Genomic DNA, 56,008 nt, shown 5'->3' on the forward strand with positions numbered 1-56,008 from the left:
TCAACCAGGCATGCTGCCCAAATCAAATCAAAACTCCCAGTTATCAATCAACCTTGTACTCCCCAGCCTCGCAGCCCCCAGCACCACCAACTCCCCCACCCCATCCGCAGCCGAAGCCACCCCCAGATCCGCCCTCCGGCGCACCGTCAGATAGTCCGGCTGCCACCCCCGCGCCCGCAACCCATCCATCGCCTGCTGCTCCCACTCCACCCCAGGCTGCTGCCCCCAGCGCAAAGCCAACTGGCGCAAGGCCTGCGACAAGGCCACCGCCTCCTGCCGCTCCTGCAGGCTGAGGTAGCCATTGCGCGAACTCAGGGCCAGGCCGTCGGGCGCGCGGCAGGTCTCGCCGGCGACCACGGTGATGGGCAGTGCGAACTGGCGCACCATCTGGCGGATCACCATCAACTGCTGGTAGTCCTTCTTGCCGAACACCGCCGTGCCGCCGCTCTGGCCCAGCACGCAGGCGAACAGCTTCATCACCACCGTGGCCACGCCCGTGAAGAAGCCGGGGCGAAAGTGCCCTTCGAGCATGTCGGCCAGGGCCGGGTCGGGGTGCACCTTGAAGGTCTGCGCCTGCGGGTACAGGTCCCCCTCGCGCGGGGCGAAGAGCAGGTTGCAGCCGGCGGCCTGCAGGCGGTTGCAGTCGGCCTCCCAGGTGCGTGGGTAGCTGTCGAAATCCTCGTGCGGCAAGAACTGCAGGCGGTTCACGAAGATGCTGGCCACAGTGACGTCGCCCAGGGGCAGCGCCTGCTCCACCAGCGCGATGTGGCCGTCGTGCAGGTTGCCCATGGTGGGCACGAAGGCCGGGCGGCGGTAGGGCGCCAGGGCCTGGCGCAGGTCGTCGATGGTGTGGGCAATCAGCATGGCGAATCAGCAAGCAAGAAAGAAGAAAGAAAAGAGCAAGGGGAAAAGCGTGTACGCCCGGCTACCAGGCATGCAGGGCGTTGTCGGGAAAACGCCCCTCTTTGACGGCCAGTACATAGGCCTCGATGGCGCCGCGCACGCTGCCGGCGTCCTGCATGAAGTTGTGGACGAACTTCGGGTTCTTGCCCAGGTTCATGCCCAGCATGTCGTGCAACACCAGCACCTGGCCGGCCGTGCCGTTGCCTGCGCCGATGCCGATCGTGTGGCAGCGCAGCAACTCGGCCGTGAGGTCGGCGGCCAGCACGGCGGGCACCATCTCCAGCACCAGCATGGCGGCGCCGGCGTCCTGCAGCTCGTGCGCGTGCTTGCGCAAGGTGCGCGCTGCGTCGTCGCTGCGCCCCTGCACGCGGTAGCCGCCCAGGGCGTGCACCGTCTGGGGAGTCAGGCCGAGGTGCGCGCAGACCGGTACGCCGCGCTGCACCAGGAATTCCACCGTGGGCGCGGTCCACCCGCCGCCTTCGAGCTTGACCATGTGCGCGCCCGCCTGCATCAGCACGCAGGCGCTGCGCAAGGCCTGCTCGCGGCTCTCGGCATAGGTGCCGTATGGCAGGTCGGCTACCAGCCAGGCTGTGCCCTGCACCCGGTGCAGGCCGCGCGCCACGCTGGCCGTGTGGTAGGCCATGGCCTCCAGCGTCACGCCCACGGTGCTGGGCAGCCCCTGGCAGATCATGCCCAGCGAATCGCCGACGAGGATGCACTCCACGCCTGCGGCATCGGCCACCGCCGCAAAGGTGGCGTCGTAGGCGGTAAGCATGCACATCTTTTCGCCCGCATCCCGCATCTGCGCCAGGCGCGGCAGGCTCATGGGGCGGCGCTGGGGAAGGGGCGAGGCTGGCGGCAGCGTGCCGTAGGGGGTGGCAGAAGGCGTTGGATCGGTCATGGGGCTCCCCTGGACAAAATTGCGCGAGTGTAGGGGGTATGCAGTCGGGACAGCGGTGTCCCAAACCCCGGTCCCGGAAGCCGCTATGCTCGCGCCCCATGACCCATCCCAGCGACGATGAAAAAAGTGCCGAAGTGGCCGCCCTGGCCCGTGCCGACGTGGCCCGCGCCTTGGCAGAAGACGTGGGCAGCGGTGACCTGACCGCCGGCCTGATCGACCCTGCGCGCCGCGCCTGTGCGCGCATCCTGGCGCGCGAGGCCGCCGTGATCTGCGGCACGCCCTGGGTCGAAGCGGCCCTGCGTGCCCTGGATCCGGATGTACAGCTCACCTGGCAGGTTGCCGAGGGCCAGCGCTGCGCGCCCGACCAGGTGGTGCTGGAGATGGAGGGCAGCGCCCGCGCGCTGCTCAGCGCCGAGCGCACGGCGCTCAACTTTTTGCAGCTGCTCTCGGCCGTGGCCACCAAGACGGCCACCTATGCCGACGTGGTCGCCGGCACCCGTGCGCGCATCGTGGACACGCGCAAGACCCTGCCCGGCCTGCGCCTGGCGCAGAAGTACGCCGTGCGCGTGGGCGGCGGCACCAACCACCGCATCGGCCTGCACGATGCCGTGCTGATCAAGGAAAACCACATTGCCGCGGCCGGCGGCGTCACCGCCGTGCTGCGCGCCGCGCAGCAGCAGGTGGGAGCGCGGGCCGCCTTCATCGAGATCGAGGTCGAGACGCTGTCGCAGCTGACCGAGGCGCTCGACGCGGGCGCCACCATGGTGCTGCTCGACAACATGCCCCTGCCCCTGCTGCGCGAAGCCGTGCGCGCCAATGCCGGCCGCGCAATCCTCGAGATCTCGGGCGGCGTCACGCTCGATGGCCTGCGCGAACTGGCCGAGACCGGCGTGGACCGCATCTCCATCGGCACGCTGACCAAGGACGTGAAGGCCACCGATTTTTCGATGCGGCTGCAGGAACTGTCATGAGCAACACGGCCACGCTGAACCGCATCGACGTCGAATACGACCAGCCCCTGGACGTGCTGGAAGAAGGTGGTGGTTCTGTCTGCTCCACCAAACACGCCTGGGCCCGCGTGCCACCCGAGCCCTCGCAGGCCGAGCGCGCCGCGCTCAAGGACCGCATCCGCAGCCTGCTCCGGGAAAAGAACGCGGTCATGGTCTCGCACTACTACGTGCACCCCGATCTGCAGGACCTGGCCGAGGAAACCGGTGGCCTGGTCAGCGATTCGCTGGAGATGGCGCGCTTCGGCCGCGACCATGCGGCGCAGACCCTGGTGGTCTCGGGCGTGCGCTTCATGGGCGAGACGGCGAAGATCCTCTCGCCCGAGAAGACCGTGCTCATGCCCGACCTCGATGCCACCTGCTCACTCGACCTGGGCTGTCCGGTCGAAGAATTCAGTGCCTTTTGCGACGCCTACCCGGACCGCACCGTGGTGGTGTATGCCAACACCAGCGCGGCCGTGAAAGCGCGCGCCGACTGGCTCGTGACGTCGAGCTGCGCGCTCGAGATCGTCGGCACGCTCAAGGCGGCGGGCCACAAGATTCTGTGGGCGCCCGATCGCCACCTGGGCGCCTACATCCAGCGCGAGACCGGCGCCGACATGCTGTTCTGGAACGGTGCCTGCATCGTGCACGACGAGTTCAAAGCCTTCGAGCTGGAGGCGCTCAAGCGCGAGCATCCCCAGGCCAAGGTGCTGGTGCACCCCGAAAGCCCTGCCGACGTGGTGGCGCTGGCCGATGCCGTGGGCTCCACCTCGGCCATCCTCAAGGCCGCGCGCGAGATGGATGCGCGCGAGTTCATCGTCGCCACCGACAACGGCATGATGCACAAGCTGCGCGCCCTCAACCCCGGCAAGACCTTTTACGAAGCCCCCACCGCCGGCAACAGCGCCACCTGCAAGAGCTGCGCGCACTGCCCCTGGATGGCGATGAACGGCCTGGCCGATGTAGCGCGGGTGCTGGAGACGGGCGCCAATGCCGTGCATGTGGACCCCGCGCTGATCCCGCGCGCCCGCCAGCCCATCGACCGCATGCTGGCCTTCACGGCCGCGCTCAAAAGCGGCCATCCCGCCGCGGGGCTGGTGCCGCACCTGGGCGCGGCCTGATCCTGCAAACATGGCTGCCCCGGGGAACCGGGCGGCGAGATTCCTTCCTGTGACCACCGTTCATTCCCGCATCGATTTCACCCAGCCGCAAGGGCCCGGCGCCCCGCGCCTGCGCCACGCCTTCGGCCCGCCGCGCGAGGTACTGGTGGCCCATGCGCTGAACGAGGTGCGCGGCGTGCTCGATGCGGTGCACGCCGCCGCACAGGGTGGGGCCTGGTGCTTGGGCTATGTACGCTACGAGGCTGCGGCGGCCTTTGACACCGCCCTGCAGACCCACACGGCGCAGGGCCCGTTGGCTTGGTTTTCGGTGCACGATGAAGCCCTGCCCTGGCCGGATGGACCACAGCCTGACGCAAGCGCCGAAGTGACATGGGCCGATGGCCTGCCGCGTGCCGACTTCGATGCCTCGCTGGCCCGCATCCACCAGGCCATCCGCGATGGCGAGGTCTACCAGGTCAACTACACCGCACCCCTGCAGGGCCGTGCGCAGGGCAGCGCCCAGGCGCTGTTCGAGGCGCTGCACCGCACCCAGCCCGAGGGCTACTGCGCGCACATCGACGCGGGCGACACCCAGGTGCTGTCGGTCTCGCCCGAGCTGTTCTTCGACTGGACCACCGATGCGGCGGGCGGCGACATCCTTGCTCGCCCGATGAAGGGCACGGCCCCGCGTGGCGCCACGCCCGACGCCGATGCCGCCCAGGCCGAGTACCTGCGCACGGCGCCCAAGGAACGGGCCGAGAACGTGATGGTCGTGGACCTGCTGCGCAACGATATCTCGCGCATCGCGCAGCCGCACAGCGTGCGCGTGCCCCGGCTGTTCCACACCCAGGCCCTGCCCACCGTGTGGCAGATGACGTCCGACGTGCAGGCCCGCACGCGCGCCGGCACCACGCTGGCCGATGTGTTTGCCGCACTGTTCCCCTGCGGCTCGGTCACGGGCGCGCCCAAGGTGCGTGCCATGCAGCTGATCCGCGATCTGGAGCCCGCGCCGCGCGGCGTGTACTGCGGCGCCGTGGGCGTGGTGCGCCCGCACGGGCCACCGGGCCAGGGCGGCGTGGCCGCGACCTTCAACGTGCCCATCCGCACCGTGGTGCTGCAGGCGCGCGATGGCACGGTGCAGGCCACCTGCGGCATCGGCAGCGGCATCACCTCGGGTGCCGAGGCCGAGGCCGAATGGCATGAATGGCGCCACAAGCGCGCCTTCGTGGAGCGCGCTAGCGCTCCGTTCGACCTGCTCGAAACCCTGGCGCTCGATGCCGGACAGTTGCGCCACCTCGGCGACCACCTGGCGCGCATGGCGGCGGCGGCCACGCACTTCGGCACTCCGTGGGATGCCGACCGGGTGCAGGCCTGTCTGCAGGCCCTGGCCGCACCGCACGCCAACGGCGCATGGCGCGTGCGCCTGCTGCTGGGCAGCGATGGCGCGCCCCGGGCCGAAGCCTTTGCGCTGCAGCCCACGCAGGCGCCCGTGCGCCTGCAACTCGCCGGCCGTGCCTTCGACGAGGCCGACAGCGAATTCGTGCGCCACAAGACCACGCGCCGCGCGCACTACGCGGCGTTTGCGCCCACCGCGCCCGGCGTGTTCGATACGGTGCTGTGGAACCGTGCCGGCGAGATCACCGAGGGCACCTTCGGCAACATCGCCCTGCGGCTCGATGGCCGCTGGGTCACGCCGCCGCTGGCCTGCGGCCTGCTGCCTGGCGTGGGGCGTGCTGTGGCCCTGCGCGAGGGCCGCGTGGCAGAGGCCGTGGTGCGGCTCGACGACCTGCCGCGTGTCGATGGCTGGGCCTTCATCAACAGCCTGCGCGGCTGGCTGGCCGCGCAATTGGTGGCCTGAGCCGCAGGGCTGCACGCGCTTGCGTGCACTGTGCACTCGCCTTCGCGCTCGGGCGCTTGCCTGTGCGTATACACCAGGCTGCGAGGGGGTCGCTATGCATGCTTATTTTCCGCACTGGCATGCAAGGGTTTACCCCAGCACTGTCACACAGCTTTTTTCTAATGAGCCCAGCGCCCCACCATGGGGTGCCGACCGGTAAGACGCCTGCCCTGCGGCATGCCCATGTCCCGGTGATCTGCCCATTTCGAAGAAGTGAACTCCATGAAACTCAAGCTCCTTGCCCTCGCGGCCCTGACCCTTGCCGCCGGCGCCCATGCACAGTCCAGCGTCACCCTCTTTGGCGTGGTCGACGCCTCGGTGGTCCACATGTCCAGCAACACCAACAGCGTCACCGGCCTGTCCAGCGGCGGTCAGTCCAGCAGCCGCCTGGGCTTTCGCGGCGTGGAAGACCTCGGTGGTGGTCTGAAGGCCGGCTTCTGGTTGGAGGGTGGCCTGGCCGCCGACAACGGCACCGCCGCCGGATTCCGCTTCGACCGCCGTTCCACCGTGAGCATTTCGGGCGGCTTCGGTGAAGTGCGCCTGGGCCGCGACAAGTCGCCCGCCTACCTGAACATCGAGACCTTCGATCCTTTCGGCGATTCCGGCGTGGGCGGCAACAACGGCGCCAACATGGTGGGCAGCGCCACCTCGGCCGCCGGCACGCCCGAAGGCAGTGCCCCCAAGCGCACCAGCAACGGCCTGAACTACCTGCTGCCCGAACTGGGCGGCTTCTACGGCCAGCTGCAGTACGCCCTGGGCGAGCAGCTGTCGAACCAGGTCAACGACCGCATGGGCAACTCGCTGGCCCTGCGCGCTGGCTACGCCAACGGCCCCCTGAACGTGGCCGTGGCCTTCGGCGAGACACGCGGCGGCGCCGCCACTGCCAACTCGGTCGACTACAAGGCCAGCAACGTGGGCGTGTCCTACAGCTTCGGCGTGGTCAAGCCCATGGCCTTGTTCGCCACCGAGCGCGGCGCCGGCCGCCGTGTGGACATGTTCACCCTGGGCGCCACGGTGCCGCTGGGCGTGGGTGAGCTGCGTGCCTCGTACGTCAACTTCAAGCGCAAGGACGTGAACAACGCCGACTCGCAGAAGTTCGCCATCGGCTACGGGCACAACCTGTCCAAGCGCACGCAGCTGTACGCCACCGTGGCGCGCATCAGCAACGACGGCGCCGCAACGCGCGGTCTGGCCGTGTCCTCCTCGTCGCTCGGCAGCCCGACGATCGGCGCCGGCAACGACGTGACCGGCTACGAGTTCGGCGTTCGCCACACGTTCTGATGGCGGACGGGCCAGGGCACCTGTTGCAGCGGGTGCCCTGGCCTTGAGGCCGTGCTGTGCGCCTTCCACCTGGTGGGGATGCGAGGGGGGCGCAGCACGGACTTTCCTGCGTTACAGCAATGACAAAGCCGCCCAGGGCAGTGCCCGGGGCGGCTTTGTCATTGGGGACTGCCTGCCAGGCAGATTCTTACAGCTTTTCCTTGGCGTACGAGCCGCGGTCCATGTCCACGATCTCCACGCTCAGCTGCACCAGCACGCCCTGCGGCTTTGGGGTGAGTTCGCGCAGCACGCCGGCGATCAGGTCCGACAGCTCCTTCTTGGCCTCGGGCGTGCGGCCCGAGAGCACGCGCAGCTGCGCGTGCACGAAGGCGCGCTGCGCCGGGGCGGTGCCGATCTCGAAACTGTCGGCCACCACGAAGCGGGTCTTGAGGTCCAGCTCGTCCAGCACCTGGGGGTGGGCGCACAGCGCGGCATTGAGCGCGGTCAGCGCTTCGGCCTCGGGGTAGTGCGGCAGGTTGCCGGAGTACTCGACGATGAGATGGGGCATGGCGGTTCCACGAAAAATCGGTGCACCCGGCAGAGGGCCGGTGCGGTGGGCGAAGACGCCACGGGGTGCGCGGCGCAGGGCCCGCCAGTTTATCGGCTTATCGGGGTGGTGCCGACGTTGGCCTGTGCCGCCTGCGTCGGCGCGTCGATGGACTGCACGAAGCCGTGCAGCGCCCGCAGCATGGCCATCGGGGCCTCGATCTGCGGCCAGTGGCCGATGCCATCGAGCGCGACCACGTCCGCATGGGGGACCACCTCGCGGTAGCGCTGTGCCATGTGGGCGCCCGAGTTGGGGTCGGCGCTGCCGTTGACGAGGCGCACCGGCACCGCCCCGGCTACCAGCGGTGCCACCAGGCGATCGCGCAGGGCCATGCGCTCGATGTAGAAGCGCCCCACCTGGTGCGAGATGCGCCGCCCGTTGCCGTGGTTGACCAGAGCCCAGAAATCGTCGAGCAGCCCGGCCGTGGGCTGCGTGCGCGCGCCGAACAGGCCTGCCACCGTGCGCTCGAATGCTCGCTGCGGAATGCGCGGGCCGATCCACCGCCCCAGTGGGGACGACAGCAGGTGCTGTATGGGGCGCGGCGCATACGCTTCGGGGCACACGCCGCCGTTGAGCAACAGCAGCGATTCGATGCGGCACCCCTCCCTTGGCCGCTCCACCCGGCGTGCCAGCATCTCCTGCGCAATGCTCACGCCCAGGTCGTGGGCGACGATGTGGCAGCGGTGCACGCCCCGTTGCGCGAGCAGGGCATCGAGCAGATCGGCATGGTCCTGTATACGGTAGGCGTGCGCCACCGGTTTGTCCGAAAAGCCCATGCCCAGCAGGTCAGGGGCGATCACGCGGTAGCGTGCCGCCAGGGCATTCCACACGCCGTGCCAGTCGTAGGAGCTCGTGGGGTAGCCATGCACCAGCAGCAAGGTGCTGCCCTGGCCGGCCTCGGCAACGAAGAGGCGCTGGCCGCGCACGGTGGCGAACTGGCCGTGGTCATGCCAGCGCTGCAGGGAGGGGGTCAACTGGTCCATGCCGCTCGCACCAGGAGCAGGGTGGCCGCCAACTGGCACAGCAGCGTGAGCGCATGGGCCGCCTGGCGCCAGGGCAGGCGGCGGCCCAGGGCGGCCATGCAATAGAGGAGACGGGCCAAGACAAAGGTGGTGCAGACCGCTGCCAGCGCGGTGGCGGCTGTGCCATCGGCCTGTGCCAGCGCCAGCACGAGCAGGCCGAACAGCAGCGACTGCTCCAGCGTGTTGCCGTGCGTGCGCACCGCCACGGCCAGGTCCTGGTGCCCGCCATCGCCCCAGGTCTGGCGGTGGCGCATGCGCAGGCGCGAGACATGCAAGGACAGGGTCGTGAGCAGCAGGGCCAGGGTGGCCAGCGTGGCCGCCGCAATGGTGAAAAGTGGAGGCATGTTCAGGAAGGGGGCGAACCGGATGAAGGAATCCCGCCAAGCTTAGAAAACCCGTGGCCTGTTGCCAATAGCACCAAAGGGCAGGTCGGGTGGCTGCTTTGCCCACCCATGCCGCGTTCAGACGGGCGGTTGGCTTTGCAGAAAGGCGCGCAGTTTCATGGGCGCAATCGGCTTGGGCAGCAGCGGCAGGCCAGCCGCTGCGGCACGGGCCTGCAGCTCGGGTGTCGCCTCGGCGGTGACCAGCAGGGCCGGCACGGCACGGCCGATGGCGCTGCGCAGGGCGGCGACCGCCTCAGGGCCCTGCACGCCGTGTGGCAGGTGCCAGTCGACCACCAGGGCGTCTGGCAGCGTCTGCCCTGGCCATGGCTGCATCGCCTCCTGCAGGCTGGCCGCTGCGATGACTTCGCAGCCCCAGCCCTGCAAGACCTCGGTCAGCGCGAGCCGCGAGCCGGCATCGTCTTCCAGTACCAGCACCCGCTGCGCCGGTGGCCCTGGCTGCGGCGTCGCTTTTTCTTCCACTGTGGTGGTGGTGACGGCGGCGCCTGCGACACGGGGCTCCGGCGCGGCCAGCGGCAGGCACAGCGCAAAGCGGCTGCCCTGGCCCGGTTGCGATTGCACGGTGAGTTCCAGCCCCAGCAAGTTGCACAGGCGCCGGGCGGTTGCCAGCCCCAGGCCCAGCCCTTGGCTGCGGTCGCGCTCCGGATGGCCGATCTGGTAGTGCTCGTCAAAGATGCGCGGCAGCTCGGCGGCATCGATGCCCACGCCCGAGTCGTGCACGCAGACCTCCACCATGGCGCCCTGCTCGCGGGCGTCCAGCCGCACAAAGCCTGCCGGCGTATAGCGGACGGCGTTGGCGACCAGGTTGGACAGCACGCGCGCCAGCAGCGCGCGGTCGCCCTCCACATGGGCGGTGGTGGGCTCCACCGTGAACGCCAGGCCCTTGGCCTGGGCCTGCACGCCGAAGGTGCCGGCCATTTCGTCGAGCAGTGCCTGCAGCGCAAAGCGCGTGGGGCGGGGCGTGATGGAGCGGGCGTCCAGGCGCGACAGCTCCAGCAGCCCTTCCACCAGCGAGCCCATGCTCTCGGCGCATTCCATGAGGGTGGCCGCGAGGTATTCCACCCGGTCGCGCGATGCGGGCTGCTGCAGCGTGTACGCCAGCAACTGCATGGCATTGAGCGGCTGGCGCAGGTCATGGCCCACGGCGGCAAGGAACTGCGCCTTGGAGGCGTGGGCCGCCTCGGCTTCCTGGCGTGCCAGCCGCGTGGCTTCGTTCTCGCGCTGCAGTGCGGCAATCAGCGCCTGCCGTTCGCGCTGCTGGGCGGCGGCCTGCGCGATGGTGCGCGCCTGGGCCCGGCCGGCGTGCCAGACGTACAGTGCCATCAGCACCGACGCCAGCGCCAGCAGGGTGTGCAGCGGTTCTCCCACCAGCAGGTCGCGCGCGGCCAGCGGGCCGAACACACCGATCGCATAGGCGCCCAGTGCGGGCAGGTGGTGTGCCAGGTGGGCCACGCTGCCCAGCACCACGGAGGCCAGGCCTATGTGCAGGGCCATCTCGGCCACCAGGTTGGCGGGCGCCCACAGCACCCAGCTGCCGACGCCCCAGGCCAGGGCCTGCGCCAGTGCGCTTACCACCACCCAGCGCGCCCAGCAGGCAGCGCGCGTGCCGGGTGCGGCAGCGCGGCGGCGGTAGGCCATGCCCAGGCCTATGCGCAGGCAGCGCACGGCCGCAAACGCCGCCAGCCACAGGGCGATGGCGGTGGCCGGCACATCGCGCCAGAACAGCACGCTCAGGAAGAAGGCCTCCACCACCCCCACCAGTGCCGACAGGGGCGCTCCCCGGTACAGGGTGTCCAGGGCCTGTGCGTCGGGCGGGGCGCTGGGCGCTGCAGCCATCTACAGCAGCCCTTTTTCGCGCGCCGCCACCACCAGGTGCGTGCGGTTGCGCGCCTGCAGCGCACCGAGCAGTGCCGTGACGTGCAGCTTGACGGTGCGCTCGGCGATGCCCAGCGCCTGGGCGATGCGCTTGTTGGGCTGGCCCTGGGCCACCAGCAGCAGCACTTCCATCTGCCGGGCCGTGGGGCCTGCCAGGTCGCTAGGCAAGTCGCCTGGCACTGCCGCAGGCTGCGTGTCGAATGCCATGCCACCTGCTGCGACGGTGCCCAGGGCGGCGGCCATGGCCTGCACGGACTGCGACTTGCCGAGAAAGCCGCTGGCGCCCGCACCACGCGCCGCCGCCTGCAGGGCCGGGTCTTCATCCCCCGAGATCAGCACCCGCGCCACCAGCGGGAACTGCCGGGCAAAAAGCGCCAGGCCCTGCAGCCCCGTGTGGGCCCCCAGGCGCTGGTCGAGCAGCACGATGTCCAGCCCCGGCTGGCCGGCGGCAGCCCGCAGACCTTCCTCCAGCGTGCAGGCCGTGTCCACGCGCGCGCCCGGCCAGGCATGGGCCAGCGCATGGGCAAAGCCGACGCAGAACAGGGGGTGGTCGTCCACCAGCAGGAGTTGGGGCATGGTGCGGATTGTGTGGCAAGCCAGTCCCGCCGGAGCCGCCCCGTATGCTTGACTTGGGTCAAGGGGCTCTCGCCCCCAGGGGCCGCAGACAGGGCGTTGGTGTACAGAATCGCGGCAGTCTGGGGTGGTCCCCAGGCTGGCAGCGCACGCCTCTTTGCGTTGTTGATCCACTTCTTCCGACTGCCTGTCCCCGCCACCCCTGAACGATGCCGGATGCGCGTGCGCGCATGTTTTTTGCTGGGGCAGCAGCGGTATCCACAACTCTCGTCTTCAATATAACCATGACACAACAGAAATTGATCCGACGCGTGACCTTTGCCTGCCTGGCGCTGTGTGCCACCCTGGCGAATGCCCAGGGCCCGCACGCGCATTGGGAGTACAAGGGCAAGCATGGCGCCGCCCATTGGGGCGCGCTGGAAGAGGGCTTCGAAGCCTGCGCCCGCGGCACGGCCCAGAGCCCTGTCGACATCCGCAAGACGGTCAAGGAGGCCTTGCCGGCGCTCGACTTCCAGTACGCATCCGGGGCACCCACCCTGGTCAACAACGGCCACACGGTGCAGGTCAACGTGCCGGCCGGCAGCAAGCTGGTGGTGGGCGGCCGGGCGCTGGAGCTGCTGCAGTTCCACTTCCATACGCCCAGCGAGGAGGCCGTGGGCGGCAAGCGCGCCGCGATGGTCGCCCACTTCGTGCACAAGGCCGAGGACGGCGGCCTGGGCGTGGTGGCCGTGCTGATCCAGCCGGGCAAGAAGAACCAGGCCTGGGAGCCCATCTTCGCGCACCTGCCGCGCGTAGGCGAGCAGGTCACGGTCGATGGCCTGGCGCTGCATCCCGCCGCCCTGCTGCCGGAAAAGCACGGTTACTACAGCTTCGAAGGTTCGCTGACCACGCCACCCTGCTCCGAAGGCGTGCAGTGGATGGTGCTCAAGGAGCCCGTCAAGCTAAGCGCGCAGCAGATCAAGTCGTTCCGCCGGGTCTACAGCGCCAATGCACGGCCGCTGCAACCGCTGCATGGGCGCGTGGTCAAAGAGAGCACCTGATTTGAAAGGAAGATCCGTGCAGCCACTGGCTGCACGGACTCATACGGATTTGCCTTCAACCGTATAACGTCGTTGGTTCGCCTTGCCGTGCTACAGCACTGTCTGCGGCTCCCGCCTAGTTATACGATCGAATGCAAATCCGTATCAAGCCACGGCGGGTGCGCGCGCCGCGTACCGGTGCAATGCCTGCAGCAGTTGGTCGACGTCCTCGGCCGTGTGTGCTGACGACAGCGCAATGCGCAACCGCGCCGTCCCCACCGGCACCGTCGGCGGCCGGATCGCGGGGACCCACAGGCCCTCTGCCCGCAGGCTCTCCATCACTGCCAGCGCGGCCTCGTTGCTGCCGATCACCAGCGCCTGCACGGCGGTGTGCGATGGCAGCAGGCGCCAGCCCAGTGCGTCAGGCAGGGCTGCAAGCCCGGCGCGCAGTTGCGCGATCCGGGCGTCAAGCTGCTGGCGCCGGTCGTCCGCAGCCGCGATCAGCTCCAGGCTCTTGCGCAGTGCACTGGCCAGCAGCGGTGGGGCGGCGGTGGCGAAGATGTAGGTGCGCGTCTTTTGCAGCAGCCATTCGATGAGCGCGCCATCGCCCGCCACGAAGGCACCCGCCACCCCGGCGGCCTTGCCCAGCGTGGCCATGTAGAGCACCCGGCGCGATGCGGTGGCACCCGTGAGGCCTGCCTCGGCGAGGCTGCCACGCCCCTGGGGGCCCAGCACGCCAAAGCCATGGGCGTCGTCCAGCAGCAGCAGGGCATCGAAGCGTTCGCACAGGGCCAGCAGGGCCGGGATATCGATGAGGTCGCCGTCCATGCTGAACACGGCATCGCTGACCACGAGTTTGCGCCGTGCGGGGCTGGCCGCCAGGGCCGCCTCCAGTGCTACCAAGTCGGCATGCGGGTAGCGGTGGATGGTGGCGCGCGACAGGCGCGCACCGTCGATCAGGCAGGCGTGGTTGAGTGCGTCGGAGAACAGCGCATCGCCATTGCCCACCAGCGCCGGGATGATGCCGGTGTTGGTGGCATAGCCGGCGTAGAAGTACAGGGCCCGGGGCAACTGCACGAAGGCCGCCAGTTCCTGCTCCAGCGCATCGTTGGCGGCGCTGTGCCCGCTGACCAGGGGCGAGCCGCCCGAGCCCACGCCAAAGGCATGGGTGGCTTCGCGTGCAGCCGCCGCCAGCGCCGGGTGGCTGGCCAGGCCCAGGTAGTCGTTGCTGCAGAAGGCCAGCATGGGCTGCCCGTCCACCAGCAGGTGGGCGCCGCCTGCAGGCTGCACCACGCGGCGGCGGCGCAGCAGATGGGCGTGCTCGATGTCGGCCAGCCGTGCCGGGATCTCGTCGAGCCAGGAGGGTGGGGAAGAGTGAGCCAAAGGGGTCGTCATAGCCAGTGGGCAGGCAGTTCGAAGACCAGGCCGCGCGCTTCCGGCAAGGTCTGGTACGGTACGTCGGCCAGCAGGGGAGCTCCCAGGCGCGCACCCAGGTAGGCCTTGTTTTCCTCCACGGCTTGCATCGCGGGGTCTACCTGGTTGGCCACCCAGCCGGCCAGCGTGAGGCCGCGCGCGCGGATGGCCTCGGCCGTCAGCAGTGCATGGTTCAGGCAGCCCAGGCGCAGGCCCACCACCAGCACCACGGGCAGGGCCAGGGCCAGGGCCAGGTCGGCGCCGGTCGTGGTGTCCGACAGCGGCACGTGAAAGCCGCCCGCACCTTCCACCACCACCGCGTCGGCCTGGGCCGCCAGTGCCTGGTAGCAGTGCACGATGGCGGCGATGTCGATCTGCACACCGGCGCGGGCCGCCGCGATGTGGGGCGAGAGCGGGTCGGGCAGCAGCACCGGGTTGTCCAGCGCGGCCGGCACCGCCACGGTCGATGCGGCGCGCAGCGCAATCGCGTCTTCGCTGGCCCAGTCGCCGCCCCAGGGCACGACGCCGGCCGCCACCGGCTTCATGCCGACCACGCGGCGGTGGTGCGGCGCCAGCGCATGCAGCAGGCCGGCGGACACCAGCGTCTTGCCCACGCCGGTGTCGGTACCGGTCACAAAACATCCAATCATCAACAGGTTTCCTCTTGCAGGGTGGCGTTCAGCGCGTCGAGCGCGCCGCTGGCCAGGCAGTCAACCGCCTCGCCGTCGAGCACATAGGGGGGCATGGCATACAGCGTGTTGCCGATGGGGCGCAGCACCAGGCCGCCGGCCATGGCGTGCTGGTGGTAGCGGCGCGAAAAATCGGGCAGGGTGGTGGCGATGTCCCAGGCCCAGACCATGCCCAGGCGGCGCGCATGGCGCACGCGCGGGTGCTGGGTGAGGGGCGCGCACGCCGCGTCGATGCGCTGCGCCAGCGCCACGTTGGCGTTCAGCGCATCCAGTTGTTCGAACAGCTCCAGCGTGGCCAGGGCTGCGCGGCAGGCCAGGGGGTTCCCGGTGTACGAGTGCGAGTGCAGAAAGCCACGCGCCACCTCGTCGGCATAGAACGCCTGGTACACCATGTCCGTGGTCAGTACCGCCGACAGCGGCAGGGTGCCACCCGTGAGGCCCTTGGACAGGCAGATGAAGTCGGGCCGGATGCCCGCCTGCTGGTGCGCGAACATGCTGCCCGTGCGGCCAAAGCCCGTGGCGATCTCGTCCACCACCAGGTGCACCTCGTAGCGGTCGCACAGCGCGCGCGCCAGGCGCAGGTACTCCGAGTCGTGCATGGCCATGCCGGCCGCGCACTGCACCAGGGGCTCCACGATCAGCGCGGCGGTGTCGGCATGGTGTTCGGCCAGCCAGGCGTCAAGGGCGGCGGCGCTGCGCCGCGCCACGTCCTCGGGCGTTTCTGTGGGCGTGGCCTGGCGCGCATCGGGGCTGGGCACGGTGGCGGCCAGGCGCACCAGCGGGGCGTAGGCCTCGCGGAACAGCGCGATGTCGGTCACGGCCAGCGCGCCCACGGTCTCGCCGTGGTAGCCACCAGCCAGGCCCACGAAGCGGCTCTTGCCCGGGCGGCCCGTGTTGCGCCAGTAGTGGGCGCTCATCTTGAGCGAGATCTCGGTGGCGGCCGCGCCATCGCTGCCGTAAAAGGCGTGGCCCAGGCCCGTGAGCACACCCAGGCGCTCCGACAGCTCGACCACCGGCGCATGGGTGAAACCTGCCAGCATCACATGGTCGAGCCGCTCCATCTGGTCGGCGAGGGCGGCCTTGATGTGCGGGTGGCTGTGGCCGAACAGGTTGACCCACCAGGAGCTGATGCCATCAAGGTAGCGCCGGCCATCGGTGCCGTACAGCCAGGGGCCTTGCGCGCGGGCAATGGCCACGGGCGGCTGGGCCTCGTGCCGCTTCATCTGCGTGCAGGGGTGCCAGACATGGGCCAGGCTGCGGGCGACCAGGCCCTCGCCAGCGGTGGTTGGTGCAGTGGCCGCCATGGTGCTCACAGCGCCTGCGTGGGCACCGCGTGGCGCAGTGCGGTCTGGCGGTTGCGCTCGTCCACAAACACCAGTTGCGGCGCGTGGCTGGCCACCTGGTCCTCGTGCACCTGGGCAAAGGCGGCAATGATGATGAGGTCGCCCTGGCTGGCGCGGCGTGCGGCCGAGCCGTTCACCGAGATCATGCCGCTGCCGCGCTGGCCCTTGATGGCATAGGTGACGAAGCGCTCACCGTTGTTGATGTTCCAGATGTGGATCTGCTCGTTCTCGGCGATGTTGGCGGCGTCGAGCAGGTCTTCGTCGATGGCGCACGAGCCCTCGTAGTGTAGCTCGCACTGGGTGACAGCCACGCGGTGGATCTTGGATTTGAGCAGGGTGCGGAACATCGGGCTTCCTCGGATTGAAGTCAGGGAGGTGTGGCGGGGGGGCTGCCATGCAGGCGGGGAGCGGGGGCTCAGTGCGCGGCGAAGTCGAGCGCGCAGCTGTCGCCCAGCGCCTCGCGCCACACGCGCACGCGGCTCACGCGCGGGCGCAGTTCGGCTGGCAGGGCCTGCGCGATGAACAGGCACAGGTTCTCGAGCGTGGGGATGCCCAGTCCGGGCACCTCGTCGAGCATGTGGTGGTCGAGCTGCTCGCGCACCACCTCCAGCCCCCGGCGCAGCAGGCCGAGGTCCAGCACCATGCCGGTAGCGGGGTCGCGCGGGCCGCTGAGCGAAACCTCGGCGTGGTAGGTGTGGCCGTGGATGCGGCGGCTGCCTTCGGCCTCGATCTCGCGGCGCAGGGTGTGGGCCGCGTCGAAGAAGAAGCGCTGGGAAATGGTGAACTGCATAGCTATCGGATGCCGCTGATCTTGTGGGTCTGCAGGCTCAGCCGCCAGGCGGGCTGTTCCATGCAGGTGGCAATACAGAGGTCGATGTGGGCGGCCTGGTTGGGGCCATCCATGGGCTGTAGGAAGCGGTGGGCGAACTGCCCCGTCTGCCCGATGGCCGCAAGGTCCATCCCGGCCTGGGGCCAGACCAGCTTGAGCTCCTGGCCCTGCTGCTGCACCCAGGGCGCACCGGCCTTGGGGCTCACGCACAGCCAGTCGATGCCCGGCGGCGCGGCCACCGTGCCATTGGTCTCCACGGCAATGCGGAACTGCCGTGCGTGCAGGGCGTCGATCAGGGCCGCATCGACCTGCAGCAGCGGCTCGCCACCCGTGAGCACCACCAGGCGGTGATCGGCATCGTGGGCCGGCCACTGGGCCGCAATGCGTTCCGCCAGGGCATCGGCCGTGGTGAACTTGCCGCCCAGGGTGCCGTCGGTGCCCACGAAGTCGGTGTCGCAGAAGCGGCAGATGGCGCTGGCGCGGTCGGCCTCGCGGCCACTCCAGAGGTTGCAGCCCGCAAAGCGGCAGAACACGGCGGGCATGCCTGCCTGCCCGCCTTCGCCCTGCAGGGTGTAGAAGATTTCCTTGACGCTGTAGGTCATACCTTGTCAGGCCACTGGGGGCACGAGGATGGTGGGCGCGGCCGGGGCGGCCAGCTCGGGGTAGTCGCGGCTGAAGTGCAGGCCCCGGCTCTCGCGGCGCATTTGCGCGCTGCGCACGATGAGCTCGGCCACCTGCACCAGGTTGCGCAGCTCCAGCAGGTCGCGCGTGACGTGGAAGTGCGAGTAGAACTCGTGGATCTCGCCCTGCAGCAGCGCGATGCGGTGGGCCGCGCGTTCGAGCCGCTTGTTGGTGCGCACGATGCCCACGTAGTCCCACATGAAGCGGCGCAGCTCGTCCCAGTTGTGCGAGATGACCACGCATTCGTCGGCATCGGTCACGCGGCTGTCGTCCCACTGGGGCAGCTTGGGCAACTCCACGGCCGGTGCTGCGGCGATGGCCTGGGCGGCCGCTCGCGCGAACACCATGCACTCCACCAGCGAGTTGCTGGCCAGCCGGTTGGCGCCGTGCAGGCCCGTGCAGGCCGTCTCGCCGATGGCGAACAGGCCGGGCAGGTCGGTGCGGCCTGCCAGGTCGGTGAGCACGCCGCCGCAGGTGTAGTGGGCGGCCGGCACCACGGGGATGGGCTCCTTGGTGATGTCGATGCCCAGTTCTGCACAGCGCGCGAGGATGTTGGGGAAATGCTCCTGCAAAAACGCCGGGCTCTGGTGCGAGATATCGAGGTGCACGCAATCGAGGCCGCGCTTCTTCATCTCGTAGTCGATGGCGCGGGCCACCACGTCGCGCGGCGCCAGTTCGGCGCGCTCGTCGTGCTGCGGCATGAAGCGCGTGCCGCCGGCCGATGCAGGCAGCTTGAGCAGGCCACCCTCGCCGCGCACGGCCTCGGTGATCAGAAACGACTTGGCGTGCGGGTGGTACAGGCAGGTCGGGTGGAACTGGATGAACTCCAGGTTCGCCACGCGGCAGCCCGCGCGCCAGGCGGCCGCGATGCCGTCGCCCGTGGCCGTGTCGGGGTTGGTGGTGTACAGGTAGACCTTGCCCGCGCCGCCCGTGGCCAGGATGGTCTGGGGTGCGCGGAAGGTGAGGACCTCGTCGGTGGCTTCGTCCAGTGCGTACAGGCCCAGACAGCGGTCGGAGCCCTTGGCACCCAGCTTGCGTGCCGTGATCAGGTCCACCAGCGTGTGCTGCTCGAACAGCGTGATGCCCGGCGTGGCGCGCACCACGTCGATCAGCGTGCGCTGCACCGCCGCACCGGTGGCGTCGGTGGAATGCACGATGCGCCGCGCACTGTGGCCGCCCTCGCGCGTGAGGTGCAAGGCGCCGTCTTCCAGCGAAAAGGGCACGCCCAGTTGCTGCAGCCAGGCAATCGCATCGGGCGCGTTCTCCACCACGAAGCGGGTGGCGGCCAGGTCGCACAGGCCGGCCCCGGCCACCAGGGTGTCTTCCACATGCGCGCCAAAGCTGTCCCCGTCGGCCAGCACGGCCGCAATGCCGCCCTGGGCCCAGGCGCTGGCACCATCGTGCAACTGGCGCTTGGTGATCACCGCCACGCGGTGCGTGGGCGCCAGGTGCAGCGCGGCCGAAAGCCCGGCGAGGCCGCTGCCTACGATGAGAACGTCGAAGTCGTGAGATGCCATGGCTTGCTGGGATGGAGAGGTGGTGGGACCATGGCCGCCCGCCATGGCCAGAAATCAGGCGGCGGTGTTCAGGCGGGCGTGTACGCCAGTCGCACGTAGATCGGCGCGAAGGCCTCGGCCTGGGTGATCTCGATCAGCGTCTCTTTGGCCAGTTCCAAGAGGGCGATGAAGGTCACCACCAGCACGGTGCTGCCGCGCTCGGGCTCGAACAGCTCCTCGAACTCCACGAAGCGGCGGCCCTGCAGCGTCTTGAGCACCATGCTCATGTACTCGCGCACCGAGAGTTCCTCGCGCGTGATCTTGTGGTGCTGCACCAGCTTGGCGCGCTTCATGATGTCGCGCCAGGCCTCCTGGAGCTCCACCACGTGCACGTCGGGAAAGCGCGGTTGCAGGCTCTGCTCGATGTAGACCTGGGCCTTGAGGAAGTCGCGCCCGTACTGCGGCAGCTGCGACAGGCGCATGCCGGCCATCTTCATCTGCTCGTATTCGAGCAGGCGGCGCACCAGCTCGGCCCGGGGGTCCACGGGATCTTCGCCCTCGGCCTGCTTCTTGGGAGGCAGCAGCATGCGCGACTTGATCTCGATCAGCATCGCCGCCATCAGCAGGTACTCGGCGGCCAGTTCCAGGTTGCGGCTGCGGATCTCGTCCACATACGCCAGGTACTGCTTGGTCACCCCCACCATGGGGATGTCCAGGATATTGAAGTTCTGCTTTCTGATCAGGTACAGCAGCAAATCCAGCGGCCCTTCGAAGGCTTCGAGGAAGACTTCGAGCGCATCGGGCGGGATGTACAGGTCGGTGGGCAGGGCGAACAGCGGCTCGCCGTACAGGCGCGCCAGGGCGACCTGGTCCACCACGTCGGGCATGCCCTGGTCCTGGACCGCGGCATCGGCTTCGCTCGCGCTGTTCATCAATTTGCTATGAAATAAAGAGCTTCAAACGCTTTGTGAAAAAGCGATGGAAGCCGTTTTCATGCGGAAAATTCGCTCAGTCGGCGTTGGTCTGGTAGACGTAGGGCTTTTGCTCGACCTGGCCTTCGCGGTACTCGCCCCAGATCTTGCGGTCCACCTGCTTGTCCCACAGCAGGGCGCGGCCTGCCACCTGCTGGGCGTCCAGTTCGGGCCGGCTCGCCTTGAGCTGGTTGATGAACTGCGTGGTGTCGGATTGGTAATCGGGGCGGCGGAAAATGGACATGGACTGGTAACCTCTTTTCCTTGATTTTACCGGGATGACCCCATGCCCTCATTTTTTCGTGCCGCGGCAGCCGCCATCACCACCCTGGCGCTGCTCGCCGCCGCTGGCTGCGACCCCCAGCGCATCAGCGAACTGCAGCCCGGCGTGTCCACCGAGGCGGACGTGCGCGACCGCTTCGGCGTGCCCGAGAACACCTGGAACGAGGCCGACGGCACCCGTACGTTCGAGTACAACCGCCAGCCGGCCGGCCAGGTCAACTACATGATCGCCATCGGCCCCGACGGCAAGCTGATCGCCGTGCGCCAGGTGCTCACGCCCGAGAACTTCGCCAAGGTCCAGCCCGGCATGGGGATGGATGCCGTGCGCCGCTTGCTGGGCAAGGCGGCCAAGGTGGTGCCCTACCCGCTCAAGGGTGAAACCCATGTGCAGTGGCGCTTTGCCAACGCGCGCAACGAGCCGCAGGTGTTCACCGTGGTCCAGGGGCCGGGCGCCCAGGTGCTGCGCACCGAGACCGGGCCTGATCTGGATGCCCCGGAGTTCAAGGGCGGCAAATAGCGGCGCTTACACGTTCACGCCCGTGCCGCCCTGGGCGGCCAGGCGGTCGGCAAAGCCAGAGCGCTCCATCAGCGAGCGCGGCTGCTCGTGCAGGTGCACGAGGTACAGGCGCCCACCGCGCTGGGCCACCGCCTTGAGGATTTGCGTGAGGGCATCCAGGCCGGTGGTGTCCAGGGCCACGAGTTCGCTGGCATCGAGCACCACGTCCACGCCCGCAGGGCCGGTCTCCACCGCCTGCACGATGGGGTCGATCTTGCCGGCTGCGCCAAAGAACAGCGCGCCATGCAGGCGCCAGGTCATGCGGGGGTGCCCGCCAGCCGGGGGCCCCGACGCCTCGGGCTGCAGCTCCACCCGGAACAGCCGGCTCATGCGCCGCACGAACAGTGCGCAGGCCATGAACAGGCCCACCTCCACCGCCACCGTCAGGTCGAACACCACCGTGAGGAAAAAGGTGCCCAGCATCAGCAGCCGGTAGTGGTTGCTGAAGTGGCGCAGGCGCACGAACTCGTGCCACTCGCCCATGTTCCAGGCCACGAACAGCAGGATGCCCGCCAGCACGGCCAGCGGGATGTGCAGCGCCAGAGGGGCCGCCGCGAGCACGATGACCGCCAGCGTGGCCGCATGCACGATGCCTGCGATGGGCGAGGTGGCGCCCGAGCGGATGTTGGTCACCGTGCGCGCAATGGTGCCCGTGGCCGGCATGCCGCCGAAGAAGGGCACGACCAGGTTGGCCAGGCCCTGGGCCATGAGTTCCTGGTTGGGGTCGTGCTTGCGGTGGCGGGGGGCGGTGGCCAACTGGTCGGCCACCCGGGCGCACAGCAGCGATTCGATGGCGCCCAGCAGGGCGATGGTGAGCGTGGGCGTGACCAGCAGGCGCACGGTCTCCCATGAGCATCGATCAGCCGCGGGTGGAAGGCGAAGGACAGCTGCATGCGGCGGTGGGTTCCAGTGTATTCCCCAGGCCGGTGAGCGCAACCGTGGGTCGCTGGGCCAGACAGGTGTGGGGTGCCCCGAGAATGCAAGCATGTCCTGTGCCGGAGCTTGCGCCGCCCTTCTGGCGCAGTGCTTGCTTGTACAAATGCATGACCCACGGTGGGTTGCCGCTGTATCCTGACGAACCGACCATGCCTGACACCCCCGCCCCGACCACCGAAACCGACACCCCCCCGTCGTTGCGCCATGGCACCTACGAGGACGCCCAGGCCATCTTCGCTGGCACGCTGTTCGTGGCGATGGCGCTCATGCTGTTCAACCAGGCGGGCCTGCTGGTGGGCGGCACGGCGGGCATCGCCTTTTTGCTGCACTACGTCACTGGCGTTTCGTTCGGCAAGCTGTTCTTCCTCGTGAACCTGCCGTTCTACTGGTTCGCCTGGACGCGCATGGGGCGCGAGTTCACCATCAAGACCTTTGTCTCGGTGGCGCTGCTGTCGGGGCTGACCGAGCTGTTCCCCCATGTCATGCATGTGGACTACCTCAACCCCCTGTTCGCCTCGCTGCTCGGTGGCCTGCTGCTGGGCACGGGCTGCCTGTTCCTGGCGCGGCACCGCTCCAGCCTGGGCGGGGCCACGGTGCTTTCGCTGTACATGCAGGACCGCTATGGCATCCGCGCCGGCAAGGTGCAGATGGGCATCGACTGCGCGGTGGTGCTGCTGGCGCTGTTCATCGTGCCCGTCGACCGGGTGGCGTACTCGGTGCTGGCGGTGCTGGTGATGAGCGGCTTTCTGTGGATCAGCCACCGGCCTGGGCGCTACGTGGGGCACTGAGACTTTGCCGGTCAGAACCTGTACAGGTAGTCGGCCGTCACTGCGGGCGGGTTTGATCGGTGGCCAGTGAACTGTTCTTGATGGAACGGCCCAGGCGCGTGCTACCCACGTCCACGAAAAATCACTGCGGGTGCAGCCCATACGCACGCCGGCCTGCTGGTTCACGCCGAGTTGGGCACGCGATGGTGGCGCGATAGGTCTCGTGGCAAGGGTGCACCTTCCCATTCCGCAGTGCGCTGCCCTGGCTCTGCATGCCATGAGGGGTGGGTGGCTGCGCTCGGCTTTCTTGCGCTGGGCCTGGCGTGGATCGTGGTGACCGGCATGGGCCTGGCGCGCGCCCTGCAGCGGCGCTGGATGCTGCGCAGCTTTGCGCTCACGGCCGCCGCAATCACGCTGCGCTTCTACCTGGGCGCCAGCATGGCTGCGGGCATCGACGATGCCGCTCTCCTGCCCCCTCATTGCCTGGCTGTGCTGGGTGCCCAACCTGCTGGCGGCGCAATGGTATCTGCGCTGCAGGCCCTGAGGAGGTCGTTCCCGGAACGCAGCTTGACAGCCGCAGCCTACTTTGCAGGGCTCACCCGAAGGGATGCGTCCGGGGACTGGGCACTGGCGCAATCTCCCAGGCGTGTCTGCTTTTGCACCACCACCATGGACGGCTTGCCATGGGTCAGGCTTTTCACTTCCGAGGTGTAGCTCTGGTTGTCGGTGACGGTGAGCCTGACCTGCGTGGTCGTATCGCCGCAGACCGTCTCGGAGGTGAAGACATTGCCGTTGCGCTGGTGCACCGAGGGTTTGCAGCCTTGGGTCTGCTTTTGCGCCTCGGCCTCGGCGGCCTTCTGGGTGGCGGTGTCGATGCACTGGGTCGTGGTGACGGTGCGCGCACTCCTCAGGGTGGTCTCCGCCTTCCACAGGCCCGGTGCGGGGCGCGGCCACCAGTCGGGCGTGGTGGCTGCGCAATGTGCGGCGCCTGCAAGGCAGGCCCACAGGACAGGAATCAGGCAGGGGCGCAGGTTCATCTTGTCTTCGCTTCGGGTGTGTGGGTGGTGGGCAGGGCGGTCTGGCCCTCGTCGCGCAGTGCGCAGGTGCGCAGCCATGCGTGCAGCGACACCTCGGTGGCGGTTGCCAGCGTGCGCCCCTGGCGATTCCTGACCGTCCGGGTGCTGGTCGTGCGGTAGGCGGTCCAGCTGCCGTCCTCGGCTTTGACGGGGGCCATGGTGGTGCGTGTCACGACGGTGTCGGCATCCTCCGTGCAGGTCTGCTCCACCGTGATCTGGCCGTTGCGCCAGCCCATACGGCGTGGGCCGCAGCCCTCGCCCTGTTCTTCTCTGGCGATGGAGCGCCACAGGTCGGCATGCGACGGACTGGATTCGCAGACGGTCAGCATGCCTGCGGGGTCCGGTCGTCCCTGCGCGTCCAGCGCGCTGTGCTGCCATACGCCCGGGCGCAGAAGAATGCGGGGTCTGTCTTCGGCATGGGCGGTGCCAATGCCGGCGAGCAGCAACAGGCACATCGCCAGCGGGCTGCGGGTGTGCTGCCGCTTCATGACTGGCACGCCTTGGTGGGAGGCACGCCCACGAGCTGCTGGCGGCTGAAGATCTCCTTGGCATAGAGATCCTTTTTCGTCCCGAGGCCAGGAATGGGCAGCGGACTGAAATTGGCCGTCACTCCCACGTGGGCCGTGGAGGACAGTGTGTAGCGGGCGCATTGGACAATTGAGCCCAGTGCCGCCGTGTTGGCGATGGAGACCACGCTCACATGGTCGATGTAGGACATGATGCTGGCGTTGGTGATGCCCACTCCCAGGCCCACCTTGGGCACCTGCACGGCCACCACGAAGCCCGAGACCCCGGGGCTGATGGCGGATTTCTCGCCCAGTTGCGGCTCACCCTGCACCTCGCCCTCGTTGCGCACCTGGCCTTCGCTGAAGGTGGTGGAGCCGTTGCCCTGGAACTGCACTGCGCCCGAGGTGTGCAGCGCCGCGTGCTTGCCATTGAGCCCGATCTGCACGAGGAAGTTGAAGCCCACTTCCACCACCAGCGGAATGCCGGCCAGGATGATGGGAATGTTGAAGGTGACCGGCACGTCCAGCACCTTGAAATTGTGGTTGAACACGCCGCGCTCACTGCCCAGCCGCGCGATCGCATCAACGCTGGCCGTGCCGCTCAGGTTCTTGAAATCGGTGTTGAGCAGTTGCAGCTTCGAGTCGACGATCTCGATCCTGCCTCCCAGCCGCATGGCGCCGTTTTCCGACAGGCCGTCGAGCTGGCCCTTGACCTTCAGGCGAATGTCCACGTCGTCATAGCCCTGGTCGAAAAGCCCCTTCGCCAGGCCGCCGGCGGATTTCGCCACGGCGGCGTTCCTGGCCGACATCTTCTGCACTGCCTTGGCGCTGTCATCCTCGCCATCATTGGCGGACTTGCGCGCTTCCAGATCGAACTGCAGCTTCGTTCCCGCGACGGTGTACGCCACCTCGTAGTCAAAGCCCCTGACCTTGCCGGCGAAGCTGGACTGGGGCGTTGCCTCCACGTCGGCCAGGGGCTCTTCGCCAGGATTGCTGCCTTCTTCCATCACGCCTGGGGGTAGTTCGTCGCTCACGCGCACGATGCTGCCAGGTGCGCCCCATTGGCTGGTCTGTACGGGCGGGGTGCGCGCGGCATGGGTGGAGACGAAGGCCCGGTCCAGGCCCAACGGGGTGTCGAAGGCGATGCTGGCCTGGCTCAGCGCCTCGTTCAGTGCCACCGGCCGGGTTTGTACCAGTACATAGTCGCCTTTTGTCCTGAGGGCGGTGACACGGCGGATGGCAATGCCCCAGACGAACAGGATGCTGCCGTGCTGCAGCTGTGCCAGCGCGGGCTCGCTGGCGGCGAACACGAAGTGGGAGCCGCTGCGGTCTACCCCCCGCAGCGAGCGCATGGCGCTTTCGCGGTCCACCTGGACCACCGAGGGGTGCCAGGTGACGGCAAGCCTGGCGGCCGGTGTTTCCTCGGCCCGGGACAGGTAGCTGCGGATCTGCACTGCCTGCAGGCCATTGACCGTGGCCATCCGCAGGGCAGTGCTGTCAGCTTGCGCAGGGCTTGGCTTGTCGCCGCAACCGCTGATGCACGCCAGGGCAACAGCGAGCCCTGCGAGGCCGAGTGTTTTGCGGCCGATCATGCGGGCGCTCTTTCTTTTGGAGGTAATGGAGTCCACGGCCCATTCTAGAAATGCGTTTCGCCAAAAATACCCCCCGGCCGGGGGGTAGACACCGCCTCAGCCCGTGCCGTTGGCGGCAGCGGTGAGCAACTGCTGCAGCGCCGCGAGCGAGTCGATTCCAAGCTTCTGGTACAGCTGGCCCAGATGCTCCTTGAGTGCCGATTCGCTCAGGTTCAGGCGCTCACGCGCCTGTGCGCGAGGCCCCTGTGGCCAGGATGTAGGCCACCTGCTGCTGCATGGGGCTGGCGGGCAGGTCCCGCACGGCCTGCAGCAGCCGCAGGTTGGGCGACACCTGCAGCTGCAGGTGGATGGCGATCAGCGGCCTGCCCGCCGGTGTGTCTGCGGCCGCCGCTGTAAGCCAGCTCGCGCGCGCACACAGGCGGCCATGGGGAACGGAGAAGGTCACTTCGGGAATGCCGTGGTCACCCCGCAACAGGTGGCATACGTGCCGGCAAAACGGCGGCAGCAGACCGGACTTTGGCAGGTCCACCCAGCTGTTGCCCGCCTGCAACGCTTGCTGCAGCAACCGACGGGCCGGGTCCGTCATCCACAAAGGCCTGTCATCGGTGTCCATGACAATCGTGGCATTGTCTTGCACCGCTCTGAACGTGTCGGGCTGGGTGTTCTCATTGGCGACCGCAAATTCGATGTACCGCACCACCTTGGCGAGGTTGTCGCAATCGTCCTGAGTGAACTGCCGCCCGGGCCCCCGGAACAGCATCAACTCCCCCACGGTGGCGCCATGCGCGTCGATGCGGGCGTCCAGCGTGTGCTCATGCCCCGAGCCACGGACGAGCAAGTGGTGCGTGTTGGAGGCAAAGTAGAACGCCGGAGGCGCGAGCAACTGCCCGAGTTTTTGCCCCCGGTGGATGAGCGAATGCACGTTCAGCTCGGTGGGTCCGATGAACAGCTCCTCGAAGTGGTTGAGAAACAGGTGCTGTACTTCGGGTGGCGAATGCTCGTGGAAGATGTCGGTGGGAATACCCTGTGCTGTGGTCCAGAAGAACGAGCCCGCGTCGTTGGGAACGATGTGGTTCACCGTGCGCAGGATTTCCGGCACCATCATGCGGCTGTCCAGCCCCGAAAAGCACAGCTGCCGCAGGTAGGACCACTGGCGGCCAATGGAGCGGCGCGGTGGCGTCATCCAGGTCGCCCGCGCCGCTGCAATGCTCAGCGCACCCGCATGCCAGGCGTGGCGCCGGGCCAGGGGTTGAGCACGTAGATGCCGGGGTTGGCCTTCTCGTCGCCATGGCTGGCGGCGAGCACCATGCCCTCGGACACGCCGAACTTCATCTTGCGCGGTGCCAGGTTGGCCACCATCACCGTGTGCTTGCCGATCAGGTCGGCCGGCTGGTAGGCGCTGGCGATGCCGCTGAACACGTTGCGCGTGCGGCCTTCGCCCACGTCCAGCGTCAGGCGCAGCAGCTTGGTCGAGCCTTCCACGGGCTCGCAGTTCACGATCAGCGCGATGCGCAGGTCGATCTTGGTGAAGTCGCCGATGGTGATCGTGGGCGCCAGTTCCTCGCCGCCGGGCGCTGCCACTTCAGGCGCCGCCTCCACGGGCTGGGCCGGGGTTTCGAACAGCGCGTCGAGCTGTTCGGGCGCCACGCGCTGCATCAGGTGCTGGTAGGGGGTGATGGCCTGCACGTCGCCGGCGACGGCCCAGCGCTGCATGTCGCTGCCTACGAAGCCTTGCACCGCGTGGGCCAGGCTTGGCAGCACGGGGGCCAGGTAGCGCGTGAGCACGGCAAAGGTGTTGATCAGCACCGAGCACACCTGGTGCAGGGCTTCGTTGTTGGCCGCGTCCTTGGCCAGGTCCCAGGGCTTGTTCTGGTCCACGTAGGCGTTGACCTTGTCGGCCAGCAGCATGATCTCGCGCGTGGCCTTGCCGAACTCGCGTGCCTCGTACAGCTGCGCCAGGCCGTCGCCTGCGCTGCGCACATCGGCCAGCAGGGCCGCGCCATCGGCGCTGAACTGCGTGGTGAGCTTGCCGTCGAAGCGCTTGGTCAAAAAGCCTGCTGCACGGCTGGCGATGTTGACGAACTTGCCGATCAGGTCGCTGTTCACGCGCGCCATGAAGTCGTCGGCGTTGAAGTCGATGTCCTCGTTGCGGTTGGACAGCTTGGCCGCCAGGTAGTAGCGCAGCCACTCGGGGTTCATGCCCAGGCCCAGGTACTTGAGCGGGTCCAGGCCCGTGCCGCGGCTCTTGCTCATCTTCTCGCCGTTGTTCACCGTGAGGAAGCCGTGCACGAACACGTTGTCGGGCGTCTTGCGGCCGGAAAAATGCAGCATCGCGGGCCAGAACAGCGTGTGGAAGGTCACGATGTCCTTGCCGATGAAGTGGTACTGCTCCAGGGCCGGGTCGGCCATGTAGGCGTCGTAGCTCTCGCCGCGCTTGTCCAGCAGGTTCTTGAGCGAAGCCAGGTAGCCCACGGGCGCGTCGAGCCAGACGTAGAAGTACTTGCCCGGCGCGTCGGGGATCTCGATGCCGAAGTAGGGCGCATCGCGCGAGATGTCCCAGTCGCCCAGGCCCTCGCTGGTCGTGCCGTCCGGGTTGGTGCGCACGGTGAACCACTCCTTGATCTTGTTGGCCACCTCGGGCTGGAGCTTGCCGTCCTGCGTCCAGTTTTCGAGGAACTCCACGCAGCGCGGGTCCGAGAGCTTGAAGAAGAAGTGCTCCGAGCTCTTGAGCTCGGGCTTGACGCCCGACAGGGCCGAGAACGGGTTGATCAGGTCGGTGGGCGCGTAGACCGAGCCGCAGACCTCGCAGTTATCGCCATACTGGTCCTTGGCGTGGCACTTGGGGCACTCGCCCTTGATGAAGCGGTCGGGCAGGAACATGTTCTTCTCGGGGTCGAAGAACTGCTCGATGGTGCGGGTCTCGATCAGCGAGCCGTCGGCGCGGTCGCGCAGGTCGCGGTAGATCTGGCGCGCCAGCTCGTGGTTTTCCGGGTCGTCGGTGCTGTGCCAGTTGTCGAAGCTGATGTGAAAGCCATCGAGGTACTGCTTGCGGCCGGCGGCGATGTCGGCCACGAACTGCTGGGGCGTCTTGCCCGCCTTCTCGGCCGCGATCATGATGGGCGCGCCGTGCGTGTCGTCGGCACCGACGAAGTTGACCGCGTTGCCCTGCATGCGCTGGAACCGCACCCAGATGTCGGCCTGGATGTATTCCATGATGTGGCCAATGTGGAAATTGCCATTGGCGTAGGGCAGGGCGGTGGTGACGAACAGTTTGCGTACGGGCGACGACATGGGGCGGCTTTCTCTGCGGGCACTTTCAGGCGGAACCGCTAATTTTAGGGCACGCTGAACTACCGCCGCCGCACAGGGCCAACCCTGGCAGAACTCAGGCGTGCTGGAGTGTTTTCACTTCGGCGCCAGTGTCCGTCCAGCCAAAGAACTTGCAGACCTCGGCGCGCATGGCCAGGGTGTCCTCACGGCCCAGGGCCATGAGTTCGCGCGTGTAGCCCGACTCGAACAGCAGGTAGCTGGCCAGCGCCGCGCCGCGCACGTCGGCCATGTTGGAGGTGACGCCCAGGGCGCCGAGCATGGCGCGCACGGGTGTGGGCAGGTTGCCCACATGGCGCGCGGCCACCGCGTCCAGCCGCTGGGAGGGCGCGATCACCAAGAGCTCGATGGGGCGCAGCGCGCTCTTGGCGCGCACCTCGGGCGGAATGAGCGATAGCGTCTGGTTCACGCGCAGCACGCGCTCCACGTCGACCGACAGCGCATCGAGGAAGATGTTGGAGAGTGCGTGCCCTGCGATCTGCGCCAGCGAGGGGTAGGTGGGCGTGGGGTTGGCGGCCGCGTCACCCTTGGGCTCGTGCATGCGGCCGGCGCCCACCACCAGGATGCGCTCGGCCCCCAGGTGGATGGCCGGCGCAATCGGTGCCGACTGGCGCATGGAGCCGTCGCCGAAGAACTCCATGTGGTCCCCGATGCTGATGGCCTTGGCCGGGAACACGAAGGGGATGGCCGAGGAGGCCAGCAGGTGCTCGTGCGTGATGCGGTCGCGTGCCGCCTTGCGCTGCGAGCGCACCCAGGGCTGCAGCGGGGCATCGGTTTCGAAGAAGGTCACGTGCTCGCCCGAGCTGTAGCTCGACGCCGTGACGGCCAGGGCCTTGAGGTGGCCCTTTTTCAAAAGGCGCGGCAGGCGCACCAGCGGCACCATCTTGACCAGCAGCTTTTCGAGCGGCGCGTTGTCCAGCAGCGAGCGCGGGCGCATGCGCCGCCAGCGCGCCAGGGCCCAGCCCAGCGACAGCAGCGAGAGCCAGCGCGCGCCGCTGCGCAGCACGCTCAGCGAGTCGGCCCGGTACACCTGCTGCGCATGGAAGTCGCGCCATACGCGGGCGATGCGGCGCACGGCCCGGTCGAAGTTGTCGGCCCCGCAGGCCAGCGCCGCCGCATTGATGGCCCCGGCCGAGGTGCCGGTGATGATGGGAAAGGGGTTGGGCTCGTCACCCGCGCCGCAGGCCAGGCGCAGATCGGCAATGGCTTCGAGCACCCCCACCTGGTAGGCCGCCCGGGCGCCGCCGCCCGTCAGCAGAAGGCCCGTGGCAAGGGGGGCGGGCGCGGCGGGGCTGTCGGGTGATTGCATCGGTGGACGGGGTGTGTGGCGTCAGGGCCCAGTGTGCTGCGTTGCCCGCAGGCCGCCACTTGGGGAAACCCGCATGGCGGGCGGCCAGATCAGGCCTTTGCGAGAAGGAGGGCGGCGACGCCCGGGCCCTGCAGCACGGTGATGCCGTTGTCGCGCGCAAACAGGCGGGCGTTGTCGGAGAGCTGTCCCTGGGTCATCACATAGATCCCTGCCGAGGCCCCTTGCGCCTGCATGGCGGCCTGCAGTTCGCGCATCGGCTCGACGCCATGGGTCGCGGCCTTCCAGCGCTTGGCGCTGACCAGGGTGGCCTGGCCGCCCTTGGCCACGCGCAGGTCCACGGGGCCGGACCGGGGCTTTTCCACCGTGCAGCCATCGCGCACCCAGGCGGCCTCCAGCGCATCGGCAAACTGGCGCCAGGGCATGCTGTTCACGGCGCCCAGCATTTCCTCGACCTTGGCGGGGCTCGGGGCCCTGAGCTGGCGCCAGGCCGCAATGCAGCCCACCACGAAGATCGGCAGCGTGCCCACGGCGCCGACATAGGCGTACTCGCGCGGCAGCAGCGCGCCGGCCGCCAGTGCGATCACTCCCACCACCAGGAAGCTGACCCACCAGGGCGAGCGCAGCAGCACGGCGAACAGGGATTTCTCGGCCATCTTGAATTTCACGGGGCGTCTTTCGGGAGTCTGTAACGGGAGGGAAGCGGGTGGGCGACGCGCATTGTCCCGCACTTACGCAGGGCGGGGTCCGTTGGATAGACTACCCGTCCCACAGGAGTTAATTGCATGGCAGTCACCGAACAAGGCCTTCTGGCCGCACTTTCCAGCGTACAAGACCCGCACACGGGCAAGGACTACGTCAGCACGCGGGCGCTGCGCAATGTGCAGATCAACGGCGGCGACGTGGCGTTCGACGTGGAGCTGGGCTACCCGGCCAAGAGCCTGGTGCCCGAGCTGCGCCGCAGCCTCGTGGCGGCAGCCAAGGGCGTGGCCGGGGTGGACAACGTGTCCGTGAACATCACCACCAAGGTGGTGGCCCACGCCGTGCAGCGCGGCGTGCAGCTGCTGCCCCAGGTGAAGAACATCATTGCCGTGGCATCGGGCAAGGGCGGGGTGGGCAAGAGCACCACCGCCGCCAACCTGGCCCTGGCCCTGGCCGCCGAGGGCGCCAGCGTCGGTGTGCTCGACGCCGACATCTACGGCCCGAGCCAGCCCATGATGCTGGGCATCAGCCGCCGCCCCGAGAGCGAAGACGGCAAGACCATGGAGCCGCTGGAGAACTACGGCGTGCAGGTCATGTCCATCGGCTTCCTGGTCGACCAGGACGAGGCCATGATCTGGCGCGGCCCCATGGCCACCCAGGCGCTGGAGCAGCTGCTGCGCCAGACCAACTGGAAGGACCTCGACTACCTCATCATCGACATGCCGCCCGGCACCGGCGACATCCAGCTCACGCTGTCCCAGCGCGTGCCCATGACGGGTGCCGTGATCGTCACCACGCCGCAGGACATCGCCCTGCTCGACGCCAAGAAGGGCATCAAGATGTTCGAGAAGGTGGGCGTGCCCATCCTGGGCATCGTCGAGAACATGGCCGTGCACGTGTGCACCAACTGCGGCCATGTGGAGCATATCTTCGGGGCCGATGGCGGCAAGAAGATGGCGGCCGACTATGGCATGGACTACCTGGGCGCCCTGCCGCTGGACATGCAGATCCGCCTGCAGGCCGACAGTGGCAAGCCCACCGTGGTGGCCGACCCCGACGGCGACGTGGCGCAGATCTACAAGCAGGTGGCACGCACCGTGGCCGTGAAGATCGCCCAGCAGTCCAAGGACTTTTCGTCCAAGTTCCCCAGCATCTCGGTCAGCAAGGACACCTGACGCTTGCCGTGGCCGCTGCCTGAATGGCCTTTTGGGCGGGAAGGATTCAGGCGCCTGTGTGCCGGGGTGCAGGGGTCGGTTATCTTCGGGTCCACTCCTATAGAGAAGGGCGCTTGATCCGATGAACCTGCTGGCCGCCATGCGCTACCTGGTGTCGCTCGACGAGCACCGCCACTTCGGGCGGGCCGCGCAGGCCTGCCACATCACGCAGCCCGCCCTGTCCAATGCCCTGCGGGCCCTGGAAGACGAGTTCGGTGTGGTCATCGTGCAACGCGCGCGCACCTATGCGGGCCTCACGCACGAGGGCGAGGCGGTGCTGGCCACGGCGCAGCGCATGCTGCGCGACAACGAGGTGCTGCGCCAGGAGTTGCGCAGCACCGAGGCCGCACCCCGCGGCAGGCTGCGCATGGCGGCCACGCCCACGGCGATCCCCATGCTCTCGCGCTTTGCGGCGCTGCTGCAGGCCCAGCACCCGGGGATCCTGCCGGTGGTGCTGTCCATGAGCTCGCGCGAACTGGAGCAGGGGCTCGAAGACCTGTCCCTGGACCTGGCCGTGGGCTACAGCGAACGCATGCAGGCCAAGGAGGTCAAGCTGCGCTCCTGGCAGCAGTGCAATGAGCACTACTACCTGCTGCGCCGCGCCAGCACCCCCGCACCCGACCGCATGCGCATCGGCGAGCCCATGCGCTGGCGCGATGCCGGCCAGCTGCCCCTGTGTCTGCTCACCACCGACATGCACAACCGCTTCATCATCGACGAGGCGCTGCGCGAGGCCGGCGTGCCCACGCCGCCGGCCATCGAGACCAACTCGGTGCTGACCCTGGTGCTCTCCGTGCTCTCGGGCGAGGTATGCAGCGTCTTGCCTAGTGCCATGGTGGCTGCCGCGCGCAGCGAGCGCAGCCTGGAGGCGCTGCCCCTGGTTGCGCCCGAGGTGCGCACGCCCATCGGTTTCATGACCCAGCGCGGCCCGCGCGTCTCGCGGGCGCTGGAGGCAGCGCTGGTGCTGCTGGACCTGCCGCAGTGGCGCGACCACGTCACCGAGCACTGCGGCGAGCTGCGCGACTGAAGTCAGGCCATCCCCTGGGGGCGCTGGGCACCTTCACCGCCCCCCGTCTCGCTGTGCGGTGCGGGAGCGGGACGCTCCCCGCCCATTGGATGCTGATTTGTGTGCTGTTCTTCATTCATGAGTTGAATAGCCACATGTGCTGATTCAATTTGACGCTATGGCGCTCCTCTTCGGACACTGCGCTGGGCGTCTTGACCGGCGTCAAGAACACAGCGCGTGCGCACCAACAAGGGAGAGAGAACATATGACTGCTTCATCGGCGGCGACTGCACCCATGTCTGGGTCTTCCGCATCCCCTGGGTTCCTGGACAAGGAACGCATCATTGCGGGGCCTGGCTTCAACCGGTGGCTGGTGCCCCCGGCGGCCCTTGCGATCCACCTGTGCATCGGCATGGCCTATGGCTTCTCGGTGTTCTGGCTGCCGCTGTCCAAGGCCCTGGCCACGGCCGGCACCGGTGCGGCCTGCCCCAAGGACATGGGCTTCTTTGCTGAACTGTTCGCCAGTGGATGCGACTGGCGTGTGGCCACGCTCGGGTGGATGTACACCCTGTTCTTCGTCTTCCTGGGCTGTTCGGCCGCCATCTGGGGTGGCTGGCTGGAGCGCTCGGGCCCGCGCAAGGCTGGCGTGGTCTCGGCCGTGTGCTGGTGCGGCGGCATGCTGCTGTCGGCACTCGGCATCCACCTGCACCAGTTCTGGCTCATGATCCTGGGCTCGGGCGTCATCGGGGGCATCGGGCTCGGGCTCGGCTACATCTCGCCGGTGTCCACGCTGATCAAGTGGTTCCCTGACCGGCGCGGCATGGCCACCGGCATGGCCATCATGGGCTTTGGCGGCGGCGCGATGATCGGCTCGCCCCTGGCCGTGGACCTGATGAAGAACTTCTCCAGCCCCACCGACGTGGGCGTGATGCAGACTTTCGTGGTGATGGCGCTGGTGTACTTCGTGTTCATGATGGCCGGTGCCCTGGGCTACCGCGTGCCCCCCACGGGCTGGAAGCCTGCCGGCTGGACGCCTCCACCCCCCTCGGCCAATGCCATGATCACCTAGCGCCACGTGCACGTGAAGCGTGTCTGGGGCATTCCCCAGTTCTGGCTGATCTGGGTCGTGCTGTGCATGAACGTGAGCGCCGGCATCGGCGTGATCGGCATGGCCTCGCCCATGCTGCAGGAAGTCTTCGGCGGTGGGCTGATCGGTGTGCAACAGAAGTTCGGCGAGCTTGACAAGACCCAGCTGGCCGCCATCGCGGCCGTGGCGGGCGGCTTTACGGCGCTGCTGTCGCTGTTCAACATCGGTGGCCGCTTCTTCTGGGCCAGCCTGTCCGACAAGTTCGGCCGCAAGATGACCTATGTGATCTTCTTCGTGCTCGGCGGCTTGATGTACGCCAGCATTCCCAGCTCAGCCGGCGCCGGCAGCAAACTGCTGTTCGTGGGCGCGTTCTGCGTCATCCTGTCGATGTACGGCGGTGGCTTCGCCACGGTGCCGGCCTACCTGGCCGACCTGTTTGGCACCCAGTTCGTGGGCGCCATCCATGGCCGCCTGCTCACCGCCTGGGCCACGGCCGGCATCCTGGGCCCCGTGGTCGTGAACTACATGCGCGAATACCAACTGGGCCTGGGCCTGCCGCGCGAGCAGGTGTACAACCAGACCATGTACATCCTGGTGGGCATGCTGGTCATCGGGCTCATTGCCAACCTGATGGTGCGCCCCCTGGCCGACAAGTGGTTCATGAGCGACACGGAACTGGCGCACGAGAAGAAGCTGGCGCACGAAAAGAGCGTGGCGGCCGAAGTGGGCGGCGGTACCGGTGGCGGCGGCACGACCAGCCCGGCGGTGGTGGCCTTCGCCTGGGCGGCGGTGGGCATTCCTCTCCTCTGGGGCATCTACAAGACCCTGGTGAGCGCCGCCAAGTTCTTCCAGTAGGCAGGCGACTGCATGCTGGTGCTGCCTGGCTCACTCAAGCGTCGGATCAATGCTGCGGCCGGGCGCTTTGCGGCCGAGCACAACGGAGTGTTCAGTCTGGCCGCACCGGCGGCTGCCGGGCAGGCGCCCGCGCTGCTGTGCAATGGCCGGGCGCTCAATGGCGATTTCGCGGTGGCGGACCGCTTCACGGCCCAGACGGGGGTGCGCGCTACCGTCTTCGCCCGCCAGGGTGAGGATTTCGTGCGCATCGCCACGTCGGTGCGCAAGCAGGATGGCGAGCGTGCCGTGGGCACGCTGCTCGACCGCTCGCACCCTGCCTACCGCCAACTGCTGGCGGGCCAGCCCTACGCCGGCTACGCCACTGTCTTCGGGCGCCAGAACATGACCCGCTACGACCCGGTGCGCAACGCCACCGGCGAGGTGGTGGGCGTGCTCTACGTGGGGCTCGACGTGAGCGAGATCCCCTCCCTCGGGATGGCCGGGCGCCTGGCGCTGTGGGTGCTGGGCGGACAATACCTGCTGTGGACGCTGGCCTGGCTGGCGCTGCCTGCGCTGCCGGCCACCTGGGTCGCATTCGGGGTGTGCCAGCCACTGCTGCTGGCGGCGCTGGTCCATGGCCTGGTGCAGCGCACCATCTCCACGCCGGTGGCACAGGGCCGCAGTGCCGCGCAGCGGCTCGCGGCGGGCGATCTCACCACGCAGATGCATGTCGCGCAGCGCGACGAGGTGGGGCAGATGCTGCAGGCCATCAACGGCATCGGCGTGGGCCTGGCCGGCCTGGTGGGCAACGTGCGGCGCGGGGCCGAAGGGCTGCGCCTGTCCACCCGCGAGATCGCCGACGGCAACAATGACCTGGCCACCCGCACCGAGCAGCAGGCCGGCGAGGTGAACACCACCGCATCCGCCCTGGAGCAATTGACCGCCACCGTGGCGCAGAACGCCGAGCATGCGCGCCGTGTCAATGGGCTGATGGGCGCCGTTGCCCAGGCCAGCGGCGAGAGCGGTGCGGCGGTGGAGCGCGTGGTCACCACCATGGCCGAAATCCGCGACGGTGCCCACCGCATCCGCGACATCATCGGCATCATCGACTCGATTGCCTTCCAGACCAACATCCTGGCGCTCAATGCGGCAGTGGAGGCCGCCCGTGCGGGCGAGCAGGGCCGGGGCTTTGCGGTGGTGGCCTCGGAGGTGCGGGGCCTGGCCACGCGCTCGGCGGGCGCTGCGCGCGAGATCCGGGGGCTCATCTCCACCTCGGTGGATCGTGTGGATGCCGGTGGGGGCTTGGTGCAGGCCGCTCGTACATCCATGCAGGGCATTGCACAATCCATCGGTGAGGTGACCCGGCTCATCGAGGGCATTGCCACCGCCAGCGGGCAGCAAAGCCATGGCATCGAAGACATCCACCACAGCGTGGGGCGCATCGAGCAGATGACGCAGCAGAACGCCGCCCTGGTGGAAGAAGCCGCCGCTGCCGCCATGCGCATGCGCGAGCAGGCGGCCACGCTGGCCGATGCGGCCGCCACGTTCAAGACCCCCACATAGATGACAGCAGGGGGTGCCGGGGACGCCGCAGGCGCAGCGGCGCGGCCGGCAACCCCAGTCCAGGAGACCATGATGAAACAGGAAAAGATCGAGTTCTACACAGGCCCCGCAGGCGGCTGGGGGGCGCTCAACAGCGTCAAGAATGCGCTGCTGCGCCAGGACATCCCGATCAAGGGCGCCAGGACGCTGCTGTCGGCCAACCAGCCCGACGGCTTTGACTGCCCGGGCTGTGCCTGGCCGGACCGCAACCATGCCTCCACCTTCGAGTTCTGCGAAAACGGCGTCAAGGCCGTGGCCGCCGAGGCCACGGCCCGGCGCGCGGGCCCGGGCCTGTTTGCCCAGTACACCGTGGCCGAGCTGGCCGAGCAGAGCGATTTCTGGCTCGAAGACCAGGGCCGGCTCACGCAACCCATGGCCTACCATGCGCCCAGCGACCAGTACCGCCCCATTTCGTGGGACGACGCCTTTGCGCTGATCGCGCGCCACCTGAACGCGCTGCCCGACCCCAACCAGGCCATCTTCTACACCTCGGGCCGGGCCAGCAACGAAGCGGCCTTCCTGTACCAGCTGTTCGTGCGCCAGTACGGCACGAACAACTTCCCCGATTGCTCCAACATGTGCCACGAGCCCAGCGGCAGCGGCATGCGCCCGCAGATCGGCGTGGGCAAGGGCACGGTGACCCTGCACGACTTCGAGTGCGCGGACGCGATCTTCATCTTCGGCCAGAACCCCGGCACCAACCACCCGCGCATGCTCGGCGAGCTGCGCGAGGCGCACAAGCGCGGCGCGCGCATCGTGAGCTTCAACCCCCTGCGCGAGCGCGGGCTGGAGCGCTTTGCCGACCCGCAGGACAAGCTGGAGATGGCCACCTTCGGCTCCACCCCCATCAGCACGCATTACTTCCAGCTGCGCGTGGGCGGCGACCTGCCTGCCGTCAAGGGCATGATGAAGCATGTGCTGGAGCAGGAGGGCGCGCGTGGCGGCGTGCTCGACAAGGCCTTCATCGCCGAGCACACCACGGGCTTCGAGGTGCTGGTGGAGAATCTGCGCGCGGAATCCTGGGCGCTGCTGGAGCAGGAGTCGGGCCTGACCGAGGAGCAGATGCGCTCTGCAGGCGACATCTACATTGGCGCCAAGAACGTGATCGCCTGCTGGGGCATGGGCATCACGCAGCACAAGCACGCGGTGGACACCATCCAGGCCATTGTGAGCTGGCTCATGCTGCGCGGCAACATCGGCCGCGAGGGTGCCGGCCCCTGCCCGGTGCGCGGCCACAGCAACGTGCAGGGCGACCGCACCATGGGCATCTGGGAAAAGCCCCCGGTGGCCCTGCTGGACAGGCTGCGCGACGTGTTCGGCTTCGAGCCGCCGCGCGAGCACGGCGTGGACACGGTGGAGGCCATCCGCCACATGCTGGACGGCAAGGGCAAGGTGTTCTTCGCCCTGGGCGGCAACTTTGCTGCCGCCACCCCCGACACCTACGAGACCTGGAAGGCGCTGCAGCGCTGCGACCTCACGGTGCACGTGACCACCAAGCTCAACCGCAGCCACATCGTGCATGGCAAGGAGGCGCTGATCCTGCCCTGCCTGGGCCGCACCGAGATCGACGTGCAGGCCAACGGCCCGCAGGGCGTGACGGTGGAGGACTCGATGAGCATGGTGCACATCTCGGTGGGCATCAACCCGCCTGCGTCCGAGCACCTGCTGTCCGAGCCGGCCATCGTGGCGCGCCTGGCTGCCGCCACGCTGGGCGCGCGCAGCAGCGTGCCCTGGGCCTGGCTGGTCGAGGACTATGCGCGCATCCGCGACCAGATCGAAAAGGTCTTCCCCGATTTCAAGGACTTCAACCAGCGCGTGGCCGTGCCCGGCGGGTTCCGCCTGCGCAACACGGCCAGTGAGCGCGTCTGGGCCACGGCCTCGGGCAAGGCCAGCTTCCATGCGCCCCTGGTGCCGCAGGACACGCCCTCGCACAAGGCGCGCGAGCGGTTCAAGGATTCGATCGTATTCACCCTGCTCACCACGCGCTCGCACGACCAGTACAACACCACCATCTACGGCATGGATGACCGCTACCGCGGCGTCTACGGCCAGCGCCGCGTGGTCTTCATCAACGAGAAGGACATCCGCGCCCTGGGCATGCAGGACGGCGACTGGGTCGACATCCAGACCGTGTGGAGCGATGGCCAGGAGCGCCGGGCCGACCGCTTCAAGCTGGTGGCCTACGACATCCCGCGCGGCAACCTCGCGGCCTACTACCCCGAGACGAATCCGCTGGTGCCGCTGTCTGCCGTGGCCGACACGGCGGGCACGCCGACCTCCAAGTCCATCCCTGTGCTGCTGGAGCCGCACGTGCCGGGCGGGGCCGCCCTTGCGGCGTCTGCCGTGCCGGCGCAGGCCGAGGCCCCATGAGCGCGGTGGACCGCAGAAAGCCCATGCCATGACGGCCGTGCAAGAGACGCTGGCGGGCGCCATCCTGCGTGCGCTGGCCGAAGAGTCCCCGGACACGCCGGCCGGTGCGCCCGGCGTGTCGCTGCCGCGCCTGGGCAAGCGCCTGGGCCAGGGCGTGAGCGTGCTCCTGCGCGAGCTCACGCTGATGAGCGATGCCTCGGTGGGCGGCCAGCGCGGCCCCGGCTGGGTGCGCGTGGACCAGGTGGGTGAGCGCTGGGTGGCCCACCTGACCGACGCCGGCCGGGCCGTCGCCCGGGAGCTGCCTGCGGCGGGGGCGACGCCATGAGCGCACAGGTGTGCACGCCGTTCGATGGCGATGGGGGCGGCGTGGCGGACCTGTCGGCACTGGCCCAGCGCTCCGTGCGGGTGTTTGGCGAGGCGGGTGTGCCGCAGGGCGGGTCCCTGCGCTTCGACACCCTGGCGGCGGAGATCCCGGTGGCCCTGGTGTTCAACGGTGTCTCGCATGCGGTGATGATGGCCACGCCGGAAAACCTTGGCGATTTTGCGATCGGTTTCGCGCTGAGCGAGGGCATCCTCGACCATGCGCAGGACTGCCGGGGCACCACGCTGCAGCTGGCCGATGCCGGCGCGGCGCACCTGCCACCCGGCGTGCCGGGGGTCGAGGTGCACCTGGAGATTTCGGCGCGCAGCTTCGAGCGCCTCAAGAACCGGCGCCGCAGCATGGCCGGCCGCACGGGCTGCGGTGTGTGCGGGGTGGAAAGCTTTGCGGCGCTGGATCTGGCCCCCGAGCGCCTGCCGGCGCGCGACTGGTTGGAGCGGGTGGACCTGCCCACCGTGCTGCGCGCCTTTGCCGACCTCAAGGCACTGCAGCCGCACAACGCGCAGTCGGGCTCGCTGCATGCCGCAGGCTGGGCCACGCTGGACGGGCGCCTGGCCCAGGTCTGCGAAGACGTGGGCCGGCACAACGCGCTGGACAAGCTCATCGGCTGGCTGTCGCGCAGCGCGCGCCTGGCCGAGCCCGGCTTTGTCGTGCTCAGCAGCCGGGGCAGCCACGAGCTGGTGCGCAAGTGCGCTCGCGTGGGCCTGTCGGCACTGGCCACCATATCGGCACCCACCGCCACCGGCGTGCAGGTGGCCGAGCTGGCCGGGCTGCGGCTGTGGGGCCTGTGCCGCGCGCCGCGCGCGGTGCTGTACGCGCCGGGCGCGCAAACGGGGTAAAAACCCTGACCCCTGCACGGCGCAGTACAGTCGGGCCATGTCTCTGCGCCCCACCATCGAAGTCGCCGTCATCATGCGCCGCGAGCGCCTGGACAACCGCTGGCAGCCCTGGCGCTGGGTGCTGGACGACGTGGTCCCCGCAGAAGCGGCCTTTGGCGATGTGCCGCGCCTCTTGCGCCAGGACGACAACCAGGCCCTGTGGCTGTTCCCGGGCTTTGTGGTCGAATTGTTCAAGGACGATGGCGAGGGCTACCACCTGAACCTGTCCGCGCCCGCGCCCTGCTGGTTCGTGCTGTGGCGCATGGACGAGGAGGGCAGCGTGCCCGAGCCGCTGGCCCGCCCCGTGGCCGTGAGCCTGAGCTACCACGATGCCGGCCGCTGGCTCGATGCGCAGGAAACGGTGGAGCAGGTGCCCGCGCCAGCGGCTGTGCTGCAGGCGCTGCAGGCCTTCGTCGACGAGCACTACGCGCCCGAGCCCAAGCGACGCAGGCGGCCCGACAGCTTCCAGTCGCTGACCGACCGCTTCGGCAACCCGGCGTCGGTTTCCACCGACAAACAGCGCGGTGGCCGGGGCGGCCCGCACCATGGCTGACGGTTTTCTCTCGCGCTGGTCGCGCCGCAAGCAGGAGGTGGCTGCGGGCAGGCCCGTGCAGGAGCCGGAGCCATCGCCCCCAGCAGAGGTCTTGCCATCCGCCGCCGCCATGCCTGCCCCGGAGCCGGTGGCCGTGCCTGCCGCCGCTGAGCCAGAGCTGCCCACGCTGGCCGATGCGCAGGCCCTGACGGCCGAGTCCGACTTCAAGCCCTTCATGGGCCGCGGTGTGGCGCCCGATGTGCGCAACACGGCCATGAAGAAGCTGTTTGCCGACCCGCATTTCAATGCCATGGACGGCCTGGACACCTACATCGACGACTACTCCAAGCCCGATCCGCTGCCTGAAGGCATGCTGCGCCAGATGGCCAGCGCCCATTTCATGGGCTTCTTCGACCATGAAAAGGACGCGGCCGGGGAGGCCGTGCCAGAGGCCGCGCAGACAATGGCCCCGCAAGACCCTCAGCCTCGGGATGATGCGGAGACGCCGGCGCTGCCAGACGTGGCACAGTCGGGGGTATGCACCGCCATTCCTAGCTCGCCAGAACTGGCCACAGCCGACCCCGCAGGGGGCGATGGGGCCAGGGTAGCCAGCCATACCGAACATGACCACGCTGATCTGCGACTGCAACCAGACGATGCCCCTCGACGCGAAGGCGTTGGGCGCGGCCCTGCATGAGGAACTGACCCTCCATTCCACGCTGTGCCGGCGCGAGGCCGGCGCCTTCCAGGATGCGATCCGCACCGGCCAGGAGGTGGTGGTGGCCTGCACCCAGGAGCAGCGCCTTTTCGGCGAACTCGGCACGCAGACCGAAGGCGCGGTCTCACCGATCCGCTTCGTGAACATCCGCGAAACCGGCGGCTGGAGCCGCGATGCCCGCGATGCCGGCCCCAAGATCGCCGCGTTGCTGGCCGCAGCCCGGCTGCCCGAGCCGCCGCCGGTGGCCACCGTCAGCTACAAGAGCATGGGCCGCCTGCTGGTCATCGGCCCGCTCGATGCCGCCGAACAGGCTGCCGCCCTGGTGGCCGACGTGCTCGATGTGACCCTGTTCGCGCAGGGCCCGGGGCAGGCAGGCGGCGCGCAGGCGCGGCGTTTCCCCGTGCTCGGCGGGCGCCTCACCGGCCTGTCGGGCTGGCTCGGGGCCTTCGACGTGCAGTGGGCTGCCGACAACCCCATCGACCTGGACCTGTGCACGCGCTGCAACGCCTGCATCGTGGCCTGCCCCGAGAACGCCATCGGCCTGGACTACCAAGTGGACCTGTCCGCCTGCGATGCGAACCGCGCCTGCGTGCGCGCCTGCCAGGTGGCGGGCGCCATCGACTTCGGCCGCGAGGCCAGCGCACAGCAGGAACGCTTCGACCTGGTGCTGGACCTGCGCCCGGCCACGGCCGAGCCCACCTTCGTGCAGCATGCGCCGCCGCAGGGCTACTTCCGCAGCGACGGGCGCGACATGGCCGTGCTGCTCAAGCTGCGCGAGATGGTGGGCGAGTTCGACAAGCCCCGCTTCTTCGCCTACAAGCAAAAGCTCTGCGCCCACAGCCGCAACGAGACCGTGGGCTGCAATGCCTGCATCGACATCTGTTCTGCCGAGGCCATTTCCAGCGACAAGAGCCGCCAGCAGATCAAGGTCAACCCCCACCTGTGCGTGGGCTGTGGTGCCTGCACCACGGTGTGCCCGACGGGTGCACTCTCTTTTGCCTACCCGGGTGCCACAGAGCAGGGCGCGCGCTTCAAGGCCTTGCTGTCCACCTATGCGGCCGGGGGCGGCCAGAGCGCCGTGCTGCTGCTGCACAGCCAGGAGCAGGGCCAGGCCCTGGTCGAAGAATTGGGCCGTGCCGCCCAGCTGCGGCGTGCCCAGGGCGTACCCGCCCATGTGATCCCGGTGCCGCTGTGGCACACCGCCAGCACCGGCGTGGACCTGTGGCTCAGTGCGCTGGCCTATGGTGCTTCGCAGGTGGTGGTGCTGGCCACGCACGAGGAGGCGCCCCAGTACCTGGATGGTGTGCAGGCGCAGATGGAGGTGGCGCAGGCCATCCTGCATGGCCTTGGCTACACCGGCAGCCACCTGCGGCTGCTGCGCGCGGGCGATGTGGCGGCGCTCGATACCGCCCTGCAATCCCTGCGCCAGACCCGCCAGGTGCTGCCGCCCGTGGTGGCACGCCATGCCGTGGCCCAGGAAAAGCGCGCCACGCTGGAGATGGTGCTTGACCATTTCATCGCCCATGCACCGCTGCTGAAAGAGGGCCTGCCCGAGGCCATTGCGCTGCCGGCGGCCGGCGCGCCGCTCGGGTCCATCACGGTCGACAAGGACCGCTGCACCCTGTGCCTGAGCTGCGTGAGCGCCTGCCCGGCCGGCGCGCTGCAGGACAACCCGCAACTGCCCCAGCTGCGCTTTCTGGAAAAGAACTGTGTGCAGTGCGGCCTGTGCGCCACCACCTGCCCCGAAGACGCCATCGCCCTGCAGCCGCGCCTGCTGCTCACGCCCGAACGCGCGCAGCTGCGCGTGCTGGCCGAAACCCAGCCCTGGGCCTGTGTGCGCTGCAGCAAACCCTTTGGCACGTTCAAGGCCATTGAAGCCATGCTGGAGCGGCTCTCGGGCCACGCCATGTTCCAGGGCGAGGCGCTGGAGCGCCTGAAGATGTGCGGCGACTGCCGCGTGATCGACCTTTATTCTTCCCAGAGCGAAGCGAAAGTGACGGACCTGTGAGCGCCACCGCACCCCTGACCATGGCCGCCAGCGCCGCCCTCGACGAGGAAACCGCGCGTGCCGAACTCTATGGCCTGCTGGCGCAGCTGTACTACAGCGCCCCGGCGCCCGGCCTGCTGGCCACCCTGCGCGTGGCCGTGACCCAGGCGCCGGCCGAAGGTGGCTTGCTGGAGGAGCCCTGGCAGCAACTGGTGGGGGCCACCCGTGCGCGGGAGGACGCGGCCATTGCCGCCGAGTTCGAGCGCCTGTTCGGCGGCATGGGCAAGCCCGAGGTCTTCCTCTACGGGTCGCACTACCTGAGCGGCTTTCTCAACGAGAAGCCGCTGGCACGCCTGCGCAGCGACCTGGATGCCCTGGGCCTGGCGCGCAGCGAGGCCATGCCCGAGACCGAGGACCACCTGGCCTACCTGTGCGAGGCCATGCGCTACCTGATCGCTGGTGACGACATGGCGGTGTGCAACCTTACGACACAACGGGACTTTTTTGCCGCCCACCTGCAGCCCTGGGTGCCGGCCCTGTGCGATGTGCTGGAGGCCCACCCCGCCGCCCCCTTCTATGGCGCGCTGGCCCGCTTCACACGGGCTTTCGTGGCTGTGGAAGCCCAGGGTTTCGACATGCTGGAATGAGCCGCTGCGGGCGCCTGCGAAGGTGTGCCAAACCCGAGTGAAGTTCCATGGGGTGGCCATACCCGATTGCAGTGGGCCAGACACTCGCATAGACTGTATGAACGACATTGCATAGCCGCAAGCCCTCCTGGAGACAATGATGCAGGACAGCCAGCCCCAACCTTCTCGCCGCCGGTTCTTTGCAGGTGCAGCCACTGCGGGGGCTGCTGCTGCCGCCGTCGTGGCCTTGCCCCACATTGCAGCCCCAGGTGCCACCGCTGCAGCCGAGCCCGTGCCAGCACCGCCTGAGCGCGGTGGCGGCTACCGCCTCTCGGCACACGTGCAGCAGTACTACAAGACCACCCAACTCTGACCGCGGGGCGCGCCATGTTGCTCACCAAGAAGTCTTCCCACGCCCGAGAGGGCGCTGCGGCCACCTCCTCGTCCTCTCCCTTCGTCCACAGCCTGCAGCGCGGCCTGGCCAAGGCCCTGCCCACCATGGACCGGCGCGCCTTCCTGCGCCGCTCGGGCCTGGGCGTCGGCGTGGGCATCGCTGCCTCGCAGCTCACCCTGGTCAAGAAGTCCAGCGCCGCGGAGGGCGCCAAGGTCGGCCTGGGCGACAGCAAGATCGAGGTGCGCCGCACCATCTGCACCCACTGCTCGGTGGGCTGCGCGGTGGACGCCGTGGTCGAGAACGGCGTCTGGGTGCGCCAGGAGCCGGTGTTCGACTCCCCCATCAACCTGGGCGCGCACTGCGCCAAGGGCGCCGCGCTGCGCGAGCACGGCCATGGCGAGTACCGCCTGCGCTACCCGATGAAGCTGGTCAACGGCAAGTACGAGCGCATCAGCTGGGACACGGCGCTCACCGAGATCACCGCCCGCATGCAGGACCTGCGCAAGGCCAGCGGGCCCGACAGCGTGTACTTCGTGGGCTCGTCCAAGCACAACAACGAGCAGGCCTACCTGCTGCGCAAGTTCGTGAGCTTCTGGGGCACCAACAACTGCGACCACCAGGCCCGCATCTGCCACTCCACCACGGTGGCCGGGGTGGCCAACACCTGGGGCTACGGGGCCATGACGAATTCGTACAACGACATGCAGAACAGCAAGGTCGCCATGTACATCGGCTCCAACGCGGCCGAGGCCCATCCGGTGAGCATGCTGCACATGCTGCACGCCAAGGAGACCGGCTGCAAGATGATCGTGGTGGATCCGCGCTTCACGCGCACGGCGGCCAAGGCCGACGAGTACGTGCGCATCCGCTCGGGCACCGACATCCCCTTCCTCTTCGGCCTGCTGTACCACATCTTCAAGAATGGCTGGGAAGACAAGCAGTACATCAACGACCGTGTCTACGGCATGGACAAGGTGCGCGAGGAGATCCTGGCCAAGTGGACGCCCGACAAGGTCGAGGAGGCCTGCGGCGTCAAGGAAGAGCAGGTGTTCAAGGTGGCCAGCCTGCTCAACGCCCACCGCCCCGGCACCATCGTCTGGTGCATGGGCCAGACGCAGCACACCATCGGCAACGCCATCGTGCGGGCCTCGTGCATCCTGCAGTTGGCTCTGGGCAACGTGGGCAAGACCGGCGGCGGCACCAACATCTTCCGCGGGCACGACAACGTGCAGGGCGCCACCGACGTGGGCCCCAACCCCGACTCGCTGCCCGGCTACTACGGCATTGCCGAAGGGGCCTGGAAGCACTTCGCGGCGGTCTGGGGCGTGGATTTCGAGTGGATCAAGGCCCGCTATGCGAGCCCGGCCATGATGACCAAGTCGGGCCTCACGGTCTCGCGCTGGATCGATGGGGTGCTCGAAAAGAACGAGCTGATCGACCAGGACTCCAACCTGCGCGGCGTGTTCTTCTGGGGCCATGCGCCCAACTCCCAGACCCGGGGGCTGGAGATGAAGCGCGCCATGGACAAGCTCGACCTGCTGGTGGTGGTCGACCCTTACCCTTCGGCCACGGCCGCCATGGCGGCCATGCCCGGCCGGGCTGAAGACCTGAATCCGAACCGTGCGGTCTATCTGCTGCCTGCAGCCACGCAATTCGAAACCAGTGGTTCGTGCACGGCATCCAACCGCTCGCTGCAATGGCGCGAGAAGGTGATCGAGCCGCTGTGGGAGAGCCGCTCGGACCACATGATCATGTATCAGTTCGCGCAGAAGCTGGGTTTCGACAAGGAGCTGGTCAAGAACTACAAGCTGCAGAAGGTGCAGGGCATGGACGAGCCCGTGATCGAGGACATCCTGCGCGAGATCAACCGCAGCGTCTGGACCATCGGCTACACCGGCCAGAGCCCCGAGCGTCTGAAGGCGCACATGAAGAACATGCACCTGTTCGACGTGAAGACCCTGAAGGCCAAGGGCGGCAAGGACAAGGAAACCGGCTACGACTTCACCGGCGACTACTTCGGCCTGCCCTGGCCGTGCTACGGCACGCCCGAGCTCAAGCACCCCGGCTCGTCCAACCTTTATGACACTTCCAAACATGTCATGGATGGCGGCGGGTGCTTCCGCGCCAACTTCGGTGTCGAAAAGGATGGCCAGAACCTGCTGGCCGAGGACGGATCCTACTCGCTGGGCTCCGACATCACCACCGGCTACCCCGAGTTCGACCATGTGCTGCTCAAGAAGCTCGGCTGGTGGGACGAGCTCACCGACACCGAGAAGAAGGCCGCAGAAGGCAAGAACTGGAAGACCGACCCGACGGGCGCCATCATCCGCGTGACCATGAAGAACCATGGCTGCCACCCCTTCGGCAACGCCAAGGCGCGCGCCGTGGTGTGGAACTTCCCCGATGCCATTCCGCAGCACCGCGAGCCGCTGTACGGCACCCGGCCCGACCTGATGGCCAAGTACCCCACGCACGATGACAAGAAGGCCTTCTGGCGCCTGCCCACCCTCTACAAGAGCGTGCAGGACAAGAACATCGCCGACAAGGTGCACGAGAAGTTCCCGCTGATCCTGACCTCGGGCCGGCTGGTCGAGTACGAAGGCGGCGGCGAAGAGACCCGCTCCAACCCCTGGCTGGCCGAGCTGCAGCAGGAGTCGTTCGTGGAGATCCACCCCAAGACCGCAGGCGAGCGCGGTGTGCGCAACGGCGAGCAGGTGTGGCTCAGTTCGCCCACGGGCGCCCGCATCAACGTGCAGGCGCTGGTGACCGAGCGCGTGGCGCCCGACACCGTGTGGATGCCGTTCCACTTCTCGGGCCGCTGGCAGGGCGCAGACATGCTGGACCACTACCCCAAGGGCGCAGCGCCCATCGTGCGCGGCGAGGCCGTGAACACGGCCACCACCTATGGCTACGACAGCGTGACCATGATGCAGGAAACCAAGACCACGATCTGCAACGTGGAACGGGCATGAACACGCGGCACCGACCAGGAGACACCCCATGGCACGAATGAAATTCATCTGCGATGCAGAGCGCTGCATCGAATGCAACGGCTGCGTCACCGCCTGCAAGAACGAGCACGAAGTGCCCTGGGGCGTGAACCGCCGCCGCGTGGTCACCCTGAACGACGGCGTGCCGGGCGAAAAATCCATCTCGGTGGCCTGCATGCACTGCAGTGACGCCCCCTGCATGGCGGTGTGCCCCGTGAACTGCTTTTACCGCACCGACGAAGGCGTGGTGCTGCACGACAAGGACGTCTGCATCGGCTGCGGCTACTGCAGCTATGCCTGCCCGTTCGGCGCCCCGCAGTTCCCTTCGCAGGGCACCTTTGGCGTGCGCGGCAAGATGGACAAGTGCACCTTCTGCGCCGGCGGCCCTGAGACCCATGGCAGCCAGGCCGAGTTCGAGAAATACGGCCGCAACCGCCTGGCCGAGGGCAAGCTGCCGGCCTGCGCCGAGATGTGCTCCACCAAGGCCCTCTTGGCCGGCGATGGCGATGTGGTGGCGGACATCTTTCGCAACCGCGTGGTGCAGCGCGGCAAGGGTGCCGAGGTCTGGGGCTGGGGCACGGCCTATGGCTCCAAGCAGGCCGGCCAACCCACCCCGGGAGCCAAGTCATGACCGGGCGCACTGTACTGATCCTGGGCGCAGCCTGTGGGCTGCTGGCGCTGGTGGCCTGCACCGAGAAGCCGCAGACCGGCGGCGGCGTGCGCATCGATGCGCCGCCCTATGCCGGCACAGGCAGCAATTTCACGCAGCCCGGCTGGAAGGCCGGCGACAAGGCCGGCTGGGAGCAGCAGCTCAAGGCGCGCCAGCAGTACGGCCAGAACGAATACACCCGCACCACCCGGTAGAGCGAGGCCTGCCATGAAAAACTTCCTGTGCAGCATGGCGCTGTTGGCCGGCCTGGCCTGGGGCACGGCAGGGGCCCAGGCCCCGGCCAGCGCGCAAGCGGCCTCTGCCGCGACGCCAGCGGTGGCGCCCGCGGTCGGCGGCATCCAGGGCCAGAACATCTTCCAGGTCAAGCCCGATGCCAGCGAAGAACCGGGCTACGCCCAGCAAAACAACGGCGAGCGCGCCAAGGTGCAGCCGGGCAACAACGCGCCCATGTGGCGCCAGGTGGGCGAGGGCGTCACGGGCTACAGCAGCCTGCCCAAGAGCCAGGCGCCCGAGGCCGGCAACCTGATCCAGCCCTTCGTGCAATACCCAGGCTCGCGCGTGACCAACGCGGGCGAGGCCTGGCGCCAGGTGCGCAACCAGTGGATCATTCCCTACGGCGGCTCGCTGCTGCTCATCGTGGCGGGGGCCATCGCCCTGTTCTATTGGCGCAAGGGCACGATGCAGCTGCACGGCGCCGAGACGGGCCGCAAGATCGAGCGCTTCACGCCCTTCGAGCGCTCCGCCCACTGGGCCAACGCCATCGCCTTCGTGGCACTGGCCATCTCGGGCCTGGTGATGGCCTTCGGCAAGTTCTTCCTGCTGCCCATCCTGGGTGGCACGCTGTTCGGCTGGCTGGCCTATGCCCTCAAGAACCTGCACAACTTCGCCGGGCCGCTGTTCGCGGTGTCGCTGGTCATCGTATTCTTCACCTTCCTCAAGGACAACTTCCCGCGCCGGGGCGACCTCACCTGGCTGCTCAAGGGCGGCGGCATGCTTTCGGGCACCGAGGTGCCTTCGCACCGCTTCAATGCCGGCGAGAAGCTGGTCTTCTGGGGTGGGGTGCTGTTCCTGGGCGCCATCGTCGTGGCCTCGGGCCTGGTGCTGGACAAGCTCATTCCCGGGCTCATCTACGAGCGCGGCACGATGCAGATCGCACACATGGTCCACGCCGTGGCCACGGTGGTGATGATGGTCATGTTCATGGGCCATATCTACCTGGGCACCATCGGCATGCAGGGCGCCTACAAGGCCATGAAGACCGGCTACGTGGACGAAACCTGGGCCAGGGAGCACCACCAGCTCTGGTACGACGATGTCAAGGCCGGCAAGATCCCATCGCAACGCAGCAGCAGTGCAGAGCCCGCGGGCGAGGCCGCTGCCGCCAAGCCCGTTCAGGCATGAGGCCCACCATGACGATGAACAACAAGCCTTCTTTCCTTCGCCCCTTGCTGCTGGCCCTGTGCGCCGCCTGCGCCTGCAGCGCCGCGCTGGCCAAATTGCCGCCGCCTGCGCCCGAGGCAGCCGCCAAGGCGGCCGAAGCCGCTGCCAAGGCCGCCTGGGCCGGCAAGGTCGACAACTACAAGCTGTGCCAGTCGCAGGACCGGGTCGCGGCCCACTACCGCAAGACCAACACCGCCGCCAAGCCTGCCGCCGCAGTGGGAGCCGCCTGTGCGGACCCGGGCCCCTTTGTCTACACACCGCCCGAGGCCAAGCCCCTGGAGGCCGCCGGTGCGCACTCGCCACCGGGCACGGCCAGCAGCCCGCCCAGCACCCAGACGCCTGCAGCGGCCGCTTCGGCGCCCAAGTCCTGAGCACCGCCCGGCACTGGCGGGTGCCTGTCCGCTGCATCGCGCGGGGATGCGCTACGCTGTCCCCATGACCACGCCCGTGCCCGCCACCGCCGCCCCCCGCCTGCCGCGCCTGACCCAGGCGCAGGCGCCTCTGACCCACCGCGTCGAGGTGGTCAACGAGCATGGCGAGCGCGAAGAGCTGTCCATCCCCGCCGAGCGCCCGCTGACCGTGTATGTCGACAACCGCGAGCTGGTCACGCTGATGACCCTGGGCGCGCACCCCGAGCTGCTGGTGCTGGGCTACCTGCGCAACCAGCGCCTGGTGGAGTCGGCGCAGGACATCGAGTCGGTCACGGTGGACTGGGAGGTCAACGCCGCCGCCGTGCGCACGCGCGACGGCATCGCGCGCATCGAGGAGCGCACGGCCAGCAAGGTGGTCACCACCGGCTGCGGCCAGGGCAGCGTGTTCGGCGGCCTGATGGACGAGGTGGACCGCATCGTGCTGCCCGAGGCGCGGCTCACGCAGGGCCAGCTGTACGGCATCGTCAACGCCATCCGCCTCAAGGAGAGCACTTACAAATCGGCCGGCTCGGTGCACGGCTGCGCGCTGTTCCAGGGCGAGGAGCTGCTGGTCTTCGTCGAGGACGTGGGCCGCCACAACGCCATCGACACGATTGCGGGGTGGATGTGGATGGCCGCCGGGGACGCCGCACCCATGGCGGGCGCCGACAAGGTGTTCTACACCACGGGCCGGCTGACCAGCGAGATGGTCATCAAGTCCGCCCAGATGGGCGTGCCCATCGTGGTCTCGCGCAGCGGCATGACGCAGATGGGGCACGCCGTGGCCGAGCAACTGGGCCTGTGCGCCATCGGCCGCGCCACCAACCGGCGCTTCGTCTGCTACAGCGGCATGCAGCGGCTGGTGCTGCAGCCTGAACTGGCGCAGGCCACCACCCCTTCATCCTCCGCCACCTGACACCGGGCCGCCGCGCGGCGATGGCATGATCGGGCGATGCGCGATCAGAAATCCCCCAACGCATGGCCGGACACCCTGCCCAGCCAGTTTGGCCCCTACGACCCCGACGAGGTGCCGGACACCCATCGCATCCCCGTGCCCCAGGGGCCCGGGGAGCCCGATGCGCCCGTATCCGCGGTGACCGAAGCGGTAGATTTGCCGCGCCTGCCGCTCGGGCAGTGGTGGTGGCAAGGGCTGCGGGCCGCCGTGCTGTTGGCGCCCCGAACGGGTGCGGCCGTGCCCAGGCCCCTGCAGCTGATCGTTCTGGTGCTGCTGTGCAGCGGGGTTTTGCTGGGGTTGGAGCGTCTGCATGTGGCGGGCCCGGCCCATTTCAACCTGCGCGGCTGGCTGCTGACATGGTGGTCTCTGCCGCTGCTTGCCTGGTGTGCCTGGTGGGCGCTATCTGCCGCTCGGCGCCAGGATTCACCGGCGCAGGTGACCGGTGGCCTGGCTGCCTGGCTAGCGCTCACCAGCGTGGCCGTGCTGCCCGCGTCGGTGGTGGCCTACGCATTGATGGCGTGGGGGGCGCACCAGCCTGCTCGCTGGTCTTCGGGATACGGCCCCACGGTTTTCTGGGTCATCTATGCGGCGACGCTGCTGTGGATGCTGGCGGCCGATGTCCGGGTGCTGTCCCGCTTCGTGCGTTCGCATGTGCGCACGGGCTTGTACGCACTGTTGCTGCTGGCTGTGCTCGGGGTGGGTATGCAGTACGCATCCAGCCGCTCCTGGGAGCCCGACACCTCCGGCGACGACATGCCCACCCCAGCCCGCCTGCATCTGTCCCAATCGCTGTTCGAATCCCAGCAGGACCTGATGCAGCAGCAGGTCGACGCCCTGGTGCCCGAGCGTCCTGGCGTGACCGATGTCTATGCCCTGGTCTTTGCTCCCTACGCCCGCGAGAACGTGTTCCGCCGCGAGAGCACCATGGTCAGCGACCTCTTGCAGGAGCGCTTCGACGCGCAGGGCCGGGTGCTGCACTTGCTGAACCACGCCGAAACCGCCGACACCCATGTCTGGGCCACGCCCGAGAACCTGGACCGGGCGGTGACGGCCCTGGCCGCACGCATGGACAAGGAGAACGACGTGCTTGTGGTCTACATGACATCGCACGGCGCCCAGAACCACCAGCTCGCCGCCTCGCACTGGCCGCTGGAGGTGCCTCCCATCAGCCCCGAGATGCTGCGCGAGGCGCTGGACACGGCGGGCATCCGCCACCGCGTGATCGCGATATCCGCCTGCTACTCGGGCGGCTGGATCGACGCCCTGGCCACGCCCTCGACGCTGATCATGACGGCGGCGGACGCGACCCACACCTCCTACGGCTGCGGCGCCCTGTCGGAGCTGACCTTCTTTGGCCGCGCCGTGTTCGACGAACAGCTGCGCAGCACGCATTCCTTCGAGGAGGCGTTCAAGAAGGCCGTGCCCCTGATCCAGCAGCGCGAGATCGAGGCCGGCAAGAGCGACGGCTTCTCGAACCCGCAGATCCGCGTGGGCGCCGAGATCACCCCGGTGCTCAAGGGCCTGGAAGAGCGGTTGAACGTCGCTCCCCGTTAGGGTAGAGGGCCCTTAGAGCCTGTTCAACGTCTTTTTGCGGCTTCAAAAAGACGTTGAACAGGCTCTTAAAGGGCCTGCACGCCGGCTGGAAATGTTTCATTGCCGCGGATTGGCGGGCTTTTGCGCTAATGTCACGCCCATGAACCTTTCTTTTATCCGCCTGGGCTGGCGCACCCTGTTGCGCGACCTGCGCGCGGGCGAGCTGCGCCTCCTGGTCGTGGCCGTGACATTGGCCGTCGCCGCACTCACCTCGGTGGGCTTCTTTGCCGACCGCCTGCAGGGCGGCCTGCAGCGCGACGCCTTGCAACTGCTGGGCGGAGACGCCGTGGTGGCCAGCGACAACCCCACGCCCGCCACCTTCGTGGAGCGCGCCAAGGCCCTGGGCCTGCAGAGCGTGACCACCATGGGCTTTCCCACCATGGGGCGGGCCACCGATGCCAAGGGCGGTGCCAGCAAGCTGGTGGCCCTCAAAAGCGTGCAGCCGGGCTACCCGCTGCGCGGCACCCTCACCGTGGCCGTGGGCCCGGGGGCGGCCGAGCAGACCACGCGCGACATCCCGGCGCGCGGCGAGGTGTGGGTGGATGCGCCGCTGCTCGAATCGCTGGGCCTGGCCATGGGCGACCAGTTGCTGCTGGGCGATGCGCAGCTGCGCATCACCCGCATCATCGTCATCGAGCCGGATCGGGGCGCCGGCTTCATGAGTTTTGCACCACGCGTCATGCTCAACGAGGCCGACGTGCCCGCCACCGGCCTGGTGCAGCCCGCCAGCCGGTTGACCTACCGGTTTGCCGTCTCCGGCGCCCCGGCCGCCGTCAAGGCTTTCAGCCAGTGGGCTGCCGACGAGGCCAAGAAGCCCGAACAGCACGGCGTGCGCGTCGAGTCGCTCGAAAGCGGTCGCCCCGAGATGCGCCAGACGCTGGACCGGGCGCAGAAATTCCTGAGCCTGGTGGCCCTGCTGGCCGCGCTGCTCTCGGCGGTGGCCGTGGCGCTGGCCGCGCGCGGCTTTGCCGCCGACCACCTTGACGCCTCGGCCATGCTGCGCGTGCTGGGGCAGAGCCAGCGCACCATTGCCGGCGCCTACACCACCGAGTTTGCGCTGATCGGGCTGTTCGCCAGCGCGCTGGGCGTGGCCGTGGGCTACCTGGTGCACTACGTCTTCGTGCTGCTGCTGGCCGGGCTGGTGGAGTCGGCCCTGCCCGCTGCAAGCCTGTGGCCCGTGGCCTTCGGGCTGGGCATGGGGCTCACGCTGCTGTTCGCCTTTGGCCTGCCGCCCGTGCTGCAACTGGCCCAGGTGCCGCCGCTGCGTGTGATCCGGCGCGATGTGGGTGGGCTCAAGCCGGCCTCCATGGCCGTGCTGGGCGTGGGCGTGGCCGGCTTTGCTGCCCTGCTGCTGGCCGTGAGCAGCGACATCATGCTGGGCTTGATCGCCGTGGGCGGCTTTGCCGGTGCCGTGGCGCTGTTCGCGGGCCTGAGCTGGGTGGCCGTGAAGCTGCTGCGCCGCAGCGTGAACGAGGCCACCGCGCCGCGCTGGCTGGTGCTGGCCACGCGGCAGATATCTGCGCGCCCGGCCTATGCCGTGGTGCAGGTCAGCAGCCTGGCCGTGGGTCTGCTGGCGCTGGTGCTGCTGGTGCTGCTGCGCACCGACCTCATCAGCAGCTGGCGCCAGGCCACGCCGCCCGATGCGCCCAACCGCTTCGTGATCAACGTCATGCCAGAGCAGTCCGACGCCTTTCAGCAAAGCCTCAAGGACGGCGGCGTGAAGCGCTACGACTGGTACCCCATGATCCGCGGCCGCCTGCTGGCGGTGAACGGCAAGGCCGTGGGCCCGGCCGACTACACCGACGACCGCGCCAAGCGCCTGGTGGACCGCGAGTTCAACCTCTCCACCGCCGTGCAGCAGCCGCCCCACAACCAGATCGTGGCCGGCCAATGGACCGAGAACGAGCAGGGCACCATCAGCGTGGAAGAGGGCATTGCCGAAACCCTGGGCCTGAAGATGGGCGACAGGCTGCAGTTCGACATCGGCGGTGTGCATAACGAGGCGCGCATCACCAGCCTGCGCAAGGTGGACTGGGGCTCCATGCGCGCCAATTTTTTCGTCATGTACCCCGTGGAACACCTCGAAGGCGTGGCCGTGACCTACCTGGCGGCCTACCGCGCACCCGACAAGGCCGGTTTCGACAACGCGCTGGTGCGCCAGTTCCCCAACATCACCAATGTGGACATGGGCGCCACCATCACCCAGGTGCAGCGCGTGCTCGATCAGGTGATCCGCGCGGTGGAGTTCCTCTTCGCCTTCACCCTGGCCGCCGGCCTGGTGGTGCTGTTCGCGGCCGTCACCGCCACGCGCGAGGAGCGCGCGCGCGAGTTCGCCATCATGCGCGCCGTGGGGGCCCGCGCCAGCCTGCTGCGCCAGGTGCAGCGCGCCGAACTCATGGGCGTGGGCCTGCTCGCGGGTTTTCTGGCCAGCACGGTGGCCGTGGTCGTGGGCTGGGCGCTGGCGCGCTTCGTGTTCGACTTCACCTGGACGGCATCACCCTGGGTGCCGCTGGCCGGTGCGCTGGCCGGCGCCGTGCTGGCGCTGGCCGCAGGCTGGTGGGGGCTGCGCGACGTGCTGCGCCGCCCCGTGGTGGAGACCTTGCGCCGCGCCTCGGAGTAGGGCGACCGGAGGCAGCACGCAGGCTACCCTTGGCAGCCCGGCGAGGTCTCCTTCCGGTGCATCGGCCAGGGCGGCTTCCAACTGAGAAATATGAACATCCCTGCTCTGGCAACCAAGCTCGCCAGACATGCCTGGCGCAGACTGTGACCCCCATGGACGACGACACCCCCGACAACACCACCCCCGCCACCACGCCCTTCGAATGGATCGGCGGCGAAGAACGCGTGCGCGCCCTGGTCGAGCGCTTCTACGACCTGATGGACCTGGAGCCCGGCTATGCCGAGCTGCGTGCCGCCCATGGCAGCGACCTCGCCAGCGCGCGGCAAAAGCTGTTCTGGTTCCTGTGCGGCTGGCTGGGCGGGCCGTCCTACTACACCGACCAGTTCGGTCACCCGCGCCTGCGTGCGCGCCACATGCCGTTTTCCATCGGCACGCAAGAGAGCCGCCAGTGGGTGGCCTGCATGGACCAGGCCATGGGCGAGACGGGCGTGCCCGAGGCGCTGCGCACGCGCTTGCGCGAGAGCTTCACGGGCACGGCGGACTGGATGGTCAACCAACCTCTGGTGACCAAGAAGCTGATGTGACCGGCACCGGCACGGCGACCGATTTTGTCGGTCGGCCTTGCGCCGGGGCATGTGCCCGCAGGCATACTGCGAGTCCATTCCACCGAAGGAGCCCGTGCCA

51 protein-coding genes and 2 pseudogenes (1 of these 53 only partly in view) are annotated in these 56,008 nt (G+C 68.5%); 29 read left to right on the forward strand and 24 right to left on the reverse strand.

Going from position 1 to position 56,008, the window contains the following annotated elements; all coding sequences use genetic code 11:
- Positions 1 to 27: 27 nt before the first annotated feature.
- Complete coding sequence (panC, locus tag ASE31_RS12070; RefSeq protein WP_057201874.1) at positions 28 to 864, reverse strand: pantoate--beta-alanine ligase; 837 nt, start codon at positions 862 to 864, stop codon at positions 28 to 30.
- Positions 865 to 925: 61 nt separating this feature from the next.
- Complete coding sequence (panB, locus tag ASE31_RS12075; protein WP_057201875.1) at positions 926 to 1,804, reverse strand: 3-methyl-2-oxobutanoate hydroxymethyltransferase; 879 nt, start codon at positions 1,802 to 1,804, stop codon at positions 926 to 928.
- Positions 1,805 to 1,902: 98 nt separating this feature from the next.
- Here panB and nadC point away from each other — a divergent pair, with 98 nt between their 5' ends.
- The 4 genes from nadC to ASE31_RS12095 all read left to right on the forward strand — a co-directional run bounded on the left by nadC (position 1,903) and on the right by ASE31_RS12095 (position 7,071).
- Positions 1,903 to 2,775, forward strand: a complete 873-nt coding sequence (nadC, locus tag ASE31_RS12080) for a carboxylating nicotinate-nucleotide diphosphorylase (RefSeq protein ID WP_057201876.1) — start codon at positions 1,903 to 1,905, stop codon at positions 2,773 to 2,775.
- Entirely contained in the window at positions 2,772 to 3,914 is a 1,143-nt protein-coding gene (gene nadA, locus ASE31_RS12085) for a quinolinate synthase NadA (protein ID WP_057201877.1), read from the forward strand. Before nadC ends, nadA begins: the two co-directional genes overlap by 4 nt.
- Before the next feature lie 10 nt (positions 3,915 to 3,924).
- The gene (locus tag ASE31_RS12090; RefSeq protein WP_057201878.1) at positions 3,925 to 5,751 is read left to right on the forward strand and encodes a chorismate-binding protein; all 1,827 of its coding nucleotides are present in this window, start codon (positions 3,925 to 3,927) and stop codon (positions 5,749 to 5,751) included.
- Positions 5,752 to 6,012: 261 nt separating this feature from the next.
- A complete protein-coding gene (locus tag ASE31_RS12095; protein ID WP_057202504.1) occupies positions 6,013 to 7,071 on the forward strand; it encodes a porin in 1,059 nt (352 codons plus the stop codon).
- A gap of 187 nt (positions 7,072 to 7,258) precedes the next feature.
- On the opposite strand, the gene ASE31_RS12100 is transcribed toward ASE31_RS12095, so the two are convergent.
- From ASE31_RS12100 to ASE31_RS12120, 5 genes are all read right to left on the reverse strand, one after another.
- Positions 7,259 to 7,618: a 5-carboxymethyl-2-hydroxymuconate Delta-isomerase gene (locus ASE31_RS12100; protein ID WP_057201879.1), complete on the reverse strand. Its 360-nt coding sequence runs from the start codon at positions 7,616 to 7,618 to the stop codon at positions 7,259 to 7,261.
- Between the two features lie 89 nt (positions 7,619 to 7,707).
- A complete protein-coding gene (locus tag ASE31_RS12105) occupies positions 7,708 to 8,640 on the reverse strand; it encodes an alpha/beta fold hydrolase (RefSeq protein ID WP_057201880.1) in 933 nt (310 codons plus the stop codon).
- Complete coding sequence (locus tag ASE31_RS12110; RefSeq protein WP_057201881.1) at positions 8,628 to 9,023, reverse strand: MAPEG family protein; 396 nt, start codon at positions 9,021 to 9,023, stop codon at positions 8,628 to 8,630. The genes ASE31_RS12105 and ASE31_RS12110 overlap by 13 nt, the downstream gene beginning before the upstream one ends.
- 117 nt (positions 9,024 to 9,140) lie before the next feature.
- Positions 9,141 to 10,916, reverse strand: coding sequence for a hybrid sensor histidine kinase/response regulator (locus tag ASE31_RS12115; protein ID WP_057201882.1), 1,776 nt, complete (start codon positions 10,914 to 10,916; stop codon positions 9,141 to 9,143).
- Positions 10,917 to 11,531 (reverse strand): response regulator transcription factor, encoded by a 615-nt coding sequence (locus ASE31_RS12120; RefSeq protein ID WP_057201883.1) that lies wholly within the window; start codon positions 11,529 to 11,531, stop codon positions 10,917 to 10,919.
- A 281-nt stretch (positions 11,532 to 11,812) separates the two neighbouring features.
- Between ASE31_RS12120 and ASE31_RS12125 the strand changes: the two genes are divergently transcribed.
- A complete protein-coding gene (locus ASE31_RS12125) occupies positions 11,813 to 12,568 on the forward strand; it encodes a carbonic anhydrase (protein WP_057201884.1) in 756 nt (251 codons plus the stop codon).
- A gap of 144 nt (positions 12,569 to 12,712) precedes the next feature.
- Here the strand turns inward: ASE31_RS12125 and bioF are convergent, their stop codons facing one another.
- The 9 genes from bioF to ASE31_RS12170 form a co-directional block, all read right to left on the reverse strand.
- Positions 12,713 to 13,942: an 8-amino-7-oxononanoate synthase gene (gene bioF / locus ASE31_RS12130; protein WP_057201885.1), complete on the reverse strand. Its 1,230-nt coding sequence runs from the start codon at positions 13,940 to 13,942 to the stop codon at positions 12,713 to 12,715.
- The gene (gene bioD, locus ASE31_RS12135) at positions 13,939 to 14,610 is read right to left on the reverse strand and encodes a dethiobiotin synthase (protein ID WP_057201886.1); all 672 of its coding nucleotides are present in this window, start codon (positions 14,608 to 14,610) and stop codon (positions 13,939 to 13,941) included. Before bioD ends, bioF begins: the two co-directional genes overlap by 4 nt.
- Complete coding sequence (gene bioA, locus ASE31_RS12140; RefSeq protein WP_057202507.1) at positions 14,610 to 15,953, reverse strand: adenosylmethionine--8-amino-7-oxononanoate transaminase; 1,344 nt, start codon at positions 15,951 to 15,953, stop codon at positions 14,610 to 14,612. The genes bioD and bioA overlap by 1 nt, the downstream gene beginning before the upstream one ends.
- A 5-nt stretch (positions 15,954 to 15,958) precedes the next feature.
- Positions 15,959 to 16,339 carry an aspartate 1-decarboxylase gene (panD, locus tag ASE31_RS12145; protein WP_057201887.1) on the reverse strand — a complete coding sequence of 127 codons (381 nt, stop codon included), beginning with the start codon at positions 16,337 to 16,339 and terminating at the stop codon, positions 15,959 to 15,961.
- A gap of 68 nt (positions 16,340 to 16,407) precedes the next feature.
- A complete protein-coding gene (locus ASE31_RS12150) occupies positions 16,408 to 16,782 on the reverse strand; it encodes a 6-carboxytetrahydropterin synthase (protein ID WP_057201888.1) in 375 nt (124 codons plus the stop codon).
- 2 nt (positions 16,783 to 16,784) lie between these two features.
- The gene (gene queE / locus ASE31_RS12155; RefSeq protein WP_057201889.1) at positions 16,785 to 17,423 is read right to left on the reverse strand and encodes a 7-carboxy-7-deazaguanine synthase; all 639 of its coding nucleotides are present in this window, start codon (positions 17,421 to 17,423) and stop codon (positions 16,785 to 16,787) included.
- A gap of 6 nt (positions 17,424 to 17,429) precedes the next feature.
- On the reverse strand, positions 17,430 to 19,019 hold the full coding sequence (gene nadB, locus ASE31_RS12160; RefSeq protein WP_057201890.1) for an L-aspartate oxidase: 1,590 nt from the start codon (positions 19,017 to 19,019) through the stop codon (positions 17,430 to 17,432).
- Between the two features lie 68 nt (positions 19,020 to 19,087).
- A complete protein-coding gene (locus tag ASE31_RS12165; protein ID WP_057201891.1) occupies positions 19,088 to 19,930 on the reverse strand; it encodes a ScpA family protein in 843 nt (280 codons plus the stop codon).
- A 76-nt stretch (positions 19,931 to 20,006) separates the two neighbouring features.
- Positions 20,007 to 20,213 carry a DUF3460 family protein gene (locus ASE31_RS12170; protein WP_007861239.1) on the reverse strand — a complete coding sequence of 69 codons (207 nt, stop codon included), beginning with the start codon at positions 20,211 to 20,213 and terminating at the stop codon, positions 20,007 to 20,009.
- 42 nt (positions 20,214 to 20,255) lie between these two features.
- On the opposite strand from ASE31_RS12170, the gene ASE31_RS12175 reads away from it, so the two are divergent.
- A complete protein-coding gene (locus ASE31_RS12175; RefSeq protein WP_057201892.1) occupies positions 20,256 to 20,768 on the forward strand; it encodes a hypothetical protein in 513 nt (170 codons plus the stop codon).
- Between the two features lie 6 nt (positions 20,769 to 20,774).
- Here the strand turns inward: ASE31_RS12175 and ASE31_RS12180 are convergent.
- Positions 20,775 to 21,659: pseudogene (locus tag ASE31_RS12180) on the reverse strand (SulP family inorganic anion transporter); the annotation flags it as partial.
- A gap of 233 nt (positions 21,660 to 21,892) precedes the next feature.
- On the opposite strand from ASE31_RS12180, the gene ASE31_RS12185 reads away from it, so the two are divergent.
- Positions 21,893 to 22,531 carry a YitT family protein gene (locus ASE31_RS12185; RefSeq protein ID WP_057202508.1) on the forward strand — a complete coding sequence of 213 codons (639 nt, stop codon included), beginning with the start codon at positions 21,893 to 21,895 and terminating at the stop codon, positions 22,529 to 22,531.
- A gap of 560 nt (positions 22,532 to 23,091) precedes the next feature.
- Here the strand turns inward: ASE31_RS12185 and ASE31_RS32565 are convergent.
- From ASE31_RS32565 to ASE31_RS12220, 7 genes are all read right to left on the reverse strand, one after another.
- Positions 23,092 to 23,547: a DUF3617 family protein gene (locus ASE31_RS32565; RefSeq protein ID WP_057201893.1), complete on the reverse strand. Its 456-nt coding sequence runs from the start codon at positions 23,545 to 23,547 to the stop codon at positions 23,092 to 23,094.
- Entirely contained in the window at positions 23,544 to 24,074 is a 531-nt protein-coding gene (locus ASE31_RS12195; RefSeq protein ID WP_057201894.1) for a hypothetical protein, read from the reverse strand. Before ASE31_RS12195 ends, ASE31_RS32565 begins: the two co-directional genes overlap by 4 nt.
- Positions 24,071 to 25,573, reverse strand: coding sequence for a hypothetical protein (locus ASE31_RS12200; protein WP_057201895.1), 1,503 nt, complete (start codon positions 25,571 to 25,573; stop codon positions 24,071 to 24,073). Before ASE31_RS12200 ends, ASE31_RS12195 begins: the two co-directional genes overlap by 4 nt.
- A 331-nt stretch (positions 25,574 to 25,904) precedes the next feature.
- Positions 25,905 to 26,867 (reverse strand): hypothetical protein, encoded by a 963-nt coding sequence (locus ASE31_RS12205; RefSeq protein ID WP_057201896.1) that lies wholly within the window; start codon positions 26,865 to 26,867, stop codon positions 25,905 to 25,907.
- A gap of 26 nt (positions 26,868 to 26,893) precedes the next feature.
- Complete coding sequence (gene metG, locus ASE31_RS12210) at positions 26,894 to 28,975, reverse strand: methionine--tRNA ligase (protein WP_057201897.1); 2,082 nt, start codon at positions 28,973 to 28,975, stop codon at positions 26,894 to 26,896.
- A 94-nt stretch (positions 28,976 to 29,069) separates the two neighbouring features.
- Entirely contained in the window at positions 29,070 to 30,320 is a 1,251-nt protein-coding gene (locus tag ASE31_RS12215) for a patatin-like phospholipase family protein (RefSeq protein ID WP_057201898.1), read from the reverse strand.
- Positions 30,321 to 30,409: 89 nt separating this feature from the next.
- Positions 30,410 to 30,985 carry a restriction endonuclease gene (locus ASE31_RS12220; protein ID WP_369819454.1) on the reverse strand — a complete coding sequence of 192 codons (576 nt, stop codon included), beginning with the start codon at positions 30,983 to 30,985 and terminating at the stop codon, positions 30,410 to 30,412.
- 117 nt (positions 30,986 to 31,102) lie between these two features.
- Between ASE31_RS12220 and apbC the strand changes: the two genes are divergently transcribed.
- The 22 genes and pseudogenes from apbC to ASE31_RS12330 form a co-directional block, all read left to right on the forward strand.
- Positions 31,103 to 32,194 (forward strand): iron-sulfur cluster carrier protein ApbC, encoded by a 1,092-nt coding sequence (gene apbC / locus ASE31_RS12225; RefSeq protein ID WP_057201899.1) that lies wholly within the window; start codon positions 31,103 to 31,105, stop codon positions 32,192 to 32,194.
- 121 nt (positions 32,195 to 32,315) lie between these two features.
- A complete protein-coding gene (locus ASE31_RS12230; RefSeq protein WP_057201900.1) occupies positions 32,316 to 33,260 on the forward strand; it encodes a LysR family transcriptional regulator in 945 nt (314 codons plus the stop codon).
- 244 nt (positions 33,261 to 33,504) lie between these two features.
- Positions 33,505 to 35,181 (forward strand): annotated as a pseudogene (locus ASE31_RS12235) (OFA family MFS transporter).
- Between the two features lie 12 nt (positions 35,182 to 35,193).
- The gene (locus tag ASE31_RS12240; RefSeq protein ID WP_235514424.1) at positions 35,194 to 36,723 is read left to right on the forward strand and encodes a methyl-accepting chemotaxis protein; all 1,530 of its coding nucleotides are present in this window, start codon (positions 35,194 to 35,196) and stop codon (positions 36,721 to 36,723) included.
- 72 nt (positions 36,724 to 36,795) lie between these two features.
- Positions 36,796 to 39,132: an FdhF/YdeP family oxidoreductase gene (locus ASE31_RS12245; protein WP_057201901.1), complete on the forward strand. Its 2,337-nt coding sequence runs from the start codon at positions 36,796 to 36,798 to the stop codon at positions 39,130 to 39,132.
- Positions 39,133 to 39,160: 28 nt separating this feature from the next.
- Entirely contained in the window at positions 39,161 to 39,457 is a 297-nt protein-coding gene (locus tag ASE31_RS12250; RefSeq protein WP_057201902.1) for a hypothetical protein, read from the forward strand.
- Positions 39,454 to 40,350 carry a formate dehydrogenase accessory sulfurtransferase FdhD gene (fdhD, locus tag ASE31_RS12255; protein ID WP_057201903.1) on the forward strand — a complete coding sequence of 299 codons (897 nt, stop codon included), beginning with the start codon at positions 39,454 to 39,456 and terminating at the stop codon, positions 40,348 to 40,350. The genes ASE31_RS12250 and fdhD overlap by 4 nt, the downstream gene beginning before the upstream one ends.
- A gap of 37 nt (positions 40,351 to 40,387) precedes the next feature.
- On the forward strand, positions 40,388 to 40,942 hold the full coding sequence (locus ASE31_RS12260; RefSeq protein WP_057201904.1) for a DUF3305 domain-containing protein: 555 nt from the start codon (positions 40,388 to 40,390) through the stop codon (positions 40,940 to 40,942).
- The gene (locus ASE31_RS12265) at positions 40,935 to 41,618 is read left to right on the forward strand and encodes a DUF3306 domain-containing protein (RefSeq protein WP_057202514.1); all 684 of its coding nucleotides are present in this window, start codon (positions 40,935 to 40,937) and stop codon (positions 41,616 to 41,618) included. Before ASE31_RS12260 ends, ASE31_RS12265 begins: the two co-directional genes overlap by 8 nt.
- Positions 41,578 to 43,647 (forward strand): 4Fe-4S binding protein, encoded by a 2,070-nt coding sequence (locus ASE31_RS12270; protein WP_057201905.1) that lies wholly within the window; start codon positions 41,578 to 41,580, stop codon positions 43,645 to 43,647. The genes ASE31_RS12265 and ASE31_RS12270 overlap by 41 nt, the downstream gene beginning before the upstream one ends.
- Before the next feature lie 20 nt (positions 43,648 to 43,667).
- Positions 43,668 to 44,273: a molecular chaperone gene (locus tag ASE31_RS12275; protein WP_057202516.1), complete on the forward strand. Its 606-nt coding sequence runs from the start codon at positions 43,668 to 43,670 to the stop codon at positions 44,271 to 44,273.
- A gap of 139 nt (positions 44,274 to 44,412) precedes the next feature.
- Positions 44,413 to 44,625 (forward strand): formate dehydrogenase, encoded by a 213-nt coding sequence (locus tag ASE31_RS12280; protein WP_057202518.1) that lies wholly within the window; start codon positions 44,413 to 44,415, stop codon positions 44,623 to 44,625.
- 14 nt (positions 44,626 to 44,639) lie between these two features.
- Complete coding sequence (locus tag ASE31_RS12285; protein WP_057201906.1) at positions 44,640 to 47,618, forward strand: formate dehydrogenase subunit alpha; 2,979 nt, start codon at positions 44,640 to 44,642, stop codon at positions 47,616 to 47,618.
- Between the two features lie 28 nt (positions 47,619 to 47,646).
- A complete protein-coding gene (gene fdh3B, locus ASE31_RS12290; RefSeq protein ID WP_057201907.1) occupies positions 47,647 to 48,267 on the forward strand; it encodes a formate dehydrogenase FDH3 subunit beta in 621 nt (206 codons plus the stop codon).
- Positions 48,264 to 48,500 (forward strand): hypothetical protein, encoded by a 237-nt coding sequence (locus tag ASE31_RS12295; protein WP_057201908.1) that lies wholly within the window; start codon positions 48,264 to 48,266, stop codon positions 48,498 to 48,500. The genes fdh3B and ASE31_RS12295 overlap by 4 nt, the downstream gene beginning before the upstream one ends.
- A gap of 13 nt (positions 48,501 to 48,513) precedes the next feature.
- On the forward strand, positions 48,514 to 49,707 hold the full coding sequence (locus ASE31_RS12300) for a formate dehydrogenase subunit gamma (RefSeq protein WP_057201909.1): 1,194 nt from the start codon (positions 48,514 to 48,516) through the stop codon (positions 49,705 to 49,707).
- Positions 49,708 to 49,715: 8 nt separating this feature from the next.
- Positions 49,716 to 50,117, forward strand: a complete 402-nt coding sequence (locus tag ASE31_RS12305; protein WP_200961106.1) for a hypothetical protein — start codon at positions 49,716 to 49,718, stop codon at positions 50,115 to 50,117.
- A 64-nt stretch (positions 50,118 to 50,181) separates the two neighbouring features.
- Positions 50,182 to 51,072, forward strand: coding sequence for a formate dehydrogenase accessory sulfurtransferase FdhD (locus ASE31_RS12310; protein WP_057202522.1), 891 nt, complete (start codon positions 50,182 to 50,184; stop codon positions 51,070 to 51,072).
- Between the two features lie 36 nt (positions 51,073 to 51,108).
- On the forward strand, positions 51,109 to 52,665 hold the full coding sequence (locus tag ASE31_RS12315) for a C13 family peptidase (RefSeq protein WP_057201910.1): 1,557 nt from the start codon (positions 51,109 to 51,111) through the stop codon (positions 52,663 to 52,665).
- 139 nt (positions 52,666 to 52,804) lie between these two features.
- Complete coding sequence (locus ASE31_RS12320; protein WP_057201911.1) at positions 52,805 to 55,324, forward strand: ABC transporter permease; 2,520 nt, start codon at positions 52,805 to 52,807, stop codon at positions 55,322 to 55,324.
- A 152-nt stretch (positions 55,325 to 55,476) separates the two neighbouring features.
- Positions 55,477 to 55,908, forward strand: coding sequence for a group II truncated hemoglobin (locus tag ASE31_RS12325; protein ID WP_057201912.1), 432 nt, complete (start codon positions 55,477 to 55,479; stop codon positions 55,906 to 55,908).
- Positions 55,909 to 56,007: 99 nt separating this feature from the next.
- Position 56,008: a 1-nt sliver of a hypothetical protein gene (locus ASE31_RS12330; RefSeq protein WP_057201913.1), read on the forward strand. Its footprint extends 584 nt past the window's final position; a 1-nt sliver of its 585-nt coding sequence is all that appears in the window; the start codon is cut by the window's right edge — 1 of its three bases falls inside, at position 56,008; its stop codon lies off the right edge, out of view.

Origin of the sequence: Acidovorax sp. Root217 (assembly GCF_001428645.1) — a bacterium.
In the GTDB taxonomy this organism is placed as follows: domain Bacteria; phylum Pseudomonadota; class Gammaproteobacteria; order Burkholderiales; family Burkholderiaceae_C; genus Acidovorax.

Excerpts from the sequence above, each read along its gene's own strand:
- ASE31_RS12105 (WP_057201880.1), bottom strand. The coding sequence starts at position 8,640 with ATGGACCAGTTGACCCCCTCCCTGCAGCGCTGGCATGACCACGGCCAG.
- ASE31_RS12120 (WP_057201883.1), bottom strand. The coding sequence starts at position 11,531 with ATGCCCCAACTCCTGCTGGTGGACGACCACCCCCTGTTCTGCGTCGGC.
- fdhD (WP_057201903.1), top strand. The coding sequence starts at position 39,454 with ATGAGCGCACAGGTGTGCACGCCGTTCGATGGCGATGGGGGCGGCGTG.
- ASE31_RS12300 (WP_057201909.1), top strand. The coding sequence starts at position 48,514 with ATGAAAAACTTCCTGTGCAGCATGGCGCTGTTGGCCGGCCTGGCCTGG.
- bioA (WP_057202507.1), bottom strand. The coding sequence starts at position 15,953 with ATGGCGGCCACTGCACCAACCACCGCTGGCGAGGGCCTGGTCGCCCGC.
- ASE31_RS12240 (WP_235514424.1), top strand. The coding sequence starts at position 35,194 with ATGCTGGTGCTGCCTGGCTCACTCAAGCGTCGGATCAATGCTGCGGCC.
- nadC (WP_057201876.1), top strand. The coding sequence starts at position 1,903 with ATGACCCATCCCAGCGACGATGAAAAAAGTGCCGAAGTGGCCGCCCTG.
- ASE31_RS12245 (WP_057201901.1), top strand. The coding sequence starts at position 36,796 with ATGAAACAGGAAAAGATCGAGTTCTACACAGGCCCCGCAGGCGGCTGG.
- nadB (WP_057201890.1), bottom strand. The coding sequence starts at position 19,019 with ATGGCATCTCACGACTTCGACGTTCTCATCGTAGGCAGCGGCCTCGCC.
- bioD (WP_057201886.1), bottom strand. The coding sequence starts at position 14,610 with ATGATTGGATGTTTTGTGACCGGTACCGACACCGGCGTGGGCAAGACG.
- ASE31_RS12325 (WP_057201912.1), top strand. The coding sequence starts at position 55,477 with ATGGACGACGACACCCCCGACAACACCACCCCCGCCACCACGCCCTTC.
- ASE31_RS12285 (WP_057201906.1), top strand. The coding sequence starts at position 44,640 with ATGTTGCTCACCAAGAAGTCTTCCCACGCCCGAGAGGGCGCTGCGGCC.
- ASE31_RS12275 (WP_057202516.1), top strand. The coding sequence starts at position 43,668 with ATGGCCGCCAGCGCCGCCCTCGACGAGGAAACCGCGCGTGCCGAACTC.
- ASE31_RS12125 (WP_057201884.1), top strand. The coding sequence starts at position 11,813 with ATGACACAACAGAAATTGATCCGACGCGTGACCTTTGCCTGCCTGGCG.
- ASE31_RS12310 (WP_057202522.1), top strand. The coding sequence starts at position 50,182 with ATGACCACGCCCGTGCCCGCCACCGCCGCCCCCCGCCTGCCGCGCCTG.
- ASE31_RS12195 (WP_057201894.1), bottom strand. The coding sequence starts at position 24,074 with ATGAAGCGGCAGCACACCCGCAGCCCGCTGGCGATGTGCCTGTTGCTG.
- ASE31_RS12090 (WP_057201878.1), top strand. The coding sequence starts at position 3,925 with ATGGCTGCCCCGGGGAACCGGGCGGCGAGATTCCTTCCTGTGACCACC.
- ASE31_RS12265 (WP_057202514.1), top strand. The coding sequence starts at position 40,935 with ATGGCTGACGGTTTTCTCTCGCGCTGGTCGCGCCGCAAGCAGGAGGTG.
- ASE31_RS12250 (WP_057201902.1), top strand. The coding sequence starts at position 39,161 with ATGACGGCCGTGCAAGAGACGCTGGCGGGCGCCATCCTGCGTGCGCTG.
- bioF (WP_057201885.1), bottom strand. The coding sequence starts at position 13,942 with ATGACGACCCCTTTGGCTCACTCTTCCCCACCCTCCTGGCTCGACGAG.
- ASE31_RS12215 (WP_057201898.1), bottom strand. The coding sequence starts at position 30,320 with ATGCAATCACCCGACAGCCCCGCCGCGCCCGCCCCCCTTGCCACGGGC.
- ASE31_RS32565 (WP_057201893.1), bottom strand. The coding sequence starts at position 23,547 with ATGAACCTGCGCCCCTGCCTGATTCCTGTCCTGTGGGCCTGCCTTGCA.
- ASE31_RS12200 (WP_057201895.1), bottom strand. The coding sequence starts at position 25,573 with ATGGCCACGGTCAATGGCCTGCAGGCAGTGCAGATCCGCAGCTACCTG.
- ASE31_RS12170 (WP_007861239.1), bottom strand. The coding sequence starts at position 20,213 with ATGTCCATTTTCCGCCGCCCCGATTACCAATCCGACACCACGCAGTTC.
- ASE31_RS12320 (WP_057201911.1), top strand. The coding sequence starts at position 52,805 with ATGAACCTTTCTTTTATCCGCCTGGGCTGGCGCACCCTGTTGCGCGAC.
- queE (WP_057201889.1), bottom strand. The coding sequence starts at position 17,423 with ATGACCTACAGCGTCAAGGAAATCTTCTACACCCTGCAGGGCGAAGGC.
- ASE31_RS12230 (WP_057201900.1), top strand. The coding sequence starts at position 32,316 with ATGAACCTGCTGGCCGCCATGCGCTACCTGGTGTCGCTCGACGAGCAC.
- ASE31_RS12115 (WP_057201882.1), bottom strand. The coding sequence starts at position 10,916 with ATGGCTGCAGCGCCCAGCGCCCCGCCCGACGCACAGGCCCTGGACACC.
- panC (WP_057201874.1), bottom strand. The coding sequence starts at position 864 with ATGCTGATTGCCCACACCATCGACGACCTGCGCCAGGCCCTGGCGCCC.
- ASE31_RS12280 (WP_057202518.1), top strand. The coding sequence starts at position 44,413 with ATGCAGGACAGCCAGCCCCAACCTTCTCGCCGCCGGTTCTTTGCAGGT.
- ASE31_RS12175 (WP_057201892.1), top strand. The coding sequence starts at position 20,256 with ATGCCCTCATTTTTTCGTGCCGCGGCAGCCGCCATCACCACCCTGGCG.
- ASE31_RS12260 (WP_057201904.1), top strand. The coding sequence starts at position 40,388 with ATGTCTCTGCGCCCCACCATCGAAGTCGCCGTCATCATGCGCCGCGAG.
- fdh3B (WP_057201907.1), top strand. The coding sequence starts at position 47,647 with ATGGCACGAATGAAATTCATCTGCGATGCAGAGCGCTGCATCGAATGC.
- ASE31_RS12295 (WP_057201908.1), top strand. The coding sequence starts at position 48,264 with ATGACCGGGCGCACTGTACTGATCCTGGGCGCAGCCTGTGGGCTGCTG.
- ASE31_RS12095 (WP_057202504.1), top strand. The coding sequence starts at position 6,013 with ATGAAACTCAAGCTCCTTGCCCTCGCGGCCCTGACCCTTGCCGCCGGC.
- ASE31_RS12315 (WP_057201910.1), top strand. The coding sequence starts at position 51,109 with ATGCGCGATCAGAAATCCCCCAACGCATGGCCGGACACCCTGCCCAGC.
- ASE31_RS12185 (WP_057202508.1), top strand. The coding sequence starts at position 21,893 with ATGCCTGACACCCCCGCCCCGACCACCGAAACCGACACCCCCCCGTCG.
- ASE31_RS12100 (WP_057201879.1), bottom strand. The coding sequence starts at position 7,618 with ATGCCCCATCTCATCGTCGAGTACTCCGGCAACCTGCCGCACTACCCC.
- panD (WP_057201887.1), bottom strand. The coding sequence starts at position 16,339 with ATGTTCCGCACCCTGCTCAAATCCAAGATCCACCGCGTGGCTGTCACC.
- metG (WP_057201897.1), bottom strand. The coding sequence starts at position 28,975 with ATGTCGTCGCCCGTACGCAAACTGTTCGTCACCACCGCCCTGCCCTAC.
- ASE31_RS12270 (WP_057201905.1), top strand. The coding sequence starts at position 41,578 with ATGCCCCTCGACGCGAAGGCGTTGGGCGCGGCCCTGCATGAGGAACTG.
- ASE31_RS12110 (WP_057201881.1), bottom strand. The coding sequence starts at position 9,023 with ATGCCTCCACTTTTCACCATTGCGGCGGCCACGCTGGCCACCCTGGCC.
- ASE31_RS12205 (WP_057201896.1), bottom strand. The coding sequence starts at position 26,867 with ATGACGCCACCGCGCCGCTCCATTGGCCGCCAGTGGTCCTACCTGCGG.
- ASE31_RS12165 (WP_057201891.1), bottom strand. The coding sequence starts at position 19,930 with ATGAACAGCGCGAGCGAAGCCGATGCCGCGGTCCAGGACCAGGGCATG.
- nadA (WP_057201877.1), top strand. The coding sequence starts at position 2,772 with ATGAGCAACACGGCCACGCTGAACCGCATCGACGTCGAATACGACCAG.
- ASE31_RS12305 (WP_200961106.1), top strand. The coding sequence starts at position 49,716 with ATGACGATGAACAACAAGCCTTCTTTCCTTCGCCCCTTGCTGCTGGCC.
- apbC (WP_057201899.1), top strand. The coding sequence starts at position 31,103 with ATGGCAGTCACCGAACAAGGCCTTCTGGCCGCACTTTCCAGCGTACAA.
- ASE31_RS12150 (WP_057201888.1), bottom strand. The coding sequence starts at position 16,782 with ATGCAGTTCACCATTTCCCAGCGCTTCTTCTTCGACGCGGCCCACACC.
- panB (WP_057201875.1), bottom strand. The coding sequence starts at position 1,804 with ATGACCGATCCAACGCCTTCTGCCACCCCCTACGGCACGCTGCCGCCA.